Consider the following 55,676-nt stretch of genomic DNA (forward strand, 5'->3'; position numbering starts at 1 on the left):
ATTCCTCCAGAAAACCCTAATAACACTTTCTGCATGGGATCAAAAGAGATGATGGTGTCCTCTATAAACGAGACAGAGGCTCGACCGCATAAAGACTCTAAATCAATACGGATTTCATCTTCGTCATAAAGACCTTCTGTAAATCCTGAAAACATCCCTGAATAATATTGATATTTTGACGATGTAATAAGTGTAACTTCTAAATCACTAATTTCTTCATGCAAAAGACTACGGAGAATGGAAAGGTGAGCATGTCCACCACCGATTAATAAAAGCTTTGTCAATATGAACACTCCAGTTAAATTGATGAGTATTTTTACTTAATCATATAAGGATGATGTAAATCGTGCGAATGATTTGTTTAATTAAAGGTAAAAAAAGAGAAATGTAACAAATGAGTTGGTATTAATGTTAGTTTTTGGATGTATTATATGGTATTTTACTAGATGGTGATAAAAATGATAATTGTTAAACAGCTTTTTGCTAATCTTGCAATTTTAGTCGCACTATTGTTTCTGTATACCCAAATTAAGAGAGATCCACCGCTTAGAATGAATTCTTCTATAAAGAAAAAGCTCACAACAGGAGTTGCAGGGGGACTGTTCAGTAATATCCTCATGCAATACAGTATTCCGATCGGTACAACTCTGATTGATCTTCGACATATCCCGATTATTCTACTAGCCTATTTTGGTGGAGCAGTGCCGGCATTAGTAGGTATGGCTTTGGTTATTGTGGGGCGTTTTTTAATTGGGATAAACATCTCATCTTATACTTCAGGTTTGTTGATGATCGCTATTACATTGTTTGCTATCATAATTGCAAGAACGAACTTGAGTCATCAGATAAAAAAATGGTCGATGCTAACTTTTGCAAATCTATTAACTACCCTCTTATTTTTCTATCTGATTAAAGACCCGCAGTTGCTACTTTACTTAATTCCTGGGTATTGGTTCGTGTCGTTTCTCTCAGGTTATGTAGCGTTTCAGGTACTACATATTTTATTTAAGAGTCAGATGATGTTTGATAAGTATAAAGCAGAGTCTACGATCGATCCATTGACGGGGCTAAACAATGTAAGAAAATTTGATGAAGTATTTAACAGTTGTATGGCAGATCTTGAAAAGAAGAAAAAGCTGTCATTACTGTATATTGATATCGATTTCTTTAAAAAAATTAATGATACTTATGGGCACTCAGAAGGTGATGTTGTTTTAAAAGATTTAGGATTAATCCTTAGATCATGCGCACGGCCAACGGACATTGTCAGCAGGAACGGCGGAGAAGAATTTACTGTTTTACTCGTAGATTGTTCACTGGATCAAGCAAAAAAAATTGCGGAAAGAATTAGGACAACCGTGGAAGAGCATGCATTCCTCTTAAACAGTGGCACAGAAGTGAACATTACGGTTTCAGTTGGATTATCTAACTTTCCTGAAACAACAACGATTGGAAGTTTGGTGATTAAAGACGCAGACAAAGCACTATATGAAGCAAAGAGAACAGGCAGAAATAGAGTGTGTATTGCTAAACAATAGAAGATATAAAGAAAGGAACGAGGATTATGTCGTTCCTTTTTTTTCTAGAATGAAATAGAGTTGTTATTGTCGTTGACTCCTGGTGGTCCGATGGCGACGACGCTAATATTTCTGCAATCAATAATAAAAGTGCGTGTAATTCCTAAATCGTCTATATAAGAAAAGTAAGCGCAGCAGGAATTCGAATCAAACTTCAACAGTTGAAATATAGTGGAGCCTTCATGCAATTCTCCTGTAAGTTGAATAGGGTCCCGTGTTCCTTTATTTAAAAGAAATATAGATGGATTCATACTGGCATCACAATTCGTGGAAAGTTTCTCTGCTAGTTCCTTTAAAACACAACATGCACATCCACTGCATTTTGAATGGTTTGAACAGCCACAGTTTTTTAGCATAAGTGCTCCTCCCCTTTATTGAAGCGGTACGATTCCACTGATCTCGTGACAGTCAACTGCGACTTGCAATGTAACAGTATTTTGTTCAATTCTGATTTCAAAGAATGTACAGCAACTTTCTGGATCAAACCTAAGAAATCGAAAAGGAATTGGTGTTTCGCCGACTGGTTGATTTTGACCTTTAGGAAGAATGTAGAAAAACTGATTATTTGCCGTACATCCATCTGTACAATCTTCGTTTAGTCTCCTGAAAATTTCACATATACAGCCATCGCAGTTATTCAAATCATTCTTTTTTTCCAAATGTGACGGATGATGCTGTGAGGCAACAGCGGAGTGACAGTAATAATTGAATATTAAGTATTCAAGAAGAGGGAAAAGGCTTTAAAATAGTGAATTTATATATTTACTGATCGATTTGTTCGTTTTTTTCGTATTCTTTCTATAGTTCTTTTACGACATTCATAAGTTTAGATTGCATCTAATAAATCATGCTAAAGAAGGAGAGAAGGGTAGAATGAACATTAAAGGCTTATTTCAGCAGAACATGAATTTTGGTAAGAAGTTAATCCGCCTGCACCATATAAACGCTCTCCTTTTTTTAGTTTTAAGTGTAACGGGCTTTGTTTTATTTTCATCTTCATTCCGCTCAACACTTCCAACATTCAGAGTATGGATAAAAGATATCCATATCTGGATCGGCATCGTTTTTTGTTTGCCCCTCCTTTTTTATATACCTAAAATGCGAAAACACTTAAAGTCTTTAAGTAAAAAGAAAGAACACCGTGTGAACCTGTATATTGTACTTAGTATTGTAACTGTACTGATCATAACCGGGCTGCAGCTTACGTTTCATCGCCAATTTCCACCAGTCGTAAGTTCTGTATCTTTATTTTTTCATGATGCTGCAACATGGTTCGGGGTTCCTTACGCCACGTATCACAGCATAACGCGAAGCAAGTGGTTTAAACGATTAACTGCAGGCAAGACTGTCGATCTGCCTAGGGAAGAACCAATGATTATTAGTGAAGAGAATCCGATCTATAGAAGACGGACATTTTTAAAACTTTTAAGCGGAAGTATTATTGCAGTAGCGTTTCTGCCTTCATTCTTAAAATGGATCAAACCATTTTTGCCTGAGAATGCAGGAAGTAATGAACAAGCTTTACCAGATGGAAACAATTTAAATCCGCTGCCAAGTCCAAGTCCAAAGTCTGCCCCTCCTGTTGGTGGTGGACGAAGAGGGGAATTCCGCTATTACACCGTGACTGAGATTCCTGCGATCAATAATGATAATTTCAGCTTAGCGATTGATGGACTTGTAGAAAGAAAACAAAAGTGGAATTGGAATCAGTTTGTGAACGTACACCGTGATGTGCAAGTCAGCGATTTTCATTGTGTGACAGGATGGAGTGTATATGACGTTACATGGGAGGGAATTCCTCTTAAGAAATTGTTACAAGAAGTAGGTGTGAAGGAGAAAGCAAAGTATGTGAAGTTTTATTCGGCTGATGGCGTGTACACGGATACGCTTACGGTTGAGCAGGCGATGATGGATGACATCATGGTGGCTGTGTTGATCGATGGTAAACTGATTTCACAGAACAACGGAGGACCAGTCCGATTAATCGTACCTAAAATGTATGCATACAAATCCGTAAAATGGTTGAATCGAATTGAGTTAATACAAAAGGAGCACGTTGGGTATTGGGAAAAAAGAGGATATGACAAGAATGCCTGGGTAAAATCAATCTAAAGTTAAACAACCACCATTAATTTCACGGTAACTTCTCATATATTCACGGATAGCGTTAATAATTTCACGGATAACTCTCATAATTTCACGTATAAAATTTTTTATCCGATTTTCGACAAATCCCCCTTCTTTTCCATGAAAAGGAGTATTAAAATAAATGAAAAGCAATGTGATGAAGGGGCAAAGGGAATGGAAATTGTTGAGATACGGAATGTTGACGAATGTACAGACGAGCTTTCTGATCTATTAATAAAAGTAGTACAAGAAGGAGCTTCCATCGGATTCTTGCCTCCGCTAAAAAAACAAGAAGCTGATGATTTTTGGAAAAGCTGTGTGAGTCCTGACATCATGTTTTGGGTTGCAAAAATAGATGGTGCGATCGCAGCCACCATTCAGCTTCACTTGTGCAAAAAACCAAACGGCACTCATCGTGCAGAGGTAGCGAAGCTGATGACACACCCAGCGTTCAGACAAAAAGGAATCGGGCGAAAACTGCTGCTTCACGCAGAACAAAGAGCAAAAGAAATTGGACGGTCACTGCTTGTCTTAGATACAAGGGAAGGGGATCCGTCAAATCTACTATATCAGTCGTTTGGTTTTCAAGAGGCTGGGCGAATACCTTTTTTCGCTAAGAATGAAAAAGGTGGATTAGACACAACCATCTTGTACTATAAAACGATTTGACTCATAACTTTTTGCCGTCACTAGATGAAGATATTGCTCTTCGAGTGCGGCATTTTTTTCGTTCTTAATGTTACATAAAGTGTGATTATAAGTAGCAAGTACAATCTTAATTCCTCCCAATACGAGGTAAGTTAACGAATTTGCCATAAGATTGTTACGAAAGTATGAAAATCCTTATTTTTCCTATTATTAAATCCCCATTCCTTTACAATTAAATTGAAGTATAGGTAAAGGAAGGAAGGGGTTTGTTTGGATCGCCAACTATTAATCTCAATTGTCATAATCAATATTTTATTTGAGAGTTTATTTGTTTACTTATTTCTATTGTATAAGAAAGGAAAAATAGATCATAACCCAATATTATTACTTCAAAAAGGAGTGGAACATTTTATATCATGCCTTCTTTAAATGGAGAACCAAAAAACGTATGATGATTCAGAATGATAGTTACCTCTTTCATAAAAACTCCAACTATTTTTATCTATTTCTTGCATTAATCCACGAGCAGATCATTGAGATGATCGTGTTTCATATTTACCTAAAAAAAGAAGAGCCTGATATAGCTCTTATTATGCTAGTTTTACATATTTACAGTGTAATTTACATGTTGGGTGATTATAACTTATTGAGAAATAACCCATTTCGTATCACCAAAGATAAAGTAGTGATGAAAATTGGTGCTAGACGATCTCTATATTTCGATTTAAGCCAGATTGACTATATACAGCCTGCCTCAATAAAATACAACAAAAGTGGAGGTATCATAAATGAAAAGAAAGTATTCCATGCTACCGCTTTTCCTAGAATTCTAACTATAATATTTGGAATAAGTGACGAATTGAAATACGAAATTATATTAAAACAGCCTGTAGATGCACGAGGTTACTTCGGACAAAAACAAAAAACAAATAAGGTATTGCTCTATATGGATAATTCTTCCGAGTTTGTCAATGAACTTCAAAACCGGCTGGATATTACCGCCACAACAACTAAATTAGTATAGCGGTTCCTATCGATAAGGCTTTTCAGGATTTCGATTCCGAAAAGCTTCAATTGAAATAAGGTATGAGAAATAAACCCCGATTGCTGCATTGCCATAAAACACACCTATGAATATCCCTGCCCATAGATTTCCTGGATGAGCAAAAACTATTGATATGAATAACCCTAAGACATTAGCGATAGAATTTAGCCATGTACGAAGTTTAGGAAACAAGACCTTCAAAGTAATTAACACTAGAATGATGATTGGAACCGCGATAATAGCATCCCAAAAATTTGTATGGACGACCGGAAACTCTTCCACTTTACATGCTCCTATTCTGCAAGAAGATTCTACTAGCTTTGACGTATAACCAAAAATATAAAACTTTTAATTCTCGTTATGTATAATGAATGTAAATCTAGCTTGAGGAGTGGTGAAGGTAATGAATGTAGCTCTACTCAGTAAATGGCACGTGCATGCTGTCGATTATGCACGAGAAGCATTGGAGAATGAAGCGATCACAATAAAAACAGTATGGGATGAAAACAAAGAGCGGGGTACCCAGTGGGCCGAAGAGTTAGGGGTATCGTTTGAAGCGGATCTACAGAACGTGCTAGCTGATCCGAACATCGACGGAGTAATTGTTACTACAGCTACCAACCGTCATAAAGAGATCATTATTGCTGCTGCGAACCATGGAAAACACATTTTCACTGAAAAAGTCCTCGCTTTTACAGTAAAAGAGTGCGAAGAAATTTTAGAGGCCGTAGATAGAAATAACGTACAACTCATGGTCAATCTACCAAGGCTTACAGAAAGCTTTTACCTCTATGCCCAACAAGCAGTAAACAAAGGACTCCTTGGGAATCTTACATACATCAGATGCCGTGTTGCACATAACGGATCTGTACCTTCGGAAGAAAATCCAAAGGGATGGCTTCCACCGCACTTTTATAATAAAGAAGAGTGTGGTGGAGGTGCGCTGATCGATCTTGGGGCACACCCGATCTATTTAACGAATCGTTTAGGCGGGAACGTAAAAGCAGTAAGCGGTAAACTGAATGAATTATTCAAATTAGGCGTAGATGATAACGCTGTCGTTATGGTGGAGTATGAATCAGGTGCTATGGGTATGATCGAGACGGGTTTCCTATCTTATGGAAGTCCGCAGCAACTCGAACTTTATGGCACGGAAGGTACAATCATGGTAGAAGGACAAGAGGTAAGGATTAAAAGTAAGCACCTTAACACAGAGGATTGGGTAAACCCAGAGCTGCCGAATCCGATTTCTTCAAATATGGAGCAATGGGTTGATGCCATTGAAAAAGGTACAAAATCGACGATTTCAAGAGATGACATCGTAAATTTAACCGCCATAAATCAAGCGGCGGCAATTTCGAGTAAAGAAGGTCGTCGGGTACTGTTAACAGAATTAGAAGTGAAGCAAAATATTTGAAGTTAATAAAAAGGAAATTAACCTCCTTGTGCAGAATGTATGTTCGTAAACAGTTCTGCACAAGGAGGTTTTTTTATGCATCAAAAATCAATTTTTTTGAATCAAATGGCAGCCAACCATAATGAACCAAACTGGTTTGTCCCCATTGATCGGGCACTTGAAGGACTTACAGCTGAACAAGCAAGAGAAAAAACAGGAGATAGCAACTCCATATGGGAGATCGTCAACCACTTGATTTTCTGGAACGAACGCTACTTACAGAGGTTTAAAGGAAATTCGCCTCAGCAAAAGATTGAAAGCAATGATGAGACGTTTGAGAACGAAAACAGTCAGGACTGGGAAACAACTAAAAATCAATTGTTTGCTATACTAACGGATTGGGCCTCGGTAATAAAAGAAGCAGATGATCTTTTTTTTGAGATTTCTGCTCATGAAGACCGTCACGATCCTTGGTATTCTGTGCTTGCTAATGTAAACATCCATAATGCCTATCATATCGGGCAGATCATAGAGATCAGAAAATCAAAAGGGAACTGGGATTCTAAAAAAGGTGTTCATTAAGGGGGCGAGAATGTGGAAAATCTGAAGTTTGTATATGTTACTTACATAGAGACTTCTACTAATAAAGTGTGGGAGGCTCTGACTAATGGAGATCTAACAGAACAATACTTTTTCGGCAGTCGAGTGGATTCAGAATGGAAAGAAGGTTCACAGATTACGTATTCACGGGGCAGTAAGGTTACTGATTGGGGAGAAATCTTAACGTGTGAGCCAGAAAAGAGGCTTTCCTTTACTTGGATCAATAAGTGGGATGAAGAAGAGCGACAAGAGCCAACTATTGCGACATTTCTGCTAAAGGAGATGAACGGTACAGTGCGATTGACACTGCGTCATGAGAATTTGAAGGATGCAGATCTTGTAGAGGATGAAGATACGTTCGTAGGATTTAACAACGGTTGGCCAGCGATCTTGAGCAACTTGAAAACAATGCTAGAAACTGGACGAACATTGCCACCAGTAATTTCTTGATTACTACTTAAAAAGGGGAGAGAGATTCTCCCTTTTTTTATGTATCGAACCATTCACCTTTAAGCGTAGCGATTATTATTAAAATAAAGGCCAGGTTGTTCGCTCACAATTTTATTTCTGTAATTACCAGAGCAAAACATATCATCTAATGTTGTCCACTCTTGACTCTTAGGATAAATGTATTGCTTTTCTTCTTTTACAGATTACACATTCATCTAGTGAAGTAGAAGATTTAGGATATTGTGCGCATGTTGTACATAGAAATTCTTCCACATTGTTGTGCCCCTTCTAAAATACTAAAGGCTAAGTCTAGTAAAGAGACTATGGGAATTATTGTTAAATCACTTAACAGTTCATAGGTCTCAGTTTTAAAAAATTGGGAGAAGGGAATTAGTAAACAAAACATAAAGGAGGTGGCTAGCATGTCTGTTTATGACCAGATCAGCTCTTGTTGCAGCAGGATTGAGAAAGCAGACACAAAGGAAGATGTACTTCGCGAAGTAGATAAGCTGGACAACTACGCCTCTTATCTAAACGCAGAGAAAGCAAAACGACTTCATATTTATTGTGATAACATTCGTAAACTAAATGTTGATGTTCGAACAGAAACGGTCAACCAAGCAGGGTTTATTCGAAATTTATTTGCCTAACATAAAGATCCCTCATGATTTTTTCATGAGGGATTCGTACGTTAATCGTACCTTGTTTCCTGCAGTGCAGCTTGCGTTTCATGAAGATGTCTCAAATATTCTTTGGCATGATGAATGTGTTTCTTTTCTTCATCTGACATTCCTTCACCTGCGTCATGTATGGATTGCTGAGCAGTTTCGAGCCTTAATTTTGCTGTTTGAAAACAAGAGGGCGTTTGGTTTGCTTGAGCTTCTATCATAGCTTCATCCGCACGTTTTACATGGTCTAGTGCTTCTTGAATCTTTGGACTTATTTGATGATCCATTTCTATGATCTCCCATTCACTATTTGATTTTAGGTCTGTTTAGAATTCCCTCCGAATAAGATTTAAGACAAGCATGAGTTGTCCATCTTATACGTGGAGGTCTTCAATGATTATATTTTTTAAATATGTACTTCTAGGTCTATCTCTGGCGGCTCCCATTGGTCCGGTAAACGCTGCACAGATGGACCGCGGAATCAAATATGGATTTTGGCAAGCTTGGATGGTCGGGTTAGGTGCAACCGTTGCAGATGCACTCTATATGCTCATGGTGTACATGGGGCTTGTTAGCTATATCAATACTCCGTTCATCAAAACTTTTCTCTGGCTCTTTGGCAGCTTTGTTCTCCTTTACACGGGAATCGAGACATTCAAAAAAGCTTCTTTAGAAAGAAAGAGCAGTCAGCAAGATTACACCGTACATAACAGCAGGAGCTTTCTGGCTGGTTTTCTAATGTCTCTTACCAATCCTCTTACCATCTTATTTTGGTTAGGAATTTACGGTTCTATACTCGCAGAAACTGCAACGAAGTATTCGCTGGAAAGTTTACTTCTCTATAGTATGGCCATATTTTCAGGCATTCTCTTATGGGATTTCGCGATGGCTGTTGTATCCAGCAGTTTCCGGAAAATGCTGGCTGATCGCATTTTACATGGAATTTCAAAATTATCAGGATTATCACTGATCGGATTTGGATTTTATTTTGGGTATAAAGGTATATCGTTTTTATTATCGTAAACAAGCAGCTTTGGAATTTTTCTAATGCTGTTTTTTTCTTCCGCCAATGAATATTCAAACGTTTAAGTAAAACAATAATACTTGTAAAGCAGGAGGGTATTATTGTGAAGAAATCTAGTTGTAATGGACCGGTTCAACCAAATCTTGATCAATCAGAAGCAAAAGATATGGCTTGGTGGCAGCTTTCTCTTGTTGGAGTAGGATGTACAATTGGGACAGGTTATTTTTTGGGATCAACTATTGGGATCCAACTTACCGGTCCTTCAATTGTTTTTTCTTTTATATTGGCAGCTATAGGAACTTACATCGTGTTTCAGTTGTTAGCCAAAATGACAGCAGCTGATCCTCAAAAAGGCTCGTTTTGTTACTATGCCACTCATGCTTATGGAAGATGGGCGGGTTTTAGTTGTGGCTGGAATTATTGGGTCTCGAGCATATTGATCATGGGGAGCCAGCTTACTGCGCTTTCGATCCTTTCTCAATTTTGGTGGCCACATGTTCCGCTTTGGATCTTTGCAGCATTCTACGCGGTGTTAGCCATTATTGTTGTTTTAGCAGGTACGAAGAAATTCGATCAAGTTGAAAATTTGCTGGCTGTCATAAAAGTAGCAGCTATCGTGATGTTTATTATTTTGGCGATCGCAGGATTAATCGGTTTTGTGGACGGTAAAAGCTATGACCTGGATATACCAAGAACGTACAACGGTTATTTTACAGGTGGGTTAAAAGGATTTTGGTCCTCTCTTATCTATGCGTTTTATGCATTTGGAGGAATTGAAGTGATCGGCATGATGGCGATGCAATTGAAAAAGACAGAAGATGCTTCAAAAGCGGGAACGATCATGCTTTTTATCCTTACCATTATCTATGTCCTTTCTATTGGACTTGCCGTGTCTACTGTCGCTATAGAAACATTTGATCATAAAGAAAGTCCGTTTGTTACGGCGATGGAAAGGTATCATCTAGGTTTTTTCCCTCATGTATTTAATGGTGCCATCATCGTAGCTGGGTTTTCAGCGATGGCGGCAGCTCTATTTGGAGTGACCAACTTATTAAGGACGCTTGCAGAAGATGGAGATGCTCCAAAATTGTTTGCGAAAACCATAAAATTTAAAAAACTGCCGCTTCCTGCAATGGGTTTAGGAGCAGGAGGGCTTTTAGCAAGTATTATCACAGCCCTACTTCTCCCAGGGAAGATCTATGAATACATTACAACCGCAGCTGGGATTTTACTTCTATTCAACTGGTTGTTCATCATTATGTCTTCGATGAAGATGTTGCAGCAATCCTTATGGCTGAAGATGATTTCGATTGTTGCTATCCTATTAATTTCTTTAGCCGTAACAGGAACTTGGTTTGAAGGAACAATCCGGCCAGGGCTATACGTTAGTATCGGGATCTCAGTGATTATAGGAATAATTTCAATGGTTGTACAAAAGAAACGGAACGATCAAGAAGGTAATATGATTTAATTCTGCTAATTTAAATCACTCTCTTCTCTTTAAAGTATTAACACCTAAATACTTGAAGGATCATAAGCCTATTTTCTCATATTGATACAAAAAATGATCTGATTCGACATCCACTCCGTTAGCTAAGTGCAAGACAAAAAAATTACAGGAGTGTGATGAATCATGATGAAGAAATTTGCGAGTACAGGACTAGCTTTGGGATTGTTATTAGGTGGAGGTACTGCATCCTTTGCTCAAGATGACAACACCACTGTAGATCTTAGCGCGAAGCTCAATGCTGCGATTGAAAATAATGAAACCGTAACTTCCGCTGAATTTGTAGCCTGGGCAGAAGCGAATCATTGGGAGATGTCCGATCTTCAAGCTTGGGCAGAAGCAAAAGGAATGACAGAGAGTGAAATTCAAGCTTGGGCAGAAGAGAATGGCTGGAGTGAGGAAGACAGCGCTTCTTTAGATTTAAACTTAGATGCTAGCCTAGATCTGGACAACATTTTGGATCGTAATGACAACGACCACTGGGAAGACGATGAAAATGATGACGAAGGAATTCTTGATGATATCCTTGGTGATCTATTATAAGAAATGTGAACAAAGAAAGCCGTTCCCGAGGGAGCGGCTTTTTCTTTTATACTCAGAATATATATCTTGTTTGCACGATCAACCAAAACATACGAAGTTTCGAATCTGGGAAAATTGGTATCGTACACGTTGTCTGCGGCCGCCTATCCAAATATAGCCGGTAACGCTGTTTTGGCGAATTGCTACAGGGAAGAACCAAAAATCACGACCAAACTGACCTGGGCGACGAAGCCCTATGAGTCCCCAATTTCCTAAACAGCTGCACAACCGGGCACGAATTTGAGGAGGTTGGAATGTTTGAGTGAAAAAAGGTTGTGGTATTTGGCTTTGGGCAAATTGTTGTGGCGGTGGAGAAAATGGACCTGCTTCATCTTCTTCCGTTTGGCGTTCTAAATAGTGTGATTCATCTATGGAATGCTGATGTTGATGATAATATGGGTGATTGTTCATCGGATTATTATTCATAAGTTTGTTTTCCTCCTTCCACTAAACAGTTTGTTCGATATATGAATATGATAGCTGTTCCTTTTGAGTAGCTTGTTCGTTGTACATAATAGTAAAATCAGAATGAAATGGGCTGCATGATGGAGGTTTAATGTGAAGAATGAAAGCAATGACAATTGATCGTTACGGCAAAGACGTAGCATTACAAGAAACAGAAATGCACAAACCTGAAATGGGTGATCAGGATCTTTTAGTCAGAATACATGCCGCAAGTATTAATCCAATTGATTTTAAGATTAGAGATGGAAAAGTAAAAATGCTGTTATCTTATGACATGCCACTAATTCTCGGTAATGATTTTTCAGGAACCGTCGAGCAGGTAGGGAGTAAAGTTTCTACGTTTCAACCGGGAGACAAAGTGTATGGAAGGCCAAGAAAAGATCGAATTGGAACATTCGCCGAATTTATTTCGGTACACGAAGATGATGTAGCAATCGCACCAAGTAACATTTCTTTGATTGAGAGTGCTTCTCTGCCGCTAGTTGGCCTGACCACTTGGCAAGCCTTTCATGATGTAATTCAATTGAAAGAAGGACAAAAAATTTTAATTCACGCTGGTGCGGGTGGGGTTGGTACATTTGCGATACAGCTTGCAAAAGCCATGGGGGCATACGTAGCCACTACAGCTAGTGAAAAAGGATACGATCTTGTAAAGTCTTTGGGAGCTGACGAGATCATCAATTACAAAGAACAAGCTTTTGAGAAAGTCCTTAAAGGTTATGACGCTGTTTTTGATACGTTAGGTGGACCTTCTTTAGAAAAATCATTCGAAGTGTTGAGACCAGGTGGAAAGATTGTTTCAGTTTCTGCCGTTCCGAATAAAGAATTTGCAGAACAAAACAACATGGGTTTATTCAAAAAAGTGATTTTTTCTATCGTGAGCAGAAAGTTAACGATGCTTGAAAAGAGACACAACGTCCGCTACCATTTCCTATTTATGAAGCCGAGTGGAGAACAGTTAAGAAGGATTGCTCATTTGGTAGAAAAAGAAGATATCGTACCTGTGATTGATAAAGTCTTTTCATTTGACGATGCACAGAAAGCAATTGAATACGTGGAAACAGGGAGAGCGAAAGGTAAAGTTATCATCAAGGTGGAATCACCTCTAATTGCGAAAGGTTGAAGGAACTCTTACTTACTTTGTGGAAGTTTAGTGGACACAGAAAAATACAAAAAGTAGGATGATTTCAGATGATTAGATATCCATTATTAAAAGAAAAAGCATCAATCGGAGTAACTGCCCCTTCATCAGGTGTACAATCGGCTCTTCATGACATGTTCAAGCAAGCCTGTCTGCGAATGGAGAATAGAGGCTATGAAGTAACTTGTGGTGATACGGTATGGACGCAAAATAAGGCGAAGTCTGCACCAGCAAAAACACGAGCTGTTGAATTTAATGAGATGGTAAGAGACCCAAAGATAGATGTAATCATCCCTCCTTGGGGTGGAGAGCTATTAATCGAAATGTTAGAACATGTTGATTTCACGAATTTGCCGAATAAGTGGATTTTAGGTTATTCAGACACAAGTACTCTTCTCCTTCCCATCACTTTGAAAACAGGAATCGCCACAGCACATGGCACAAATTTTGTCGATTTAAGAGGTGAGTACTCTGATGAAACCACAGCGATGTGGGAAAAGGTACTCTCAACAAGAGAAAGTGATAGTGTTCTTCAGAAGTCTTCTGATAAATATCAAAAAGAGTGGCTACACGACGCACCAACACCATACGTGTTTCATCTCACTGAATATACAGAGTGGAAGACGGTTTCAGGTAAGAATGAAAAGATTTCTGGGCGTCTGCTTGGCGGCTGTATTGATACGATTCGTCATCTAATCGGAACACCTTATGGCGATGTCGCACATTTTCATAAACAGATGATTAATGGTGAATCCATTTTATGGTACTTAGAAAACTGTGAAATGAACACTACTGATCTAAGGAGATCTCTGGTTCAAATGAAGCTAGCGGGCTGGTTTGAAAATTGTTCTGGTATTATGTTTGGCCGAAGTCCTGGAAATGAGCCAGTTAATGATTACACAGTGGAAGACGTATATGAAGAAACGTCTCGGGAGCTGAATATTCCAATCATCTATGATGTGGATTGTGGACATGTACCGCCTCAGATTACTTTTGTGAACGGGGCTTATGCCGAAGTTAAGGTAGAGTGTGGCAAAGGAACGGTTTTACAGCATTTTCGTCAATGACATTCTCTTATACCATTAAATAAAGCTGATAAAAATTCAATACAGTATAAATTAAAAGTTGTCTCCTTCGTGAAGGAGATAACTTTTTTTGGTGACTAAAATTATAATTTAAATAATAAATTGTAAATATTTAATAAATATGGTTTAAGTTTAAAGTTTAAGTGGTACATAGATTATACAAACATATTACATTTATTATGCATTTGTTTGTATACCATTTGTGAGGAGAGATGAAATGAAAAAGTTTTTTGGGTCTGCACTAGCTGCAATCATGATGTTTGCTTTGATGGCATCGGGGGTTTTCGCTGAGTCTAATGATGCGATGGTTCGTATTGTACATGCTTCGCCTGATGCACCTGCAGTTGATGTCTATGTAGATGGAAAACCAGTAGTTGAAGGGGCTGAATTCAAGGCAGCAACTGATTACATGCCATTGCCAGCTGGCGAACATAAAGTTGAAGTCTTTGCAGCAGGAACAAAAGATAATGCAGTCATTTCACAAAGCTTAACGGTAGAGGCAGGTAAAGCTTATACGGTAGCTGCGGCAAACATGTTAGAAATGGTTGAGTTGGTAGTAGCAGAAGACTCCATGCAAGCAACTGAAGGAAAAGCAAAAGTACGTATCGGGCATCTTTCTCCTGATGCGCCAACAGTGGATGTTGGTTTAATTGGTGGTGATGCTTTGTTTAGTGGAGCTTCATTCAAAGCATTCACAGATTATAAAGAATTAGATCCAAATACGTATGATCTAGAGATCCGTACTTCAGACGGTACACAAGTGCTTGACCTCTCAGGAACAAAGCTTGAAGCAAATATGGTATACAGCGTGTACGCAATTAATTCTGCTGATAAACTTGAAGTATTAGTTCTACAAGACTCAATGGTGATGCCATCAGAAATGCCTAAAACAGGAATGGGTGGAGCATCTGATGAGTCATCATCAAACTATACAGCAGGAATCATCGCAGCAGTGGCTGGATTTGGAGCAGTAGCGTTTGTCCTATATCGCAAACGTACAGCTCAATAATGATGAAGAAACAAATAATCTTATTTACAACCATATTCCTGCTGAGCAGTTGCTCAGCAGGATATAACTCTGAAAGTGATGAGAAACAAAAGTATAGGCAGAACGAGATTCTAGTTTCATCACAAGAAGAACGAGGGGAAACAAATACAAAAGCAGCCCAACAAACCGAGTCTATGATGAAAATGAATAACGAGGATACAAAAAAAGATCGGCCAGATGAGACTGAATCTATAGGTATTGTTCCAACAAAAATAGAGATTCCAGCTTTAAAAGTTAGCGCTTCTGTAAACGGACAGGGACTAAACAAAGACGGACAGATGGAAGTACCAGATAACGGGGAAGATGTTGGTTGGTATGAACTGGGTGCTAAGCCGGGTGCGAATGGAAATGCGGTTATAGCTGGCCATGTGGATGATTATACGGGACCTGCTGTATTTTTTTATTTAAAGAACTTGAAAGCTGGTGATCTCATTCACGTTTATGGAAAAGAAAATGAAAAAGTTTCTTTTCAAGTGGAAAAGGTTGTTTCCTATAAAAAAGACGAAGCACCTTTACGTGTGATTTTTGGACCTAGTCAGCAGCCTAGGTTGAACCTCATAACATGTACAGGTGTATATAACAGGAAAAACAATGAACATGAGAAACGGTTGGTCGTTTATGCAAAGCGAATCAAACAATAAAAAGAGCAGAGACCATCTACTGAAGATGATTCTGCTCTTTATTTGTAACTATTACATCTGTTTAACGCTCATCTTCTCAATCAATCTCCATTCAACATGCCGAACACGCCTTTAGCAATGCTGCCTTCATCGCTAGATCCACCTCTATGAGGAGCTGCAGCAAAGACACGACTTGCTAAGCGGCTGAATGGAAGAGATTGAATCCAAACCGTTCCCGGTCCTCTTAATGTAGCAAAGAATAAACCCTCACCACCAAATAGGGCTGTTTTCACGCCTTTTACCATCTCGATATTATAATCGACACCGCTTGTCATCGCAACCAAGCATCCTGTATCTACACGCAACACTTCTCCAGGTGCCAATTCTCTTTTATGAATGGTTCCACCGGCATGGACGAAAGCCATCCCATCGCCTTCAAGCTTCTGCATGATAAAACCTTCACCACCGAAGAAACCTGCTCCAATTTTACGTTGAAATTCTATGCCGACTGTTACACCTTTCGCAGCCGCTAAAAATGCATCTTTTTGGCAGATCACTTTACCGCCAAGCTCACTTAAGTCCATTGGAATGATTTTTCCAGGGTATGGTGAAGCGAATGAAACGTGTTTCTTACCGCGCTCTTCATTCGTAAATGTTGTCATAAACAGACTCTCGCCTGTCAGAACGCGCTTACCGGCATTAAAAAGTTTACCCATTAAACCGCTTCTGCCTGATGAACCTGAACCGTCCCCAAAGATGGTTTCCATCTCGATGCCGTCTTCCATCATCATTAATGCACCAGCTTCAGCGATTACCGTTTCTTTTGGATCTAACTCTACTTCGACGAACTGCATATCATCGCCGTAAATTTTATAATCAATCTCGTGGTTATTCATGTTCTGTTCCCCCAATAATGTTTAATCTGTGTTTCCTGAGACCATTTCAAAGTTTGAAGATTTACCGTTTTTGTATAATTGAATGGTTTCATAGGCTTTGTTTAATTCTACCTCATACAATAGTTGGTTTTCTATGTTCTTATCTTCATAATCAGCAATCGTCTCTTCTTCATAAAAGACTTTAAGTGTGGCACCGTCTTCTTTTACCTTAAAATTAGAGAATGTGATCGCGGGTTGATCTTGTAAGATGTTTACTCCATTTAGCAATAGGTAGATTCTTTCGTCTTGATCTTGAAACAGATGGATGCCATTTTGCTTTTTAGCAGTCTGGAAGAAAGACTGTACCTCTGAATCTGCTTCTTGAAGTGCAATAAGATCTGTGCGCAGTTTTGAATCATCCATACAGCCTGCTAACAAAATGATTAATCCAATCAGCACGAGTATCTTCTTCATCGAAGGCTCTTTAAGATTACTGAATGCACAAGTTATTACGCGTTAATAATCTTTTAGTTTCAATTAGTGTTTAAAAATTTTTGTCACACCTGTTAAGGCTTGAAGGAAATGAAAACGTAAGTGAGATAATCTAACAGCTTTGTTGAAAGAAAGATTCATTGAGATATAGTAAAAAGAGGGGGTAGGGCGAAGGAGTGGCTACACTATGTCTTTTGAAAATACACCATATAAAGATAAGAAGGTTATTTCAATAGGTATTGTAAGTGAGTTAACAGGATTGTCATTCAGACAGATACGGTATTACGAAGAAAGAAAATTGATCTTCCCAGAACGTACTGAAAAAGGGACGAGGAAATATTCGTTTTCGGATATTGAGAAGCTGGTTGAGATTGCAAATAAACGAGAAGACGGAGTACAAACACATGAAATTAGAACTGAGATGAAAAAGGGGAAAGAAAAACAATCAGAAAAGAATTTGCTTAAAGAGATGCTTCGTGGCCAATTTAATGCTCATTTTAAGAGCAATCATGATCGAACTACATAAAAAGGCAGTCTCGGGTGACTACCTCTTTTTGTTTCCTACTAATCTCATTGTAATTAACCTTTCTAGTATCTTCCATGGCAGGATGCTTTTTAGCCGTAACGATAATCTCACTCCTTTGCCAATTGGATAACGGAGTTTAGGAGTTTTTGTAGAGATAGCAAGTTTAGTAACAAGTTTTGCGACATCAATAGGGTTCCCATGACCTGCCTTGCTGCTTTCCATGTTTTTCAGGAGTGCATCCATATAAAAGGAATAAGGAGACTGAGAATCGATAGTCAAGTTGTCGATCGAAGACCAAATGTTTGTTTGATAAGATCCAGGTTCTATAAGAACGACATCTATTCCGAAAGGTCGCAGTTCCAAACGCAAACTTTCGCTGTATCCTTCCAACGCGTGCTTAGATGCCGTATAAGGTGATAGACCAGGAAACCCAAACTTTCCAGAGATACTACTCATATTAATGATGCGTCCTCGCTTGTTTTTACGCATGAAGGGAAGGACGGATTGGGTAACTGCCATAACGCCAAATACATTTGTCTCAAACTGCAGACGATATTCATTGATTGATAGTTCTTCTGAAAAACCGCCAAGTGCAAACCCCGCATTATTTACTAAAACATCAATGTTAGGAAGCTCTTTGATAAAGCCTTTAAATGTTTGGATAGATTCTGTTGATGTTACGTCCAGAGCATGAAGAAAAATTTGGTCACTTACCTTGTTTTCGTCTGCCAACTTTAATAAAGCTTCCGCACGACCGACATTTCGCATCGTACTCACTACATTAAAACCGGCCTTTGCAAGTTCAATTGCACAATACATACCAAACCCGCTAGAAGTGCCTGTAACAATGGCTGTTTTTCTGTTCATTTCAATCTCCTCATGATAAAAAAGTTCGTTAAGTTATGTACTAAACGTAAACGAACTTTTCTAAGCAATCAACTATTTATACGGATTGTTTGGCCGCTTATCTCGATAGTTGTAAATGACAAACACGAAACCTGAGTATGATCCAACCGCAGCTACTCCATAGATGATTCCCATTACGATTCCAGTCCAAAGACTATGTGGGTGTGCAATTAAAACAGATATGATTAAGCCTAGCATGCAGGCGATCGTTGGTATCCAAGCAGAGATGTAAGGAAAGAAGATCTTGAGGATTTCAATCATGATAATGATGGCGGGTATAGCAATCAATGCATCCCAAAAGTTAGTAAGAATGAACGGGAACTCCAAATAGATGCCTCCTTACCCTTTTTTGCCCTTTATATACTCTATACAGAATACAGCTAATCTTTCCTTCTATTTGTCCACATTCCCCAAAAATTTATTTGGATGATGTTTGTGCCGTTTATAGTCTAGTTACGTATGGTACTACTCCATATCTAACTCATATTTTCATTACCTTTTCAAATATTACAATGTGTAATTTCTCATACATTCTGCAGAAAATTGTTAAACCGCTGTAACTCCCTCACAATGTCTTTGTCATCTCTGCCTGTTAGTATGAGACAGGTCAGATTAAATAAGAAAAGGGGATGTTACTTTGAAAAAAGCAGCAGCAGGATTAGCAATAGCAGGTGTCGTGGCGTTCAATCCGATAGTGGGTGAAGCCGCTCTTGGAGATCAAACGCTGAAACCTGAGACGCAGCATTCAGACGTACAAGACCTCCAACAAACGTTAGATAAAAAAGGATATTTTTCATATAGCAAAACAACGGATTATTACGGTGACTATACGACAGATGCGGTAAAAAAATTCCAAGCAGATAAAGGTATCACAGTGGATGGCATCGCAGGTGATGAAACATTTAAAGCGTTAGGAATCGATACTTCAGAAAGTGATTCTTCAATTGTTGATGTAGCTAAAAAGTACGAAGGAATAGCTTATCAATGGGGTGGAGCGTCACCAGATGGTTTTGATTGCAGCGGATACTTACAATATATCTTTAATGAAGCAGAAAATGTTGAGTTACCTCGTACAGTGGATGATATTTATGCAGAAGGAACAAATGTTGATTCACCAGCAGTAGGTGACATCGTATTCTTTGATCTAGAAGGTGACGGGCCGAGTCATGCTGGAGTATATATCGGGAACGACCAGTTCGTACATGCTTCTTCTTCAAAAGGCGTAACAACTTCTGAACTTAATAGCTCTTATTGGTCAGAAAGCTATATCGGAGCAAAAAGTTACGAATAAATTTCAAAAGAATGTGAAAACGTCCACTTCAAGTGGGCGTTTTTTTTATGGTGAAGAAGCTTTAGCGGAGAAAGTGATTGAAACTCAGGTGTCAATCACTTTGTTGCAGGTGGAACTTGGGCACTTGTAGGTGATCATTAATGTGTTACAGGTGAAAAACACCACTTAAACGGCGAACATGTAATAAATATAATATCACGTACCGTAACAGTAATAGAGACGCATAAAAAAAGATGACCACGTTAGAAAACGTGAATCATCTCTCGACAGATGCACTTTGTTTTAGCGTATGCTTAACCACCTTTGTGACTTTACGTTGTTCAGCGCGACTTCCACCAAACTTAAACACGATAACGCCACCGATAATGACGAGCACCCCTAATAACTGCTGAGAGGTAAACGGTATTTTTTCGAGACCGAACAAACCGAGTGAATCCCACATGAGTGCAGAACCTAGCTGTGACGTCAGGACGATCGATATCGCAAATGTTGGACCGAGCAGTCGTGTACCTTGTACTAAACAAACAACAACCCCGACACCAATTAATCCGCTGAACCAAAACCATGTCTCCATGTTCTTCAGTACGAACAATTCTTTTCCTTCAAAAACAACACCTAGTGTCATAGAAGCAAGAAACCCTAAACCTAACACAAGAGCTGTAGTCGACCAAGTTCCTGCATGGTCATTGACTCGGGTATTAAAAATATTTTGCAGACCAACAAGTATGCCTGCGAGAATTGCAAAGAGTAAACCGATAAGCATGTTGCACGCTCCTTTATTTTTCGTATATATTCCGGTGATTAGCTAGTTCACTTAAGCCTTCTCGATTCTTCACTTCAATGAACCCTTTATGCCGTTCCACAAGGCCATCTTTAGAAAGGTGTTGAATGACTCGGTTCAAGTGGCGATAGCTCGTTCCGATCAAGTTAGCGGCATCTATAAGATGACTCGTGCTCAACTTACTGCTATATAAAGCATCGGATTCGTCAAAACAAACCGACAAAAGATAGCTCGCAAAACGAACTTCGACCGGATACAGAAGATTAAAGCTTAGAGAACTTGATTTTACATAAAACTTCTTGGTGATCACGTTCAACAGAAATTTTAAGAGCGGAGTATGATCGCTACCGTATTTTTTCAACCAGCGGTGATGAATAGCGATCATATGCACTTCAGAAACGGCTTCAACCGTATTGATAAAGTCAGTTCCTTGAACGTACTCAATATCACCTACAACATCTAGAGGTGTTTTAAATGAAAGAATGAGTGTTCTTCCTTCAGGTGAGGTGTTGAAAATCTTCAGTTTTCCTTTTACTAACAAATAGAGGTGGTTGTAAGGATCACCTTGTGTACAGATTAATTCACCATGATCATAGCGGTATAATGTTAGATAAGGTAGAAGCTCATCATTTAAAATAGGTTTGATTTCAAAAGTCTGCAAATAATTCTGAAGCAGCTCAGGATCGTGAATTTCTCTCAATTTTCAAACACCTCATCTCATTCTTCCTTAAAATTTCAAGATGACAACTCCCGCGATCATCATCGCGATTCCAATAAATTGTGGAAGCTTCATCTCTTTCTTCAATACACCAAACCAGCCTTTGCCATCGATTAAGAACGTGATCGCTAGCTGTGAGATCAAGATTACCGCGATCGTTAATGTCACACCTATAGAGTGGATTCCATAAATATTTCCATAGATGACGACTGCAGCAAATGATCCTCCCGTTAAATAAATCGGTCGTACTTTCTTAAATTCTTTCCATTTTTGATCTTTTACGATCAAAACAATTAAGACGGCTGCGACAAAACCAGTCAATTGAGTAATCGTGGCTGCCTGCCATGAGCCAATATCCTGGCTGATCCGTGCGTTCGCTACACCTTGCAGAGTAATAAAGGCGCCGGCAAAAAAAGCAAACATTATTCCTTTCATTTCATCACTTCCCAATACAAAATTCTATAACCATTAAAGAATAAGAGAGGATATGTTGGGAAGGACATATGTCCTAAAACTTTAATATGTATGTTACGCACATGATAGTTACATGATGAAATGTTCCTTTTCCTTTCCACTTTTACATATTTCGTTTAAAATAAAAAGCTGCACGACAATCTCTATGAAAGAGGTAAGAATATGAAACGATTAAAGAATTTATCAAATAAAACTAATAAAAACAATGAACAATCAGCAGAATTTAAGAATCGTGAAAGCTGGTTAAAGATTATTATCATCGGTGCTTTTGCTTTATTGATCTTTTATAAAATAGCCACGGCACCATTCGTATTCCGCTTTTCAGATTTTATTTCCGTATTTAGTTCGTTGTTCGCTATAACGATCTCTCTCATCTATTTTAACAAGGTCAGCAAGTTAGAGAAGATGATTGAGTCTTTCACGTCCAAAGAGAGGGCTGTTCAGACTTATGAAACATCTCCGGCAGCTGCTGCAGTAGCTGATGAGCCTGAACAAGAGCAATTAGAGCTGTTCGAGGAAAAGGAAGAAAAGATTGAAGCTCCTGTTTCTGAAGTAGAAAAAGATGAAGTAATTGAAGAAGATGAAAAAGAACAAGAAGGAAAAGAAGAAGTAATAGATGAAGAAGAAATCTGGGAAACACAGCGAATAAAAGAAGAAGAGCTAGCCAAGATTGAGATGGATAAAACACAGATCTACAACGAGCTCTTTACACGTGCACAGTTAAGCAACGAAGAAATGACATACTTTAACGAGAAAATCAGAGAAAAAGAAACGGAAAGCTTTAACACAAAACAAGAATTGAATCAGTTTAAAGATCGTATTCAAAATGTGTTCAAGAAAACTCCGCAATTTTTCCAAAAAAGAGATTCACGGATCGAAGGAATTGTTCGCATGATGAATCCAGTCACCCTCAAGAATGCGTCTCTTGAAGACTTAAATCAGCGTATGGATCAAGTGATTGATGTTATTCCTGAAGAAACGCTAAATTCCTTAATTAGAGATGGATTATTAGATGAAACATACCACCTGACACGCTCTGGTTACCGTGAATTCATGCACGTAAGTAAAACATTTCAATAATAAATGATAGAAAAAAGGTGTGCCTTTGGATTAAGGGCATACCTTTTTGTATATGTGTAAAGCTAGGCAGGACAATATATACAGATTGCTCGTTCAGAAGAAACAGGAAAAATAATTTCACGGTAATTCAGATTATATTCACGGTAATCAGCAATAATTTCGCGGATAACTAGCATAATTTCAGGGATAAAATAATTTTAACAACTTTCCACAAAACGACATCATCACCACAACAAACAGGTTCTCACAAATTTATTTTGCAAAAAGGTGATTGCCGATCTTCGTAACCGAAGCTCTTGAAAATATCCAGGTATCCGTTGCAAGTTCAGGGTTGTAGTAATAAACAGATCCGTAAGTCGGATCCCAGCCTTTCATTGCGTCAAGCACTGCACGATATGCATAGCTGGACGGCTTTAAGTGATATTGCCCATCATGAACGGCTGTAAATGCGTTTGTCTGATGAATAACATCACTTACATGACTCGGGAATGCAGGATCTTCTAAACGATTTAATATAACAGCGGCTACAGAAACTTTGCCTATGTAGGATTCACCACGTGCCTCACCATGAACAACACGTGCCATTTGTTCTACATCTTGTAGCATTAAAAAGGTAGCAGGACCAGCAACGCCATCGGATGAAAGATTCGTCTCATATTGAAAGTTAGCAACTGCTCGTTCAGTAATAGGACCATAATATCCAGTAACAGGTCCATAGAATAAACCAAGTGCTTTTAGTTTTTCTTGTAGGATGGAGACCTCATAGCCCTGACTTCCTTCAGTTAATAGTCCATGCGCTTGAACTTTAGTCGGAACGAACAAAAACGCCAATGCCACAAAAAAGAGTACCAGCTTACTTAGTAGGTTTCTCATTGTAAAACACCCTTCCCTTCATGATTTCTATATATTATCAATAAAGGATGATTTAGACATGAAGCGCATTCTCTATTTTTTTGCAGCAGTACATGTCCCTCTAAAGTAGGGAAATATGACAATTCATGTTACAAAACTACTAACTCGTTATATAAGCGTTTCAATGCAGAGTTAACGGGTAAAGAAATGGATTGGTTAAGAAACGATCCTTACATAAAAATAAACCCATTTAACATTTTGTTAAACGGATATTGTCAATCACTCACAAATCGTGGATTCAGGAAAGAAGCCCGGATATTTATTGCAAAGTTTTTTGTATTCAATTGGATATTGCTTGCTTAAAAAATGAATATAACAGAGGATTCTATGATTTTGGATATATTTTCTGTTCTTAAAATTCAGTTGATATTCCTGTCCAATAGGGAGGTTTAAAAGAGGCTTGTTCTTAAAAAAGAGAGGAGTCATGCAATTTGAGATGGCATCGTGCACATTTACAACTCGAATACTGTTTATCACTTCTTCATAGAATTTTTTAGTAAAATCTTCATTAGCGATCGGCAAACTAGCAAAACTATAGAGAATAGGGTTTATAAAATTTGTGTTAACTGCCGCATCTAGTGTGAATAATGCAGCTAGACTGCCACCAAGGCTATGACCTGTCACGAGTAGCTGTTTATCACCTGTATATAGCTGGTTGATATCCGCTAAGAGAGCATCTCGAAATGTACTATAAATTTTTGTGATTCCTCGATGAGTTAACCCGCTATCCGTAACATAGATATATGGGATTTGTGAAACATCTAGGTATGAGCTTACATTATCCATGGTCTTTGTTCCCCGAAAAGCCACAACGAGTGAATCCTCAGATTCAGCAATAAATCCAAATGTTTCTCCTGAATCTGAGACGATTGCACGTTTCATCTCGTAATGCTTCGGTAATTCAATCGTGCTAAGTTCGTGAACGATATAGGCTTTGTAAGACATCACTGCCAAGAATAGAGCCATTTCTCCATCGAACACAAATAACTCTTTTGTTATTTTCATACAAAATCACATCCTTCACTTATCCGATTTAATAGTATATGAAGGAAGCAGTGGACAAGTATAGACGCGTACACTGAGAGAATTAACTATTTTTCTTTAAAGTGGATGTCGTGGTTTATTAAAAGAGGAGATCGATACATACTAGTTGAGTGTACTTATTTGATAGTGGGAGAGGAGTTTGTAGATGACAAAAACAGTTCTTAGTTTCATATTTGTAATCGGGTTTGCACTTGTCCATTTAAGCTCTAAGTACTTAAGTTTTATAAAAGACTCTCCACGAAGTAAATTTTTATCTTTTTCAGGCGGCGTAGCTGTTGCTTATGTTTTTCTACATTTGCTCCCTGATTTGAACCACTATCAACAAAAGGTAGGGGAATCGCTTAAAAAAGGGATTGGGCACTACGTAGAGGACCATATTTATTTAATTGCGATGCTCGGGTTGGTACTTTTTTATGGACTAGAGCGGTTAGTCAAGAATTCAAAAAAGAAAAAAGATGCACAGTCAAACTCTGAAGAAGTTGCTGTTTCTTCAGGTGTATTCTGGATACATGTGACATCGTTCTTCCTTTACAATGCGGTTATTGGCTACTTGCTCATAAGAGAAGAGTACGAGACGAAATGGGGAATGTTTTTCTTCTTTTTGGCATTGAGCATTCACTTTGTCGCTAATGATCATGGCCTGAGAAAGGATCACAAACAAAAATATGACAAGTATGGAAGAGTGTTGCTTACAGTTGCGATTTTAATTGGTTGGGCAGTCGGAGCTATCACCGTAGTTCATGTACTGATCGAATCTATATTAGTTGCTTTGTTAGCTGGAGGTATCATATTAAATGTCCTAAAAGAAGAACTTCCAGAGAATCAGGAAAGCAGTTTTGTCGCGTTTATCGCAGGATTAACTGGTTTTTCGATACTGATGATGTTGGTTTAGAAGATTAGTCATTAATTTTCTTGAAAAGCTCGTTTAACTTTGTAAAAGAAAGCTTTTCTTCAGATGTTAATGGTGAAAGTGATGAAGAAATAATTTCGTTTTTTTTAACCAGCAACCTAGTGATTTCCTGTGAACCATTCTCTGTTAATGATACATAGACTTTTCTGCGATCAGATTCTGTATATTGCCGATCGACCATTCCTTTTTTAGCAAGTCGATCAATAAGAGTAGAAGTTGAAGCTGGAGTTGTATCGATTTTTTTAGCAAGTGCAGTTATTGTTTGATTTTGATTCTCAAGCAAATAAATCATCGTTTCTATTTGAAGATAATTCAGTTTTTCATCATGAAGAAATGATTCTTTAAAATTTTTAACAAATTTAATCAGTTCGTAGATCTCAAAGTTGTTATTGTTATTCATAATCATTCTCCTAAAGTAAATGAAAAGACGACACTTCTTATTAAGTGTCGTCTCATTTTACTTGATTTTTATATATTAAAACCTTATATTTTTAACTTTATTAACTTATTGCCTACTGTAACATAGTGTATACACGTGTTCAATTTGAAATAAATGGATGAAGGCTTGCCGAAGCCTTCATCATTGACAACTAAAAGAAAAAAATAATTTATCGAATGCTAGAAGAATGAATCTGTTCGTTCTGTTCATTTCTATATTTCAGTAGTAGAAATGAGATTCCAATTCCGATTACGGTTAAAAGAAGCGTAACACCGTAAATAGCATGAACCCCAGAAGCAATTATTTCTTGAAGTTGACCCAATTGGCTAGCTTTTAGTTCACCACCGTGTTCAAAAGAAGCGTTCAAATCAAGGTCTTGTCCCGCTTTTTCAGCTTTAGAGATGGTAATCAAGTTAAAAATCGTTCCGAAAACAGCAGATCCGAGCGTCTGGCTGAATGTGTTCGTAAATGTATTTGAAGCTACAGCTACCCCGCGTTTGTTGGAGGGTACAGAAGCTTGAATGATTAGCATGTAAATTGGCGTAATGAGTCCCATCCCAAGGCCAAGAACACCTGAGGCAATATAGATTAAGTATGTTGGAGAATGAGCGTCTAACAGATAGAAAAGTAATGAAGCCATACTTACTACGCTTATTCCAAGAGTAATAATCCAATTATCCTTTAACCGTCCTACTAAGTTGCCAGCAACAAGTGAACCTAAAGTCCACATAACAGGAAGAGGCATCAAAACAAAACCAGCTTGTGTAGCCGTTTTCCCCATAACTCCTTGGCTCCAAATCGGTAAGTAGATCGTGATACAAATAACGACAGCACCAGATATCAAGGTGAGTGAGTTTACGATCAACACACTCTTATTGGTGAAAAGGTTAAGTGGAATGAGTGGTTCAGGTGATTTTTTTTCTATATATACAAACAGTACATAAAGCAGGATCGCAGTTAAGAATAGTCCCATAATGATAGGATTGCTCCACTCTTGAGTTTGGCTGCCTGTTAAAAGCGCATATAGAAAAGCGATCGTAGCAAGGGAAAACGTGACAGCTCCCCAATAATCAATATAAGGTTTACCTTTTGTAAGCTTTTCTTTGTAATTTGTTGCGAGTATGAAGAAAGCAAGAAGTCCGAACGGGATATTTAAGAAGAAAATATAGCGCCATGAAAGCGTGTCAACAAGAAAACCACCAGCTAAGGGTCCAAGAACCCCGGAAACTCCCCATACTGCTGAGATCCAGCCTTGTGCTTTCGCTCTTTCCTTTGCCTCAGCATACAAATCTCCAATGATTGTCATCGTAATCGGCATAACTGCACCAGCACCGAGCCCTTGAATAGCACGGTAGAAGATGAGTTGTTCCATTGACATGGCGATTCCGCAAAGAGCAGAGCCTATCAAAAATAGAATAATACCTGCAAGAATTACCTTTTTCCGGCCGAATAAATCCGCAAGCTTTCCATAGATCGGAGTCGATACGGCAGTAGCCAGCATATAAACCGCGTAAACCCAGCTCACCAGTTCAATGCCGGAAAGATCGCTCGTGATACGTGGAATGGCTGTACTCACAATCGTACCTTCCATCGCAGCCAGAACAGTTACTAGCAATAAAGCGGTCATAATTTGTTTTCTCATATATGTCCTCCTTCGTAAAAAAATGACAGAATCATAAGTAGTTCACTTTGTTAAATGAATAATAAAAAAGAGGCTAACCAAGAAATTAGTTTATCACGTCATTGGGGGATTAGCTATCTTGCAGTATTGCAAGAAGGGGATGGATTAGGCACTGAGCTGTAATTGGACAGATTATTCCCAAGTTTGGACATATTCCTCTTAGATCGGACAGATTATCATTTTGATTGGACAGATAACGATGATAATCGCTACAATTATGACTGAAGCAGTGAATGGCTGATCTCGTTTGTTATACTTTTTAATAGGTGATGCTAATGTTTTTAAAAAGAATAAAGATATTATGTGATGAAATTAAATCATTTGAAGAGTTTCCGTTCTCTATTCCTGCAATCAGTAAACTGGATGAGATACATCTCGAAAAGAACGTGACTTTTTTTGTAGGAGAGAATGGAACGGGGAAATCGACACTGTTAGAAGCGATCGCGGATAAGTGTGATTTTCATACAGCAGGTGGTGGTCGCAACAATATGTACGACGTGTACGCTTCGGAATCAGATCTAGGAGATTATATTCGCCTTTCGTGGTTGCCGAAAGTATCGAACGGGTTCTTTTTACGTGCAGAATCGTTCTACAGCTTTGCTACTCATCTAGAGGAAGTAGACAATACAGGATTCCGTGATTATGGAGGGCGGTCCCTACATGAACAATCTCATGGTGAATCCTTCCTATCTCTTTTTTTGAATCGTTTTAAAGGAAAAGCGATCTATTTACTAGATGAACCTGAGGCGGCCCTTTCACCTTCAAGACAACTCACTTTCTTAAAGATTATTCATGATCTAACAACCCAAGGTGATACGCAGTTTATAATTGCGACTCATTCTCCGATTTTATTAGGTTATCCGAATGCAGATATACTAAGTTTCGATGATGGAAAGATATCTACCATAGATTATGAATCTACAGATCACTTTCAAGTAACCAAGTACTTTTTAAATAATAGAGAGAAAATGATGAAAGAGCTTCTTAAAGACGATGATGATTAATTGAATTTGAAAATGATGTAAATGAAGCAAGGAGAACTAGTATTTATGTATCTAGTTCTCTATTTGTCGTTAATCCAAATGGATCATAGATCATTACAAAAGTAGAGAAAGGGATCTCATCACTCGTAATCTCTTCAACGAGTGAAAAACCTAAGTGCTTATAGATTCTCACATTTTGCACTGTTTCTGTTTGAAGCAAACAAAAGGTTCTTTTCTCGTTGGTTTCTGCAACAGCGGCACTCATCATAGTGGTCATGTGACCTTGATGTCGGTGGAGTGGGTCTACGCATACTGAATCTACCAACAGAAAGTTTTTATAGTTATTCTTATAATAGTTAAGTTTGCTGTTAGATGATTGTAAACGGCTCGCTTTTCGCAAAAAATCTACTATAGATAGTTGTATGAAAACACCGGGCAGACGAAATGCGCATGATAGAGCAGCAAGTATTGATTTTCCTAGCTTTGTTTTCTCTCCGTGCTGAGATACACAAAAGAGTCCCTCTACATGATCAGAAGTTACATATAGTGAGCCGTTAGATTGCAGAATACGAAGGACCATAGGGAAGACAGAACGTAAAATTTTTCTCCTTTTATTCGGGATAGGAAAAAAGTACACAAACATTGGATTATCAATAAACGAATTCGTTAAGACTTCACTTGCTTTTGTGAGGTGTTTTTTTTGCAGTTTTTTTAAGTGATCATACATGAAGTAAACTCCCTTCAATGATGAAATCTAACAATATGTCTGCCAGCCTAGCATTACTCTAATGAATATCATTTACTGGGAAAAATCGAACTTCTATGTTAACTTATGTGAATATTCTAAAAAGGTGGTTGAAAGATGATTAATTACGACGGAAAAATATTCGTGTCAGTTCAAAACTCTTCGAACGGTGAAGTATCCTCACAAACAACGTTTCACTACAAACAAGAGGGGAATATCGTGACTGCTTCCTACGGAGGTGGAGATATCTTAAAAGGCACGTTAATCGGAATATCTAATGAAGATGGCAGCTTGAACTTCAGATACAATCATGTGAACACATCTGATGAAATAAGGGGTGGGGCATGTGTTTCACAACCTGAGATCTTGAGTGATGGAAGGATTAGATTGTATGAAAAATGGAGATGGGTTGAGGGAAGCTCTGGTGAATCCATAATTGAAGAAGTAAAATAACTACCTTTTATATGACCGAAAAATCCCGTTGTAATGGGGTTTTTATGTGTTTTCCCTATCTAACACCGTAACAAAAACTCGAAAATAATAAATAAATGTTATAAAAAGTGATCCAAACTGAAAAACCTCCCGTTATCTAGATAAGAAAGTTAGCTAACTTCAAAAATTTCTAGAGACAAGGGAGAGAACTTATTATGAATTTGAAAAAACTAATCGTACCCGCATTAAGCGTATCCTTACTGATTCCTACTGCTGGAAATGTACAAGCAGCTGAGAAACCAACGGTGAACACACCAGCTTCTCAGTTAAGAGCTGACTTAGATTATCTATTATCTGAGCACTTTGTCTTAGCTGTTACGGCTATGACTAAATCGTACGATGGAGCGAAGGATGCTGAAGCAGCGAACAAAGCTCTAGATCAAAACGCTCTAGATATGACACCTGCAATTGCATCTGTATATGGTGAAGAAGGTGCAGCTGAATTCGAGAGAATCTTTAGAGAACACAATAACTACACAGATGATCTTGTAAACGCAGCAAAAGAAAAAGATGAAAATGCTCGTGCAGATGCTGAAAAAGAAGTTGCGGAATTCGTTGAAGAGTTCTCCACGTTCTTAAGTACAGCAACAGAAGGTAAACTTCCAAAAGAAGCTGCTACAGAAGCAGTAAAAGTACATGAAGCTCAAGTATTAGAAGTGTTTGATAATTATGTAGAAGGCGACTATAAAGAAGCAAACCAAACATTCCGTGAAGGTTATAAACACATGTACGTCATCAGTGATGCTTTATCAGGAGCAATCACTACACAAATGCCTGAGAAATTTGAAAACACAAAATCTGACACACCAGCAGCAGACCTACGTTCAGCACTGAACAGCTTAGCTGCAGAACACTTTGCATTAGCTGCGACAGGCATGCAAAAAGGATTTGACCAGAAGGAAGACTATGATTTTGTAAGCTGGGCTGAAGATGCTCATACAGCTGATTTCAAAGCAGCTATCGCTTCTATCTATGGTGAAGAAGGAGCAGCACAGTTTGAAAAAGTTTGGCAAGGAAACCATATCAACGCACAATCTGAAATCGTTGCAGCAACACTAGAAGGTGATGAGGCAAAAGCCAAAGAAGCAAAAGCAAAACTTGATCAGTTTGCAATGGATTTCGGAGCATTCTTAGGAGCGGCAACGGCTGAAAATCTGCCAGCTGCTGATGCTGAAAAAGCGATCAAAGCACACGAAGACCTAGTAAGACAAACATTTGATCAATACGTGGCAGGAGATTATGATGCATCATACGCTTCATTCCGTGAAGGATACAAATACATGTTTGGTGTAGGTCAAGCATTGGGTGGTGCGATTGTAACTCAAATGCCAGACAAGTTTGCAGGAAGTGAAATGCCTTCAGATATGCCGAAGACAGGATTCGGTGGAGCGAGTGAGTCTACATCTGCTTCTGCAATTGCTCTGACTGGTCTTGGCTCACTATTAGCAATGTCAGCACTATTCTTATTCAGAAGAAAGTCAACTAATCAGTAATTAAAACATATATGGAGAGGGGGAAACCTCTCTTCTTTTTTTATAAAAGAGGTGTAATGATCACATGAAAAAAATCATCTTTCTTTCCATCAGCAGTCTGCTTTGTTTTGTCCTGGCAGCTTACAATTACGGAATCTTTCCATCTCAAGCTTCTTCTCTACAAGAGAAATCTAAAGGAGAGCGTATTGAATCCAACCTGGAGAATGCAACACAAACACCTGATACAACTAAGAGTCCTTTAGCAAAAGAGTTCACACTTTTAAAGTCCGAAGTAAAAAAGCTGACTGATGCTCAAGCAAAAGAGTCTGCGGAAATGAGAGGCATTGTTCCTGTTCGCATTGAGATTCCCGCAATCAATGTTAAAGCACCCATTGAGCAGGTAGGTATTTTAGAAAACGGACAGATGGGTGTTCCAGAAGATACGAATAGTGTAGGATGGTTTGAACCAGGTGCAAAACCTGGTGGAAGAGGAAGCTCAGTTTTGGCAGGACATGTTGATAGCAAAACTGGGCCAGCTATTTTCTTTGATCTCAAGAAATTAAAGCAGGGTGATGAGATCATTATTACCGATAAAAATGGAGCAGCACTGACGTTTGTGGTGAACAAACAAAAAAGCTATCAGAGAAACTCAGCCCCTATCAATGAGATCTTTCAAACTACTAGTGGCCAGAATCTGAATCTAATTACTTGCTCTGGGGTTTTTGATCGAACAGAAGGTACACACGAAGAACGACTTGTTGTATTTGCTGAATTAAAGAAAGAAAACGTTGAAAAACCCGTTACACCGCCTGAAGCTCCTGAGAATGTGGAGGTTAACGGAAGCTTTGTAACCTGGCATGCTGTTCGAAAGGATAACATCGTTGGCTATCGAATTTATAGAAGTGAACAAAAAGATGGGAAGTTCGAACAAGTTGGAAGCATCTCTGCTCATGAAAGAAAGAATTTCACAGATGAAAATGCAGAGAGTTACTATTATTATGTTACATCCATTGATACTTTAGGAAAAGAATCGAAACCTTCTTCAATTGCTAAGGTAAAATAATGACCTCATTAAAAGTACTGCGCATTTAGCAGTGCTTTTTTTGTTTTAGGTAAAAGTGCAGTGATTGTAACGTTCAAGAATAATTATCATTGACTCGTGTGATGAAGTGATGATATTATGTAAAAATTAAATCGTAATAATTACGATTTACAATAAAGTGTATGGAGGTTCTAGTGAAAGAGAGATTTCAATTATTACTATCTTTGAAAGTCACTGAGTATGAGATTAATGAACTTTCAAAGTTTGCCAAAGAATGTGATGAGTGTTATGAGCTATTAAAAGTAAAACTGGATAGTCTTCATCATTTTATGACAGATCCTACTAACCTGCATCGATGGCGAGAGTGGGGTGAAGATAAGGACATAGTGTCTTTATCTGAAAAGCTGCGGGAAGCTTCCGTACAAGCTCTTTGTGAGATGGAAAAATATCAGAGTTTGCGAACATGTAATCATCAATTGAATGCAAGTGAATACATAACTACACTTTCACAAACGGTGAAACAAGAATTAGATGAATTACATATTAACGAGAATTCAAAAGTGTTATTTATAGGTTCAGGAGCGTTTCCCATTTCCGCTCTTACCATTGCGAGTGAAAAGAATGCAGAAGTTCATTGTATAGACATTGACGAAGAAGCGGTTGAGATGGGCAGAAAAGTTTCTGAGATTACAGGACTTCAAGAAACTGTTAGATTTTCTAAGTCCGTTCGAAACGATGTGCCTTTTGCTAAAAGAACGACTCATGTATTAATCGCTTCTCTAGTTAGAAACAAACGGGAAGTACTGAATGAAATAAAGGATTTATTACAGCCTCATACAAAAGTTATACTCCGATACGGAAACGGTTTAAAATCAATCTTTAACTATCCGTTAGAGATGAAGTTGACTAACGATTGGGAACTGAAGAGTGTAAAGAGATCAGAAGGTATCTATGACACGATGGTCTTAGAGAAAATGAATATATGAATGTAATGAAGGAAGTGAGTGAAATCATGAATGATATTAGGCCAAGCGACTTAGGGAATACCCTAATTGCAGGCGCTGGGCCAGCTGCTATTCAGACAGCCGTCCAACTATATTCAGGTTTTAGTGAAAGGATAGGACTGTATAATCGCCCTGGTGTACATGCGCAACGTATAAAAAAAGAACTGATTCATAATAATTTTGAAGTTAGCCTGACTATTCAAGGTAAAGAGGCGGAATCAACTGCAAAGATTGATTGTTTTTTTGATGATGTATCCAGTTTACGTGATGAATGGGACACCATAATTCTAGCAACTCCCTGTACGAGTTATGCAAATGTAATGAAGTCTCTTCAAACTGCAGAATTAAAGCGAGTAAGAACCATAATCCTACTAGCTCCTAACATTGGTTCAAACGATTTAGTAAAAAGTTTGATGCCAAAAGAAACAGTTGAAGTAATCAGTATGTCAACTTATTATGCTGCAACTAAATTTCATGCTGATTCTGCAGTCACTGCTCATACGAAAGCATTTAAAAAACGGATTTACTTAGGTTCTTCAAAAGGCAAAAGCCGTATGGTAGGTGTCCTGAAAGAATTTCTAAAATCGTTGAATATTGATGGGGTGATCGTTGATCATCCGCTCGATGCGGAATGCAGAAATATTACAACATATGTGCATCCAGCCTTCTTTTTAAATACATTTACTTTAAATGAAATATTCGATGTTCAACCTAAAGATAAGAAGTATATGTATAAGTTGTATCCTGAAGGGCCAATCACACAGCAAAGAATAAAAACAATGGTACGGCTCTGGAAAGAAATCTCAACTTTAATAAAAGAATTAGGAGCGGATCCCATTAATTTATTAAAGTTTTTAAATGACGATAATTATCCAGTACCAATCGAATCTATACCAAGAGAAGATATTGATAACTTTTCAGAATATGAGGAGGTCAGACAGGAGTATCTGCTCTATATACGCTATGCTACTATTCTAATCGATCCGTTTTCAATTCCTGATCATGAAGGAAAATATTTTGAATTCTCAGCAGTTCCCTTTAAAAAAGCACAGGAAGAAATTGAGGGAGTGTGGAGTAACCCTAGAATCCCCTTCGAAGACTACCAAAAATTGATCCTAATCTATGGTCTTGCAGAGAAGTTAGGGATATCAATGCCTGAGATGAAGATGCTCATAAAGAATTTTGAATTAGAGTGTCAACAGATTGAAAAGATGTTAGGAATAACAGAGTCATTGATTGAAGCTAGAAGACTATCTTCATTGCGAGAAGTAACAGACATCATGAAGGAAAGAGAGAGGCGATATTCATGAAAAACGGTGTTTTGCTCGCCATCCTATCTTCCTTTGTTTTCAGTATTATGAATGCACTCGTTAAGGCAGTTAGTTTAAATATCCCTTATTCAGAAAGTGTATTTTTTAGAAGTTTGATAGGAACCATCATCATCTTTATTATTATGAAAAAGAAAAAGGTCGCCTTTTCAAAAACCGGTGTACCAATGCTTATGGTTCGCGGAGTCTTTGGAGCGTTATATCTATTAGCCTATTTTTATACAATCGCAAAAATTCCATTAGCAGATGCTAGTATCCTGGCCCATCTGTCTCCCATTTTTGCCGTAGTATTAGCAGGTTTGTTTTTAAAAGAAAAACTAACGAAAACGCTTCTCTATATTCTTCCTGTCGTGTTAGCAGGGGCGCTCTTACTGATTAAACCACAGGAGTTTTCATCCTATTCCATGTATGCGCTAATTGGTGTAGGAGGTGCTTTTTTCGCAGCTTGTGCAGCCACTTCTATTCGGTATTTAAGCAGCAGACATCATGCTTATGAGATCGTATTCTATTTTCTCGCTACAGCAACGTTAGTTAGTATACCTTTAATGTGGAACCAATTTGTAGTACCTTCACCATTAGAGCTGTTTTATCTGATCTGTATCGGTGTTGTATCTTTAGTAGGACAGTTATTCTTAACAAGTGCATTTACGCATGAAAATGTCGTTGTTGTAGAGGTTACCCGTTACATTGGAATCGTCTTTAACGCTTTTTGGGGCTTTTTATTCTGGTCAGAGATTCCAGATGGTCAAACGATTCTAGGAGGTATGTTGATTATTGCTTCATGCATCTTCTTATCACGTAGACGATCACTAGAAGCAAAGATTGATAAACTAAGGTTAAATAAAGTAGCGATGAATACAGGTGCTAAAAGGTAAGGAGAAAACGCTCGGTTACGAGCGTTTTCTTTTGTTAACTCGCCATCTTTTCTTGATTCGAGTTAAGTGATTTTCTTTTAAACACATACGTTTCACTTATTAATATATAAATGCCTAGTGTTACACTAGTGATCTTAATTGACGTGGTGAGTACAATGCCGATCAGTATTGCAAATAAAGATAGAATAGCAATCCAAGTGGTATAAGGAAACCATTTTACATAATACCCGGAAAGCTGTTCATTCTTATTTCGTGACTTTAAATGTGCAAAGGCAATGATTAACCATATAAACAATACGGTGTAGCCAAGTGATCCCATAAGATAGTTGAACGTTTTACTGCCCGCAAAAATAGAAATGAGTACACCTGCATATAGAGAAGCTGTACACATCAAAATCGCGATAAAAGGAACTTTCTTAGATGAAAGTCGAGCGAATATTCCAGGAACACGACCATCAACGGCTTGTGTATACAACACACGTGATGAACCGTATAACCCTGAGTTCATGGATGAGATGATCGCAAGCAGAATCACACCATTCATCACATGATCAGCACCAGGAATTCCAATCATCTGAAACACCATGACAAAAGGACTTTCATTCCCGCCATTTACTTGATCCCAAGGAATTAAGCCAACAATGATAAAGAACGGAAACAAGTAAAAGGCTATGATACGAGTTAACGTACTGCGAACAGCTTGTGGTACTACTTTTTCTGGATTCTTTGTTTCAGCTAAGGTTACACCGATAATCTCCGTTCCACCATACGAATAGATAACGACTAACATAGCTGTCATAAGACCAGCTGAACCGTTCGGGAAAAATCCACCTTGATCCGTTAAGTTCGTGAAATTCGGTGCAACATGGTCACCAAACGAAACGAATAACAGCAAAAGTCCTGAAAGAATAAAAATGCCGATCACACTGATCTTAATAAGGGCTAACCAGTACTCCGTCTCAGCAAATATTTTAACGGATAATAGATTTACGATGGTGACGGCGATTGAAACCAAAAAGGCTAGCAGCCAAATTGGCGTATCCGAGAACCAATATTGAAGAAATATCGCTGCCACCACAGCTTCTGCCGCAATGTTTAGCACCCACATCTTCCAATAAATCCAATCAAGAAAATAAGCGGGGAACATGCCTAAAGCAGATTGAACAAGGTCACGAAACGTTCGGGCACCACTGTTTTGAACAGCCATCTCTGCTAAACCTTGCATCACAAATAATAAAATGATTCCGCCGATTAAATAGGCTAGAACAACAGAGGGACCAGCTGAATCAATAGCCGCACTGCTGCCTTTAAAAAGTCCAGCTCCGATACTGCCTCCAAGAGCCATCATCATAATATGACGAGAAGTCATCGTTCGTTGTAAGTTCTCTGTGCTTTTTTTCATCTTCATAACCTCTTTTAAATTGATGTTAGAATCTATAAAACAAATAACAAAAAAAGGCTTACCATCTCTGATCTCAGTTGTGAGAAAAGAGACGATAAGCCTTTGGCTGACCGCGGTACCACTCTTGTTGATTCGTCATAGAATCCTGCTTGTAGAACCTGTTAACGAAGGTTAATCGTCAAAACATAGAGAACGCGTTCTTTTTGTCTTGCTGCTCCAGGGCGAGTTCAAAGCTTTCATAGACTGCGTTCCACCAACCCGCAGCTCTCTAGACTACAAAATGACTTTTACTACTCCCGTTCGTTGCTTTTATCAAAATGATTATTCAGAATAATATGGATTACTATATAGGCTGTATCTTAGACTTGTCAACACATAAATTTTAAATGAAACAGCACAAGGTAGTATGGAAACGGTATCATTTATTCACTTTCCGAAGTTATTTCTAGCTGTTCTTAACATGTCATGAGGTGAAGAATGCTAAAAAAAAAAAGGGTGCAGGAGGTTTTAAATTCTCCCGCACCGCAACTTATTTCTTTATTGCTAACTTTTGAAAATAATATTTTCCTACATGGTTCACTTGTGCGTTAAAATCATTTCTTCCATTTTCTTTAAAAGAAGGACCACAACTAGAAGACGTTACTTGAATAACGGAATACTTAATATCTTCACCGTTTCTACCTGAAAAACCACCGTTTGATCCAAGACTGATACACTGGTCGTTGATTTCTTTTCGTTTGCCATTTTTATCAACATAATAATATTTATCATTCACAACCCCATAGATCATGTCCTTCGTTGAGGTGAATGAAACACCATACTGACTGATCTCAGTATCTTTTAGTACATCCAAAGTCTTTTCTTTTACAGGAATTACTGTGTAATCATCTTCTTTTTTTAAAGCGGGTTCGTCTGGCATGTTATAGAACGTAAAGATAGAGCCCTCAAAGCCTTCTGGAATTAAAAAGATGTTGTTTGTAGTCTCTTGTTTGTTAAAACTACAGCCTGCTAAAAACAATATAGATATCGCAACAATTATATATTTTTTCAAGTGCATTCACTCTTTCGATTCATTTTCTTTATTGTATCATTGTATCCAAAATTCCAATAACAACTAACAAGCTTTCCACAGAATTGTAACGAGTTAAACAAATTTTTCCAAAAATAAACCTGTATTATACCATCTTTTTGTATAATGAAAATATAGAAATACAAAATGGGGGTAGAAAGATTATGACTACTTTGTTCCAAAGCGACAAAACGGTTGAAGAAAGCGAATTATTAAGGCTTTTGACTTCAATAAATAACAAGGAAAAGACATGGGAAGATGTAGATCAGGAAGTTGTTTTAGATGCGATGATTCTACATATTGGGTCACCTAATAGTGATCTACGAGAGATGATTTATCGATCGTTTTATATGTCAATTATCCACGATCAACTCGACTACGAGACATTAAAGAAACTTCTAGATTATAGTGTAACGCACCTTTTATTTAAAGGAATCGGCGAAAGTGGGACAGATTCTGTCTTCACCCGTGCTTTCACAACGATATTGATAGCGGTCATCATCAATAAAGATATCGAAGTTGATTTTCTTCCAAAAAACACCCTCACTGAAGTGAAAAATGAAATCAAGAAGTACATAGAGCTGGAACGTGATGTTAGAGGTTATGTACCCGTAAAAGGTTGGGCACACAGCATTGCTCATGTGGCAGATACATGTGATGAATTGATCAAGAGTGAAAAAATTGCCGAAGTTGAAAACTTTCCTATTATTGAAATTCTTTTGAAAAAATATTGTACGACTCCGACTGGATTTTTGCATGGAGAAGATGATCGCGTTGTTATTGCTGTTCTAACAATGCTCAAAAAAGAGGTTGGATTAGAAGAATTAAAAATGTTTGTCGAAGGTATTCCTGGTTTTTTAAAATCTCAAAAAGAAGAATTGTCATCTGAAAAGTATTGGTTCGTTATGGCTAACTGTAAGTCCCTGCTAAAAAGCCTCTTCATAGGAATTAGTGATGATCCAATATGTAACTCATTACAACATACGATTCGAAAAAGCTTATCACAAATTTAAACAAGCTAAAGGAGGCAGGCCGTTGGTTTAGAGCACTGAACCTCCTTTTGTTATGCTAAATCTCCGTGCTCTGTTCCCCATTCATGCATCTGTTTTAAAATGGGCATTATTGTCGAACCGAATGCAGTCAATGTATATTCTACCTTCGGAGGTACTGTATTGTACGATTTCCGATCAATGAATCCGTCTTCTTCAAGTTCCTTTAATTGCTGAGAAAGAACTTTATGTGTCACTCCTGACAACAGGTTTCTTAATTCGTTGTATCGTAAAGTACCATCTACACCTAAGTGCCATAGAATAACCGTTTTCCATTTACCACCGATTTTTTGTAATGTATATTCAATTGAACATTTTAGCTTGCCATCGTCATGAGTTGATATTTTCACGAAACTAACATCCTTTCTTACTTCTAGGATAGTATGTCACTTTAAAGTGCGTTCTTACATAGTAGGAGAGTGTCTGGGTATAATGATTCCTGTAATCAACAAAAACAGGGAGGAAGATGAATATGCCAATCTATCCAAGAACATTTTCTCATATTGGATTGTCCGTGCCAAATCTAGAAGAAGCGATTAAATTTTACACAGAGGTTTTCGGATGGTACGTTATCATGGAGCCTTCAGATGTAGAGAATGACGATACACCAATCGGTCAAATGTGCCGTGATGTTTTCGGTGATGACTGGGAAACATTTCGAATTGCACATTTAGCAACAGGTGACAAGATTGGAGTAGAGCTTTTTGAGTTTCCTCATAACGAAAAGCCTGAAAATAATTTTGAATATTGGAAAACAGGTTTGTTCCATTTCTGCATCCAAGATCCAGATATTGAAGGAATTGTAGCTAAAATTAAAGAGTATGGCGGCAAACAGCGCATGCCAATTCGTGAATATTATCCGAACGAAAAGCCTTATAAAATGGTCTATGTAGAAGATCCATTCGGCAACATCTTTGAAATCTATACGCATAGTTATGAGCTTACCTACTCTCAAGGAGCATATTAATATACAAGAGAACCGCTGACTATTTTTGTTCAGCGGTTTTTTTATTGCACAGAAAATCAAAGAAAAGAAAAGACTACTATTTATTTTTTTACTTCTGTAAGCTTGTTTTATGAGATTACGTAATGGAGTGAAGAAAATGACAAAGAAATTCAAGGTGGATCTGCCTAAAATTCAGGGAGATTTAGAAGAAGCAAGATTTCGGGATTTGTATTTGGAGGAAGATCCTTATCTTCATGACTGCTCGATAACGGGAGCTTTTTTAGAGAATGAAGAAATCGACAAACTCATCCTATCCAAAGTGAAATTTAATAATGTGACACTAATCCACTCCAGTTTTTATAAAGTGGACATGACCGATGTTGTATTTGAAAACTGTGATCTTTCCAACACAAATTTTAAAGAAGGTATCCTTTATCGCGTTCATTTTAAAGAATGTAAGCTGATGGGTGTAGACTTCGAAAAGGCGAATCTTAGAAATGTAACGTTTGAGAACTGCATGTTAGACATGAGTGAGTTTGTAGAAACAGATCTTAAACCCGTTTTGTTCGATCAATCTTCGCTAAAGAATGCTAACTTTTATGAAACAAAACTTAATAAAGTGAAATTTGAGACGTGTAATATCGAGGAAATCGATTTTACAGAAACGGCATTAACAGGGATTGATATTAGTACTTGTAAATTCAATAACATTAATGTGGACATCACAAGTTTAAAGGGATGCACAGTATCTCGAGAACAGGCAATCGTGTTTTCAACATTGTTAGGATTAAAGGTAAAAGAGGAATAAAAGTAATACTAACGATTAATTGGATAATTATGTTAAAATTAAAGTGTAGGCACATATGGCATGACTTCATGTATTAAATCATTTTCCACTAGGAGAGATGAAATGAAGGAAAACCTTACACTAGCTTGGATGGCTGCGTTATTTGCTCTTATAGGACAGCTGTTGTTTTTTATAATAATCGCTATTTATTCCGGTGAATGGCGCTTCGTGATGTGGAGTTTCATCGTGAGTATGAGCGTTGGGGTCCCTAGTATGATCCACGTTTGGCAGGCACAAAAACGTACGAATCTAAACAGAAATTAAGAGAATTCTGGTACACTATAAAGCTCATTTCCCATTTTGAGGGAAATGAGCCTTTTTTGTTTTATTTTCTTTAACAAGTGAAAAAGAAGGTACCATCCTCCTTTAAGAGGAATATGAAATGAAGATGATAATAGGGAGCTGGTTTTCGATGAGTGGGATTTGAAGCTTTACGGAATTTTTATCAGAAGAGGGATGGAGAACTGCCGTTACAGCGGAAAAAATTAATGAGAACTATAGAACAAGACCTAGTGGCAGATAAAAATGTTTTAGCCGTTTTTTATGGCGGGTCGATCGGAAAAGAAAGCACAGATCTCTATTCAGATATTGATCTTCGTGTTGTCGTGCGAGACGCCGTTTTTGAGAAGTTTCGAGAGAATAAAAAGAAAAGAGCGGCCAATTGGGGGCAAGTTCTTTTCTATGAAGATTTTCCTTGGACAAACTATTCTATCGCTCATTATGACTTCTTTATTAAAGTGGATACTTTCTATTACAAGAAAAAAGATCTTCAGCCTTCTATATGGATGCAGCATTTAAAAATAGTTTACGATCCTGAAGGTCATGTAAACTCAATAAAGCAACAATCACTTCAGCTATCCTACTCACCAACGATAGAAGAAGTAGAGATTTGGCGTACTAAATTCTTCGCATACGTTCATGAGTTCTATAGGCGAGTCATGCGGGGTGAACTCTCATACGCAAAACAATGTTTAGAAAACGGGATCTATTCTATGGTGTCTGGATGGTATATGATGGCAGGTCTACAGCCAAATAACTTTGCTGATTGGTCTAAGGTTGAAGGAATGAGGAGTCCGTTAGCTGACTGGCAGCGCATGCTTCTATCTGAATGGCGCTACAATTCAAACGAAGAGGACATGTTACGAGTCTTAATAAACATCTTACCTCAATTTCAAAAGTTGCATAAAGAGTTATGTGAAGTTGTTGAAATTACGTATGACCAGAATTGGGAAGAAGATATTTTGAAAAAGGTCCTATTTAAAACTTGAATGAGGTGGTGAGTGTATGGGTGGAGCATCTGGGCTAGCGTTTATGGGCTTATTTACTTTTATTTTTCCAATAGCTGTAGGAACCTTTGTATTGGTCATGCTGTATCGAATGAATCAATCACTAAAAAGAATAGCGGATCGACTAGATGAGAAATAATCATGAAACAAAAGATAGCTGTCACTGTGTAGACAGCTATCTTTATTTATATCGCTTTTCTATAATCATCCTCTAAAGAAGTATGTTTTTTGAACTTAGGTATCTTTAAGTAGACGACCAAGCGTACAAGATATTCAACGGGACCGATGGGCAGATGTTTTAAATAAACGGAACTAAGGAATGCTTGAGTTCCAAAGATAATAACACCTACTACAGTAGCCAGAATTACACCACGATCTCCAAACCAACCTAAACCATAGCCGTAAAATAGAAATGTACAAATTATAGATTGCATGAGGTAATTTGTTAATGATAGTTTTCCCATACTTTCAAAACCACTTAAGAAACCTTTGAACTTCTGGTGGTTGTACATGTAAACGAACAGACTGATATAACCGATCGCAAGCATACTTCCTCCGATCATACTCATGTCTAAACGATAATCCCACTGCTTGCTGAGTAGAGGGGTAGCTTTTAGTAAGAGTCCGATTGGTATAAATAAACCACTTAGGATTGTGAACTGTTTGATCTTAGAAGACGTGTTTTGTAGCCATTTTCGATGTGCTGCATACATACCAATTAGAAACATCGGACTAAGAACAAAAGGAGTTAAAAATAACATGAAGGCTGCTTCACCACCACTCATATCAAGCATTTTGTCATCAAGACTGTGTGCTCTTATTTCTGAGTACGTTCCTGATCCATAGATTTTCTGTGTCTGTTGCATATATAAATCTATCTTGTCAGCACGGATCATTTTAATTTCTTCTGCCTCAAACAGGGAACCAATGAAGAGAAGAGAGAATAGTAGAGTAGCCCAAATCAATAGTGTCTTTGGTTTGCGATTTACCATGACTAAAAGTAGCAAGCCCATAAGCCCATATACAAAAAGAATATCTCCTTCCCATAAATACGTGCTATGCAAGATCCCAAGAGTCATCAGTAAAGCAAATCTTCTGAACAGATGCCACTTTACACGTTTGTTTCTTTCCTTTAACTTGTTACGCATAAGAATAAGCGAGTACCCAAAAATGAACATGAAGATAGGAAGAAATGCGCCTTCAATCACCACTTTTGTAAAGTAGTAAGCATATGTATCAGCTGTTGATAACTTGTAATAGTGGATTTCGTCCTTCCCAAAGATTCCAAACTGAAAAATGAGTAGATTTGCCAAAAGAATTCCTAATAAGCTAAATCCCCTTATACCATCGATGATGTTAATTCTCTGTTTAACCAACATTTTCACAATCCCCTTTATCTACATAATTACCAGTACCTAACAAATGTGTCGACGACATAACTATAACAGCGTATTTTATATAATTCAACAAATATTTATTGTTTTACGATAAATAAATAATGATTAAAGAGATTCTGTGCTTTTTATATGGTATGATTAATTTATAAAAATCGAGATGAGGAGAAGAAAGATGAAGTGGGAAATGTTTTATAAATATGGAGCAAAATTATGCTCTGTTCTGTTTTATGTGATTGGTTGTCTTAGTATCTTTAATTTGGTGTATCACTTGTCCTATTTAATGAGCCCAACAGGAGATTTAGCAAAGTCTTTCGGTACATTTGAGCCTGTTTACAGCAACTTAACGTTAGTTTTTGATACTCAACCTTTACTTTATAAGGATGAAGAATTTATCATCCTTTCACTCGCGGCCTCAATCATTATGTTTGTGTTCATATTAATTTTCCTTCGACTTATGAGGAATTTGTTACAGCATTTACATCAGGAAAGCCTATTTATGATGGAGAACGTAAAGATTTTATTCAAGATGGGTATCACCATTCTTGTACTAGGATCAGCTTTCACCTTTATGGACGAGCTCTTAATGACAAAAGCACTCAAGGAAATTGATGTAACAAACGCTGCTGTAACGTATACAGGATTAGCTTATGTTGATACGTTTTTCACAGGCATTTTCGTCATGATCCTAGCCTCTGCGCTAAAGGTAGCCGTAGAAGCAGTGGAAGAAAATAAACACACAATCTAAAGGTGGAGTAGGGATTGCGCAATGATTAGAATAAAATTAGATGTTATGATGGCACAGCGTAAAATGTCATTAAACCGATTATCCGAACTGGTTGATATCACCCCTGCTAATCTTTCTGTACTTAAAAATGAAAAGGGGAAAGCGATTCGTTTTTCAACACTTGATGCATTGTGTAAAGTACTAGAATGTCAGCCAGGCGATCTGATCGAATATATTGAAGACTAGTTGGAAATCAGAAAGAGGGGATTGTTACATGAAGAAAGTAGCCGTTTGCTGGAGTGGCGGGAAAGATAGCTGCTTAGCATTATATCGATTGCTTCAAGAAAAACATGAAGTTGTTTGTTTACTATCCATGGTTTCTGAAGAGGATGAACGGAATCATGCCCATGGTATTCGACTAGATATCTTACAACTACAAGCTGATGCGATTGACATTCCGTTAATTATGGTGAATTCAGCTGGCGAGTATGAAGCTTCTTTGATTGCGTCTTTGACTTCTATAAAAGAACAGCATGGGTTAGATGCGATTGCATTCGGCAGTTTGTATATGGAAGAAGATCGCAAATGGAATAAACAGGTTGCGGAAAAAGCAGGACTAGAAGCTCTTTTTCCAGTATGGATTTTAGAAGAACAAGCATCTGAACTATTGGAAGAATTTATTTCATTAGGTTTCCAGTCAATTGTTTGTCGAGCTTCAGCAGATATCTTGGACTCCTCTTGGACAGGTCGCGTGTTGAATGCAAGTTTTTGTGAGGATATTGAAGCAACAAAGAGCTGCTCAATGGGTGAACATGGAGAGTATCATACATTTGTTGTAGACGGACCAATCTTTCGAAAGAAGCTTGAGGTTGTTCACTCAGATGTTATCTTAAATTCAGGATTATGGTCGCTCGATATACAATCATGCAGGTTCATAGATAAAGATATGGAGGCTGTAATGAAATGAACATTCACTTTAGAAAGATGTTAAAACCTGAAGAAAATGTAGTAGAAGCTTTAAACCGCTGGGAAAACGACACGAAGCTGGTTCCATTAACACGGCCGAATAAAGATAGAGTAGAACTCGAAAGTAAACGAATCATCACGATAGAAGACTTATATCAACGTTTAGAGTTTCACGCGATTTATTTGATTTTTGTAGATGATCAATTAGTAGGTGAGATGAACTATATGGTCGATCCCCCTCATCTCTTTAATAGAACAGAAGGAACGGCATGGCTTGGTATTACAATAGGTGAATCAATTGGAAGAGGAAAAGGAATCGGCTTTCAAGCTTTGTCGTTCTTAGAAGGTGAGATTAAAAGTAATGGATTAAAACGCATTGAGCTTGGTGTCTTTGAATTTAACTACCCCGCACAAAAGCTTTATCAAAAACTGGGTTACTCAGAAATTGGAAGAGTAGAGGCGTTCACGTATTATAAAGATCGAATGTGGGCGGATATTCGAATGGAGAAGATGATCAAGTAGTAAAAAATAAGACTAAAAGCTGTCCAATAGGGCAGTTTTTTAATTTAAAGGGATTTTATGGATTTTATTGAATTGTGAAAGCAAGAAGGATAAAAAAGAGGGATCATAATGAAAATTATTGATACTGTTCCATTTTTTCTAGAATACTATCAACCGTCCATTCCATTTTTAAAAGAATATTATAAGAGGAATCCATGTATCTTTCATGAATATTTTTCTTATCACTGCAAAGACACAGAGGAAAGACATAATTCATCAATTAAAAAGTATCAAGATTCTTGGTCGTCTATACAACGTGTTCACGAAATGATTAAGCCGATTATTCAGGAAGTTGTTCAAGCTTATGAAGAAGCATATGGTGTAATTTTTCCTGTTGAAGTAAATCTAATCGTTGGTGGTTATGGCTCTAATGCTTACACGCATAGACAGATTATACCTAATATAACGTTTGCGTTGGAAAGGTTGTCTCCAGACTGCCATCATTTAAAAACCATCGTAGCTCACGAATTTGGGCATGCCACACAAAATATTTTGACAGATAAAGCAATTATGAATTGGGAGAGAGTGAATTGGAACAGTCCAATGACTTGGTTGAATCAAGAAGGCGCTGCAACCCATTTTTCTCAAAAAATTGTACCTGGACTCCATCCCTCCGTATACTTTTCTTTTGATAATCATGGATGTGAGTGGCTTGAGTTTGCTCAAAAAAATGAAGATGAAATCTTACTTGCGTTTGCAAATGATTACAATTCATTGCCCTCTCAAACGATCTTTTCTGAATGGTTCTCCATAAATGGTGGAAAGAAATTTGGTTACAGTAGATTTGGCTATTACTTAGCGCATCTGTTCTTTCAAGACCAAGTCAAAATGCTGGGTGAGCGAGATGCGATAACTGCTTGGAAAGATGATGATTTCATAAAGAAAGCTGAAACTTGGGTTCGCCAACGCTCAGGAATAAGAAATAATCATTTGGAGCTGATGTGATGAGCATGAAACAAGAGAAACCCTTGATTATGATAGTAGGTACTTTTCATATGAGATACACACCAGACCTTCAACGTATGGACTTTGATGATTTATTAGCTGATTCTAGACAACAAGAAATTCATAAGGTGGTGAAACAATTAAAGAAGTTTAAGCCATCGAAGGTTGCATTAGAGGTGGTGAAAAGTGAAGAGGACAAATTAAATCACGAATTTCATCAATACAGAGAAGGTGAACTGAAACTAGAGGTTGATGAAGTTCACCAGCTTGGGTTTCGAATAGCTTCAGATCTTCAGCATGAAAAAGTTCATGCTGTGGATTGGATGGATACAGTAGGGAATAGAGGATTGGGTCAGGTTTTTGAGTGGGCAGAAAAGAATCAACCTGAGTACTTTCGTTATATAAATGAAAACTATCGTTCAAATCATGAGCTGTCAATAGGGAAAAAGAGTGTATATGATATTATCAGATCACAAAATCATGAGTCATTTATAGAGAAACAGCATGAGATGTATATGGCGATAGCACGAATTGGCTCTAACGAAGAATACATTGGCATTGATTGGATCAGATGGTGGTATCAACGAAATCTAATTCTTTATTACAATTTAACTCAGATTACATCGACATCAGATCGTACCTTATTAATTATCGGTGCGGCTCATGTACATCTAGTTACTCAATTTTTAAAAGAGAGTAACTCATTTAGTGTTGTAAATCCTTTAGACTATCTTACATAATGTTGAGTATAATCACCTATTATTTTTTCTTTCAATCAATGAAATCGTTAAGAATACGGTAAGAGAAGCTACTATAATGAAGGCTGCAGTGTTAGAAATATAATTAAAATCTAATTCATGAACGATTTTAGATTCTTCACCATAATAGTTTAGTAATTCCATTGTTTGGTTTTCATAGTCTAATAGAAAATAAGAAAGAACACTTCCGATGATTGCTCCGAAAATTAGTGAGAGCAATGTTTTATTCATACAACTTAGCACTCCCATTCATATATTTATTTTACGAGTAACATATTTATTATTGTACCATTATACTCCATCAAGGAGGAGCATATGAATTCAGGTGCTGTGTTCGGAATTGTATTGACTCTAAGTCTTTTTGTGTTTAACTACTTTCCATATACTTTCAAAGAAAAGTTCAGACTGCCTTATTGGATTTCAGGTATCCTCATTTGCTTTTTAGGACCACTGGTTGCTATGGGGGTAGGATCTTATCTATTAGATGAAGCTCATCGGGAAGGTAGCGACGGGTTCGGAGCAGGAATAGCAGGAGCGATTATAGCTATAGTCCTTATTGCAAACGGTGCTCTATATATAATCGGAAGTGTGGTTTCTGCCATAGAACAATATGTTACACGACGAAAGAAAGACAAAAGGTATAATTAGCAAATAAAGATAAACGAATTCCACTTGTTATACTACTTCGACTTTGAGGTATCTATAGATAAAAAAACACTGCAAAATATCGAAGTGTTTTATTTATTGTTATCATTCAAAATATATTGGTCTGATATATTGAATTTCTCGTCTATAAGTATATAAGGATGTGTTTTCAATAAACTTGTCTGTAAATGTTCTGGCATCCTTTCACCTTCATATGCACAAATGAGTGGGAATGCAAGTTCATTTACCGCACCATCCACGACTCTCTCAAGATCCTCGACCAGATGAAGGGGATCTTCCATCGTGCCCCATTCAACATGTGCCCATGAGCGAAAAGGTTGGTTATTATCTACATATGATTTAACCGTTTTGAAGAAGTAATCAATTATTGCAGGCGGATGATAACTGCCGCTTGAATAGTAAAAATCGAAGTTATTTACATGATGGACAAGCTTCATTTGTTCTGGTGTTAAACAAGTAGTAAGCTCTTTATGAACCATTCGATAGATTCGTTCGTTTTCTATAACCACAACGTATTCTCCTAGAGAGGTACCTTCTTGTATATAACGAACAATTTGTTCCATATAATTTTTCATTCCATTGTAAGAATAAAGCACATGAACACTTCTTCTTTGTTTAAACAACTCGTTCATATTCATTTTCAAATCATCACAACTCTCGAGTATGTATTTCTATTAGTGTACTAGTTTTAAAGGATAAAAGCTAAGGGAAGTATTGTAAAAGCTAGAAGGTGTTTTAAATGACATTCAAGTAGCGGTTTTATCACTTTATTTTTGGGCTACTATAAGAGATGTAGCGATAGAGCAATAATTTATATTGTTGTTGATCAATGTAAAAATATGTATTGAAAAGGAATTGATGATATGAAAGCCGTTCAAGTGACTGGTTATGGGGATGTAAACAAATTAGAAGTTGTAGAAATAGACATTCCAGAGCCAGGAGAAAATGAAGTATTGGTACAGGTAAAGGCTTGTGGCATCAATAATACTGAAATTTGGATGAGAGAAGGAGCATATGGGAAGGATTCCAAATCTGGATGGCGTCCAGAAGGCGTTCAATTTCCGAGAATTCCGGGATCCGATATTACAGGTACAGTTGTGAAAACAGGTAAACAGGTTGCGACTTCTATGATAGGAAAGGATGTTGTTCTGTTCCCTTTTACATCAACTGGAGAAGACGGCTGCGAACATATTTCTGATGATATGTCTTTTATAGGGTCAGAGTATGACGGAGGATATGCTGAATACGTAGTGTGGCCAGCTGAACTGTGTTTTGATATGCCTTTACAAAGTTTCACAGAAAGTGCAGTTTTCTCAGTGAGTGGTTTAACTGCTTGGCACATGGTTGAACAGATACAAATCCAACCGAATGAGACCATCCTTGTAACAGGTGCCAACGGTGGTGTAGGCTCACTGAATGTACAGATTGCTGCTAAAGTTTTTGGTGCTAAAGTAATTGCGGTAGTAGGTGACCTAACGTTAGAGGGAAAACTAAAAGAACTCGGGGCAACTCATGTCTTGTCATACAAATCGAGTGACCTTGCAAATGAAATTCAACAAATAAACGGGGGTCCAATTGACTCTGTATTAGATGTAGTTGGGGACGCGTTGTTTTCTATTTCTCTCCAAGCATTAAAAAATGGAGGCAAGTTCTGTATTTCAGGATCTGCCGGTGGACAGAAAACAGAACTTGATTTTAGAACCTTATATTTAAAACACATAACACTCTATGGTTCTGTCTTAGGAACAAGGACTGAATTTGTTCGAATGCTTCAAGCGATTTCCCAAGGCAAGATCGTGCCAGTTATAGATCGAACGTTTCCTCTCCAAGAGGCGAGAGAAGCTCAAACGTATTTTAAGAAAGCTGGAAAGTTAGGAAAGATTGTATTAATTCCTTAGGTCATATGTCTTGAAAAAGGAAGTAAAACTAGTTTACACCAAAAGTGAAGAATGGGCTGCCCAAATTAAGTGTTCTTAATTTTTAGGCAGCCTTTGTCATTTAACTTGTTCTTTTTACTTGATCCTCTATAGCATTATCGTCAATCTGCAAACGGGTACGTATTAAGTAATATATACCTGGAACGGCAATAATCACTCCAATAAGAAGGTAAGTCATGCGCGTACTCATTCCTAAGAAACTGGAAGAAGCAAATAAAATTCCGAGTGGCATGGTTATACGGAGAAAAAGTAACCTTACCGCGCTTAATTGTGTTAAGCGTTCTCTAGGGGCTTTCTGTTGAAATAGAGCAGAGCTTTGCGCATTGAACATAGGGAATAAGATTCCTCCTAAAAGCTCGCATCCCCATGCAATATAAATGGTAGGTGCAAAGTATAACGCGATGAAAGACAATCCACCGCCTAAAAGACCAACGTACATGGTTTTGTTGTTCTTAGGTAACTTTGTAAGAAGTAGCATGCCAAGCGCATATCCGATCGGAAACATTCCCGCGAAAATGGCATATTCCCAAGCTTCTCCGGATAATTCTCCTCTTATAAAAGGCACGTTTAATACCAAAGTAGCTCCCACTGCAAATTGAACAGAAGATGATAATAGAGTAAGTCTTAATAGCTGTGGGAATTGAATGAAAGTTTGATACCCAGCTTTTGTTTCTTGCCACCAGAACTTTTTTGACCATGTCGCTACTCTTTTTGTGCTTATTTGAGGAATTTGAGAAAGCGATATTGAGCTAAGTAAGAACATAAGACTGGACAACCCATAGATGATATATAGAGGACTGACTAAGAGAAGTAAGGATGTAACGCCTGGTGCGATAAAACTCATGAGGCGCATAGTTCCGTCGAGTATGCTGTTGGCTGAAACTAATTCTTTTTCTTCACAAAGGTCGGGTAGTAAGGAAAACGAAAGACTAGCGTAGATCGGCTGCAAAAGTCCCAACACACATTGCAATACTACTAATCCAGCTATCGTACCCATTTCTGTACCACTTACGTATCCGATCAAAGGAAGGATATAAGCAAATGAGCGGACCCGTTGAATATTTTTAAGCATTCGTTCTTTGATAACGTGATTTAAGAACGGAGCACTAATTCCTTGCAGAATTAAGGAAGGAAGAAAATAAACTAGCCAAAGTGCTCCCATCCACTCTTTTGAACCTGTAATCTCAAACAATAGAAGCCCGTTTATAATTCCACCGGCAGCACCTCCGAATTCGGATATGATTTCTCCGATCCAGAGAGCTTTAAATGGTCTGGATAATGACTTATTCTTCATTCGTCTTTTCTCCTAAATAGTGCTGAAGTTGGTTGGAGAACGAATGAATCTGGTGTGTGTTAGCTGAATAAATACCTTTTTCAACCTTAACAAATTTAGCAGCTTTTAAAAGTGAAAGCTGGTGATGTAGAGTTGTTTTTGATACGTTGAACTGAATGGTTAATTCTTGAAGAGAGAGTGGTCCTCTCATTAGTTGATACAATACCTTTAATCGCAGCTCGTCACCTAGTGCCTTATGACCTCGTACAAGCTCGTTTGGAGGAGAACCGGGCTCTAATAATGCTTCATCAGTTAATGGATAGAAGATCAGCTTTGTATCTGTTGTTTTCTGTTCCAAAATCCATGGTCTGTACGAGACATGTGGAATGAGTTTTATGTTCCAAACGGAAGGTTCTGGTACGTATTTTGCGCCTCTTGTAACACGTTCAATTTCTTCTAATGGTTTTTGGTTATCAAGAAGACCATGCTGTTTTTTTTCAAATGAGAGAGCTTGCATCCATTTTTCCCAATCCGTATTTTGGCTGAGCCAGTTGTACCATTCCGAAAGTGTATCAGTTAGCAAGGAGTGCAGTTCATCGCGGCTAATACTCCCAAGCGTTCGTACATATCCCTCTAAATAGTCGTGTCCTTTAAATAGAGACGCATATTGATAGAAAGCATCAGGCTGTTCATAACATTTCGCTGTCTCAGTTCTGTGCGACTCATATGAACGATTTTTATAAGGTAAAAGTGTTTCATAGAAAACGGTAGATGGTAATTCAGAAACCTTGACTGAAAATTCTCCAATTGAAGAAGCTGAAACCTTGTTCTGCAGCATGATCATTCCATACCACAAATTTGTCTGCTCGATTTTATCTAAATTGTTCTCCAAGGATACAGTCATTAAGGACTTTCGATTCGTCCACTGTTCATCTTGCTCAAATGTGTGACGCAACTTCGCATATGTATAACCCGCAATTCCTAAAGCTAGCTCCCATATCGGTGAACTTTCGATAGATAAATTAACAGTTTCCTGAGAGTGAGGAGAATGTATATTTTTCATAGTTACCTCCAAAAAGTAATGTATTCTAGTTTTATTCTAAAACAATGAAATTTATAATTCAATATATTTAGAATTAATAATTCTGAATGAATCGAATTATATAGATAGTTCTTTTTATCTCTAACCCGAGCAATTTGTGCTAAAATTAGGAAAAAAGGGGTCAGAGGTTATGTTTGTCTATAAAATTGACGAAGAGCTATCTCTTCGATTGTTTAATGAAAAAGATGCAACAGAGTTCTTCCAACTAACCATACAATCTAAAGAATATTTGAAAGAATGGTTAGGCTGGTTAGATTATACAAATGAAGAAGAGGACTCCTTAGCCTTTATAAAAGCAACCTTAAACGGAGTAAAAGAAACAGGGGGCTATCCAAAGACTACAGCAATCATCTACAAAGGAAAAATCGCTGGAATTATTGGGTTTAACGAAATTAGTAGGTTACATAAGATCGGTGTTATGGGATATTGGCTCGGTCAAGAATTTCAAGGAAAAGGAATTATGATGAGAGCGTGTAAAGCTTATATAAAATATGGCTTCCATGAACTCGATCTTAATCGAATTGAAATACGAGTAGCTGAAAAAAATAAAAAAAGCCGTGCGATTCCTGAAAAGCTAGGATTTCAGGAAGAGGGCAAGATTCGACAGGCAGAATGGCTTTATGATCATTATGTTGATCATGTGATATATGGTCTATTAGCTGAAGAATGGAAACAAAATAACTAGAATGTTTAAGAAAGCTGACACGAAAAGGTTTTTACAGACCTTTTTGCTGTCGGTTTTTTTTGCTATGAGTGTGTTTATTTAAACAAATGTTACCTGAAAGTGCCTACCGTACTTGAAAGTGCGTACTTTTAATTTTGGTTAAAGAGCGTATGATTGCAATCATAAAGGACATTTTTTTATAGGAGGGCACGACAAACAATGAATCCATTCAAGTATCATCGTTCTTATAATCGAATGTATAAAGAGGGTGAATTAACACTTGGACTACACATACCTCTTGAGAATTATAGATTTGCCACACCGACGATGGAACAACAAGTTGAAATGTCGCAGTTAGCTGAACAATTAGGTTTTACAAGTTTATGGTTTCGTGATGTTCTTTTGGAAGATCCGAATTTTGGAGATCCAGCGGTAGGACAGATTTACGATATGATGATCTATATGACTTATTTAGCAAGTCAGACGAACGAAATCGCTCTAGGAACAGCAGCTGCAGTCTTACCGTTAAGGCATCCGTTGCGTGTTGCAAAAGAGATCGCAACATTGGATCAATTGTTCCCAGAACGTGTATTACTCGGTGTATCTTCAGGTGACAGGCGTGCTGATTTCTCAGCATTGGGAGTATCGCACGAAACAAGAGGGGAAGCGTTTGTGGAGGCTTTTCAATATCTTAACGAGGTGCTATACAAAGAGTATCCTAGTATCCGTTCATCTCGAGGAATCGTGCAAGGATCGAACCTTGTACCTAAGCCAACAAAACGAATTCCAACATTTATTACAGGCTATGCACAACAGGAAATGGAGTGGTTTGCAGAGCATGGAGATGGGTGGATGTACTATCCTCGCAGTCCAAAATATCAAGAAGTAACGATCAAGAGATGGAGAGAATTAGTAGAGGGTTATCATCCTGATACGTTCAAACCATTCACTCAGCCGATGCATCTTGATCTAGCAGAAGATCCTAATGAAGCTCCGAAACCGATTCGATTAGGATTTAGAATTGGCCGCAATCCATTGATCGAGCTGTTGCAAGTGTATAAAAAATCTGGAGTAAATCACTTGTTCTTTGCGCTTTTTGATAGTGAAAGACCAGCGAAGGAAGTTATACAAGAACTAGGTGAAGAAGTGATACCGCATTTTCCAGCTTTAAAACATTAACTCGTAACAATAAAGCCAAGCTAGCTGCTAGACGCAGTAGCTTGGCTTTTGCTTAGTATAGAACGTCTTGAAGAAAATTTTTCTAAAGCGTAAATATGTTGAAACTCCAAGCACTCATGGCTGTCCGTTGCATGACTCCTGTGCAAACATAAAATGGCTGATCGGAAGGAATACACCGACCAGCCTTCTTCTTTAACTCAGATTTCTTAAAAAGTACCATACCAAATTAGTAAACGTTTGGGCTTGAGAAGAAATAGGTGATTCTTCAAAGCACTTTTGAAATGGCTTCAATAATGGCTGAAGAACAATCTTACGAATACGCTCACGTTGAAGTTCACTCATGACCGCATCAAAAAGGTCTTGCTGTTCTTCTGTAAAGGTATAATCCTGCTGCAGTTGATCAGCGAGTGATAGAATGTCATCTATTTTAACTTGTTTTTTATTTGCGTTTGTACGAAGTAAATCAATAGCTGAAAGAGGGATGAGAACAGATTCGTTCGTCATCATCTTCGGTACGATCAATTCAATATAAGAAAGAAGTGTATCAACGACATGCTCTAAGGAGTATGTCGTATTTGTAATTTTTAGTGTAAACAACATATGGTGCATCATTCCGAAGAACAGGATGGTAGCTTCAAAAACATGCTCCCGAACTTCGTCGCCTAAGATCTCAATAAAACGATCGGATATCCATTCCATCTCATATAACCGGTGCTGCATAACGAGTTTTTTGAGGTCAGCTTCATTAGAAGATAGAATCGCTTCAAAAAGTGGCTGAAGGTTTCTTTCCTGGTTTAATCGCATAATGATTACAATTTGTTCAATGAAAACATCCCGATCGCCTGTATCCTT

67 protein-coding genes and 1 other annotated feature (2 of these 68 only partly in view) are annotated in these 55,676 nt (G+C 37.8%); of the genes, 42 read left to right on the forward strand and 25 right to left on the reverse strand.

The features are described 5' to 3' along the window. A protein-coding gene (locus IHV10_RS02690) for an FAD-dependent oxidoreductase (protein ID WP_197127206.1) crosses the window boundary here: on the reverse strand, positions 1-284 show its start. It extends 793 nt beyond the left edge of the window; 284 of the gene's 1,077 nt are visible here — the first part of the coding sequence; the start codon lies at positions 282-284; its stop codon lies off the left edge, out of view. Positions 285-458: 174 nt separating this feature from the next. On the opposite strand from IHV10_RS02690, the gene IHV10_RS02695 reads away from it, so the two are divergent. From IHV10_RS02695 to IHV10_RS02710, 4 genes are all read left to right on the forward strand, one after another. After that, positions 459-1,538: a diguanylate cyclase gene (locus IHV10_RS02695; protein WP_197127207.1), complete on the forward strand. Its 1,080-nt coding sequence runs from the start codon at positions 459-461 to the stop codon at positions 1,536-1,538. A gap of 912 nt (positions 1,539-2,450) precedes the next feature. Beyond that, positions 2,451-3,689: a molybdopterin-dependent oxidoreductase gene (locus tag IHV10_RS02700; RefSeq protein ID WP_231619402.1), complete on the forward strand. Its 1,239-nt coding sequence runs from the start codon at positions 2,451-2,453 to the stop codon at positions 3,687-3,689. A gap of 189 nt (positions 3,690-3,878) precedes the next feature. Then, positions 3,879-4,373, forward strand: a complete 495-nt coding sequence (locus tag IHV10_RS02705; RefSeq protein ID WP_197127208.1) for a GNAT family N-acetyltransferase — start codon at positions 3,879-3,881, stop codon at positions 4,371-4,373. Positions 4,374-4,800: 427 nt separating this feature from the next. Further along, positions 4,801-5,376 carry a hypothetical protein gene (locus IHV10_RS02710; protein ID WP_197127209.1) on the forward strand — a complete coding sequence of 192 codons (576 nt, stop codon included), beginning with the start codon at positions 4,801-4,803 and terminating at the stop codon, positions 5,374-5,376. A gap of 6 nt (positions 5,377-5,382) precedes the next feature. Here the strand turns inward: IHV10_RS02710 and IHV10_RS02715 are convergent, their stop codons facing one another. Continuing rightward, positions 5,383-5,679: a hypothetical protein gene (locus IHV10_RS02715; protein WP_197127210.1), complete on the reverse strand. Its 297-nt coding sequence runs from the start codon at positions 5,677-5,679 to the stop codon at positions 5,383-5,385. 121 nt (positions 5,680-5,800) lie between these two features. On the opposite strand from IHV10_RS02715, the gene IHV10_RS02720 reads away from it, so the two are divergent. The 4 genes from IHV10_RS02720 (at position 5,801) to IHV10_RS02735 (ending at position 8,493) form a co-directional block, all read left to right on the forward strand. Beyond that, positions 5,801-6,814, forward strand: coding sequence for a Gfo/Idh/MocA family protein (locus tag IHV10_RS02720; RefSeq protein WP_197127211.1), 1,014 nt, complete (start codon positions 5,801-5,803; stop codon positions 6,812-6,814). A 75-nt stretch (positions 6,815-6,889) separates the two neighbouring features. Beyond that, a complete protein-coding gene (locus tag IHV10_RS02725; RefSeq protein ID WP_197127212.1) occupies positions 6,890-7,375 on the forward strand; it encodes a DinB family protein in 486 nt (161 codons plus the stop codon). Between the two features lie 12 nt (positions 7,376-7,387). Next, positions 7,388-7,843: an SRPBCC family protein gene (locus IHV10_RS02730; RefSeq protein ID WP_197127213.1), complete on the forward strand. Its 456-nt coding sequence runs from the start codon at positions 7,388-7,390 to the stop codon at positions 7,841-7,843. A gap of 422 nt (positions 7,844-8,265) precedes the next feature. Then, on the forward strand, positions 8,266-8,493 hold the full coding sequence (locus tag IHV10_RS02735) for a hypothetical protein (RefSeq protein WP_197127214.1): 228 nt from the start codon (positions 8,266-8,268) through the stop codon (positions 8,491-8,493). Between the two features lie 41 nt (positions 8,494-8,534). On the opposite strand, the gene IHV10_RS02740 is transcribed toward IHV10_RS02735, so the two are convergent. Beyond that, a complete protein-coding gene (locus IHV10_RS02740) occupies positions 8,535-8,798 on the reverse strand; it encodes a hypothetical protein (RefSeq protein ID WP_197127215.1) in 264 nt (87 codons plus the stop codon). A gap of 106 nt (positions 8,799-8,904) precedes the next feature. On the opposite strand from IHV10_RS02740, the gene IHV10_RS02745 reads away from it, so the two are divergent. From IHV10_RS02745 to IHV10_RS02755, 3 genes are all read left to right on the forward strand, one after another. Continuing rightward, entirely contained in the window at positions 8,905-9,534 is a 630-nt protein-coding gene (locus IHV10_RS02745; RefSeq protein ID WP_197127216.1) for a LysE family transporter, read from the forward strand. A 167-nt stretch (positions 9,535-9,701) separates the two neighbouring features. Further along, entirely contained in the window at positions 9,702-11,006 is a 1,305-nt protein-coding gene (locus IHV10_RS02750; RefSeq protein ID WP_197128171.1) for an amino acid permease, read from the forward strand. A 162-nt stretch (positions 11,007-11,168) separates the two neighbouring features. After that, complete coding sequence (locus IHV10_RS02755; protein WP_197127217.1) at positions 11,169-11,585, forward strand: hypothetical protein; 417 nt, start codon at positions 11,169-11,171, stop codon at positions 11,583-11,585. Between the two features lie 78 nt (positions 11,586-11,663). Here the strand turns inward: IHV10_RS02755 and IHV10_RS22710 are convergent, their stop codons facing one another. Continuing rightward, a complete protein-coding gene (locus tag IHV10_RS22710; RefSeq protein WP_231618110.1) occupies positions 11,664-12,050 on the reverse strand; it encodes a hypothetical protein in 387 nt (128 codons plus the stop codon). Positions 12,051-12,189: 139 nt separating this feature from the next. Here IHV10_RS22710 and IHV10_RS02765 point away from each other — a divergent pair, with 139 nt between their 5' ends. From IHV10_RS02765 to IHV10_RS02780, 4 genes are all read left to right on the forward strand, one after another. Then, positions 12,190-13,212 (forward strand): NADP-dependent oxidoreductase, encoded by a 1,023-nt coding sequence (locus IHV10_RS02765; protein WP_197127218.1) that lies wholly within the window; start codon positions 12,190-12,192, stop codon positions 13,210-13,212. 68 nt (positions 13,213-13,280) lie between these two features. Further along, on the forward strand, positions 13,281-14,297 hold the full coding sequence (locus tag IHV10_RS02770; RefSeq protein WP_197127219.1) for a S66 family peptidase: 1,017 nt from the start codon (positions 13,281-13,283) through the stop codon (positions 14,295-14,297). A gap of 235 nt (positions 14,298-14,532) precedes the next feature. Further along, positions 14,533-15,324, forward strand: coding sequence for a DUF4397 domain-containing protein (locus IHV10_RS02775; RefSeq protein ID WP_197127220.1), 792 nt, complete (start codon positions 14,533-14,535; stop codon positions 15,322-15,324). Further along, positions 15,324-16,004: a class F sortase gene (locus tag IHV10_RS02780; protein WP_197127221.1), complete on the forward strand. Its 681-nt coding sequence runs from the start codon at positions 15,324-15,326 to the stop codon at positions 16,002-16,004. Before IHV10_RS02775 ends, IHV10_RS02780 begins: the two co-directional genes overlap by 1 nt. Before the next feature lie 80 nt (positions 16,005-16,084). Here IHV10_RS02780 and IHV10_RS02785 read toward each other — a convergent pair whose 3' ends face one another. Next, complete coding sequence (locus tag IHV10_RS02785; RefSeq protein ID WP_197127222.1) at positions 16,085-16,879, reverse strand: TIGR00266 family protein; 795 nt, start codon at positions 16,877-16,879, stop codon at positions 16,085-16,087. Positions 16,880-16,900: 21 nt separating this feature from the next. Beyond that, a complete protein-coding gene (locus tag IHV10_RS02790; RefSeq protein ID WP_197127223.1) occupies positions 16,901-17,332 on the reverse strand; it encodes a hypothetical protein in 432 nt (143 codons plus the stop codon). Between the two features lie 205 nt (positions 17,333-17,537). On the opposite strand from IHV10_RS02790, the gene IHV10_RS02795 reads away from it, so the two are divergent. Next, positions 17,538-17,876: a MerR family transcriptional regulator gene (locus IHV10_RS02795; RefSeq protein WP_197127224.1), complete on the forward strand. Its 339-nt coding sequence runs from the start codon at positions 17,538-17,540 to the stop codon at positions 17,874-17,876. An 18-nt stretch (positions 17,877-17,894) separates the two neighbouring features. Here the strand turns inward: IHV10_RS02795 and IHV10_RS02800 are convergent, their stop codons facing one another. Together IHV10_RS02800 and IHV10_RS02805 are read right to left on the reverse strand one after the other, a co-directional pair. Continuing rightward, complete coding sequence (locus IHV10_RS02800; protein WP_197127225.1) at positions 17,895-18,743, reverse strand: SDR family oxidoreductase; 849 nt, start codon at positions 18,741-18,743, stop codon at positions 17,895-17,897. Positions 18,744-18,815: 72 nt separating this feature from the next. Then, positions 18,816-19,109 carry a hypothetical protein gene (locus tag IHV10_RS02805; protein ID WP_197127226.1) on the reverse strand — a complete coding sequence of 98 codons (294 nt, stop codon included), beginning with the start codon at positions 19,107-19,109 and terminating at the stop codon, positions 18,816-18,818. 310 nt (positions 19,110-19,419) lie between these two features. Between IHV10_RS02805 and IHV10_RS02810 the strand changes: the two genes are divergently transcribed. Beyond that, a complete protein-coding gene (locus IHV10_RS02810; RefSeq protein ID WP_197127227.1) occupies positions 19,420-20,073 on the forward strand; it encodes a C40 family peptidase in 654 nt (217 codons plus the stop codon). Between the two features lie 256 nt (positions 20,074-20,329). Here IHV10_RS02810 and IHV10_RS02815 read toward each other — a convergent pair whose 3' ends face one another. The 3 genes from IHV10_RS02815 to IHV10_RS02825 are packed head-to-tail and all read right to left on the reverse strand — an operon-like array spanning position 20,330 to position 22,007. Beyond that, positions 20,330-20,836, reverse strand: coding sequence for a DMT family transporter (locus IHV10_RS02815; RefSeq protein ID WP_197127228.1), 507 nt, complete (start codon positions 20,834-20,836; stop codon positions 20,330-20,332). A gap of 13 nt (positions 20,837-20,849) precedes the next feature. Then, entirely contained in the window at positions 20,850-21,554 is a 705-nt protein-coding gene (locus tag IHV10_RS02820) for a Crp/Fnr family transcriptional regulator (RefSeq protein WP_197127229.1), read from the reverse strand. Positions 21,555-21,581: 27 nt separating this feature from the next. Then, positions 21,582-22,007, reverse strand: a complete 426-nt coding sequence (locus IHV10_RS02825) for a DMT family transporter (protein WP_197127230.1) — start codon at positions 22,005-22,007, stop codon at positions 21,582-21,584. 201 nt (positions 22,008-22,208) lie between these two features. Between IHV10_RS02825 and IHV10_RS02830 the strand changes: the two genes are divergently transcribed. Then, the gene (locus tag IHV10_RS02830) at positions 22,209-23,126 is read left to right on the forward strand and encodes a hypothetical protein (RefSeq protein WP_197127231.1); all 918 of its coding nucleotides are present in this window, start codon (positions 22,209-22,211) and stop codon (positions 23,124-23,126) included. A gap of 252 nt (positions 23,127-23,378) precedes the next feature. Here IHV10_RS02830 and IHV10_RS02835 read toward each other — a convergent pair whose 3' ends face one another. Both IHV10_RS02835 and IHV10_RS02840 read right to left on the reverse strand, forming a co-directional pair. Next, positions 23,379-23,999 (reverse strand): cell wall hydrolase, encoded by a 621-nt coding sequence (locus IHV10_RS02835; RefSeq protein WP_197127232.1) that lies wholly within the window; start codon positions 23,997-23,999, stop codon positions 23,379-23,381. 258 nt (positions 24,000-24,257) lie between these two features. Beyond that, on the reverse strand, positions 24,258-25,043 hold the full coding sequence (locus tag IHV10_RS02840) for a lipase family protein (protein WP_197127233.1): 786 nt from the start codon (positions 25,041-25,043) through the stop codon (positions 24,258-24,260). Between the two features lie 184 nt (positions 25,044-25,227). Here IHV10_RS02840 and IHV10_RS02845 point away from each other — a divergent pair, with 184 nt between their 5' ends. After that, the gene (locus IHV10_RS02845; protein ID WP_197127234.1) at positions 25,228-25,974 is read left to right on the forward strand and encodes a ZIP family metal transporter; all 747 of its coding nucleotides are present in this window, start codon (positions 25,228-25,230) and stop codon (positions 25,972-25,974) included. Positions 25,975-25,978: 4 nt separating this feature from the next. Here the strand turns inward: IHV10_RS02845 and IHV10_RS02850 are convergent, their stop codons facing one another. Together IHV10_RS02850 and IHV10_RS02855 are read right to left on the reverse strand one after the other, a co-directional pair. Beyond that, entirely contained in the window at positions 25,979-26,392 is a 414-nt protein-coding gene (locus IHV10_RS02850; protein WP_197127235.1) for a MarR family transcriptional regulator, read from the reverse strand. Positions 26,393-26,600: 208 nt separating this feature from the next. After that, entirely contained in the window at positions 26,601-28,073 is a 1,473-nt protein-coding gene (locus tag IHV10_RS02855) for an MDR family MFS transporter (RefSeq protein WP_197127236.1), read from the reverse strand. A gap of 314 nt (positions 28,074-28,387) precedes the next feature. Between IHV10_RS02855 and IHV10_RS02860 the strand changes: the two genes are divergently transcribed. Next, positions 28,388-29,116 carry an AAA family ATPase gene (locus IHV10_RS02860; protein WP_197127237.1) on the forward strand — a complete coding sequence of 243 codons (729 nt, stop codon included), beginning with the start codon at positions 28,388-28,390 and terminating at the stop codon, positions 29,114-29,116. A gap of 43 nt (positions 29,117-29,159) precedes the next feature. Here the strand turns inward: IHV10_RS02860 and IHV10_RS02865 are convergent, their stop codons facing one another. Beyond that, positions 29,160-29,822: a GNAT family N-acetyltransferase gene (locus tag IHV10_RS02865; RefSeq protein ID WP_197127238.1), complete on the reverse strand. Its 663-nt coding sequence runs from the start codon at positions 29,820-29,822 to the stop codon at positions 29,160-29,162. A 135-nt stretch (positions 29,823-29,957) separates the two neighbouring features. Between IHV10_RS02865 and IHV10_RS02870 the strand changes: the two genes are divergently transcribed. The 6 genes from IHV10_RS02870 (at position 29,958) to IHV10_RS02895 (ending at position 36,053) form a co-directional block, all read left to right on the forward strand. Further along, complete coding sequence (locus IHV10_RS02870; protein ID WP_197127239.1) at positions 29,958-30,293, forward strand: n-acetylglutamate synthase; 336 nt, start codon at positions 29,958-29,960, stop codon at positions 30,291-30,293. 194 nt (positions 30,294-30,487) lie between these two features. Further along, complete coding sequence (locus IHV10_RS02875) at positions 30,488-31,825, forward strand: copper amine oxidase (RefSeq protein WP_231619403.1); 1,338 nt, start codon at positions 30,488-30,490, stop codon at positions 31,823-31,825. Between the two features lie 64 nt (positions 31,826-31,889). Beyond that, positions 31,890-32,867 carry a class F sortase gene (locus IHV10_RS02880; protein ID WP_197127240.1) on the forward strand — a complete coding sequence of 326 codons (978 nt, stop codon included), beginning with the start codon at positions 31,890-31,892 and terminating at the stop codon, positions 32,865-32,867. Between the two features lie 173 nt (positions 32,868-33,040). After that, positions 33,041-33,832, forward strand: a complete 792-nt coding sequence (locus tag IHV10_RS02885; protein ID WP_197127241.1) for a nicotianamine synthase family protein — start codon at positions 33,041-33,043, stop codon at positions 33,830-33,832. After that, entirely contained in the window at positions 33,829-35,160 is a 1,332-nt protein-coding gene (locus tag IHV10_RS02890) for an opine metallophore biosynthesis dehydrogenase (protein WP_197127242.1), read from the forward strand. Before IHV10_RS02885 ends, IHV10_RS02890 begins: the two co-directional genes overlap by 4 nt. Beyond that, positions 35,157-36,053, forward strand: a complete 897-nt coding sequence (locus IHV10_RS02895) for a DMT family transporter (protein ID WP_197127243.1) — start codon at positions 35,157-35,159, stop codon at positions 36,051-36,053. The genes IHV10_RS02890 and IHV10_RS02895 overlap by 4 nt, the downstream gene beginning before the upstream one ends. 34 nt (positions 36,054-36,087) lie before the next feature. Here IHV10_RS02895 and IHV10_RS02900 read toward each other — a convergent pair whose 3' ends face one another. Both IHV10_RS02900 and IHV10_RS02905 read right to left on the reverse strand, forming a co-directional pair. Then, entirely contained in the window at positions 36,088-37,455 is a 1,368-nt protein-coding gene (locus IHV10_RS02900) for an amino acid permease (RefSeq protein ID WP_197127244.1), read from the reverse strand. A gap of 84 nt (positions 37,456-37,539) precedes the next feature. After that, positions 37,540-37,768: a binding site (T-box leader), on the reverse strand. Between the two features lie 216 nt (positions 37,769-37,984). Next, complete coding sequence (locus tag IHV10_RS02905) at positions 37,985-38,506, reverse strand: DUF6843 domain-containing protein (protein WP_197127245.1); 522 nt, start codon at positions 38,504-38,506, stop codon at positions 37,985-37,987. A 182-nt stretch (positions 38,507-38,688) separates the two neighbouring features. Here IHV10_RS02905 and IHV10_RS02910 point away from each other — a divergent pair, with 182 nt between their 5' ends. Continuing rightward, positions 38,689-39,537, forward strand: a complete 849-nt coding sequence (locus tag IHV10_RS02910) for a DUF2785 domain-containing protein (protein WP_197127246.1) — start codon at positions 38,689-38,691, stop codon at positions 39,535-39,537. A gap of 50 nt (positions 39,538-39,587) precedes the next feature. On the opposite strand, the gene IHV10_RS02915 is transcribed toward IHV10_RS02910, so the two are convergent. Continuing rightward, positions 39,588-39,917 (reverse strand): winged helix-turn-helix transcriptional regulator, encoded by a 330-nt coding sequence (locus tag IHV10_RS02915; protein WP_197128174.1) that lies wholly within the window; start codon positions 39,915-39,917, stop codon positions 39,588-39,590. 128 nt (positions 39,918-40,045) lie between these two features. Between IHV10_RS02915 and IHV10_RS02920 the strand changes: the two genes are divergently transcribed. The 5 genes from IHV10_RS02920 to IHV10_RS02940 all read left to right on the forward strand — a co-directional run bounded on the left by IHV10_RS02920 (position 40,046) and on the right by IHV10_RS02940 (position 42,791). Then, positions 40,046-40,540, forward strand: a complete 495-nt coding sequence (locus tag IHV10_RS02920) for a lactoylglutathione lyase family protein (protein WP_197127247.1) — start codon at positions 40,046-40,048, stop codon at positions 40,538-40,540. A gap of 136 nt (positions 40,541-40,676) precedes the next feature. Continuing rightward, positions 40,677-41,327, forward strand: coding sequence for a pentapeptide repeat-containing protein (locus IHV10_RS02925; protein WP_197127248.1), 651 nt, complete (start codon positions 40,677-40,679; stop codon positions 41,325-41,327). Positions 41,328-41,429: 102 nt separating this feature from the next. Next, positions 41,430-41,630 (forward strand): hypothetical protein, encoded by a 201-nt coding sequence (locus tag IHV10_RS02930; protein WP_197127249.1) that lies wholly within the window; start codon positions 41,430-41,432, stop codon positions 41,628-41,630. 224 nt (positions 41,631-41,854) lie between these two features. Next, on the forward strand, positions 41,855-42,634 hold the full coding sequence (locus tag IHV10_RS02935; protein WP_197127250.1) for an aminoglycoside 6-adenylyltransferase: 780 nt from the start codon (positions 41,855-41,857) through the stop codon (positions 42,632-42,634). 16 nt (positions 42,635-42,650) lie between these two features. Further along, positions 42,651-42,791 carry a hypothetical protein gene (locus IHV10_RS02940; RefSeq protein ID WP_197127251.1) on the forward strand — a complete coding sequence of 47 codons (141 nt, stop codon included), beginning with the start codon at positions 42,651-42,653 and terminating at the stop codon, positions 42,789-42,791. 46 nt (positions 42,792-42,837) lie between these two features. Here IHV10_RS02940 and IHV10_RS02945 read toward each other — a convergent pair whose 3' ends face one another. Continuing rightward, positions 42,838-44,031 (reverse strand): DUF418 domain-containing protein, encoded by a 1,194-nt coding sequence (locus IHV10_RS02945; RefSeq protein ID WP_197127252.1) that lies wholly within the window; start codon positions 44,029-44,031, stop codon positions 42,838-42,840. A 190-nt stretch (positions 44,032-44,221) separates the two neighbouring features. On the opposite strand from IHV10_RS02945, the gene IHV10_RS02950 reads away from it, so the two are divergent. The 6 genes from IHV10_RS02950 (at position 44,222) to IHV10_RS02975 (ending at position 47,985) form a co-directional block, all read left to right on the forward strand. Next, positions 44,222-44,794, forward strand: a complete 573-nt coding sequence (locus IHV10_RS02950; protein ID WP_197127253.1) for a DUF2975 domain-containing protein — start codon at positions 44,222-44,224, stop codon at positions 44,792-44,794. A gap of 21 nt (positions 44,795-44,815) precedes the next feature. After that, complete coding sequence (locus IHV10_RS02955) at positions 44,816-45,019, forward strand: helix-turn-helix domain-containing protein (RefSeq protein ID WP_066392329.1); 204 nt, start codon at positions 44,816-44,818, stop codon at positions 45,017-45,019. A 28-nt stretch (positions 45,020-45,047) separates the two neighbouring features. Beyond that, positions 45,048-45,740: a diphthine--ammonia ligase gene (locus IHV10_RS02960; RefSeq protein WP_197127254.1), complete on the forward strand. Its 693-nt coding sequence runs from the start codon at positions 45,048-45,050 to the stop codon at positions 45,738-45,740. Further along, positions 45,737-46,261: a GNAT family N-acetyltransferase gene (locus IHV10_RS02965; protein ID WP_197127255.1), complete on the forward strand. Its 525-nt coding sequence runs from the start codon at positions 45,737-45,739 to the stop codon at positions 46,259-46,261. The genes IHV10_RS02960 and IHV10_RS02965 overlap by 4 nt, the downstream gene beginning before the upstream one ends. 108 nt (positions 46,262-46,369) lie before the next feature. Further along, positions 46,370-47,245 carry a hypothetical protein gene (locus IHV10_RS02970; protein ID WP_197127256.1) on the forward strand — a complete coding sequence of 292 codons (876 nt, stop codon included), beginning with the start codon at positions 46,370-46,372 and terminating at the stop codon, positions 47,243-47,245. Then, entirely contained in the window at positions 47,245-47,985 is a 741-nt protein-coding gene (locus IHV10_RS02975; protein WP_197127257.1) for a DUF5694 domain-containing protein, read from the forward strand. The genes IHV10_RS02970 and IHV10_RS02975 overlap by 1 nt, the downstream gene beginning before the upstream one ends. 12 nt (positions 47,986-47,997) lie before the next feature. On the opposite strand, the gene IHV10_RS02980 is transcribed toward IHV10_RS02975, so the two are convergent. Beyond that, entirely contained in the window at positions 47,998-48,234 is a 237-nt protein-coding gene (locus IHV10_RS02980) for a hypothetical protein (protein WP_197127258.1), read from the reverse strand. A gap of 84 nt (positions 48,235-48,318) precedes the next feature. Here IHV10_RS02980 and IHV10_RS02985 point away from each other — a divergent pair, with 84 nt between their 5' ends. Beyond that, entirely contained in the window at positions 48,319-48,651 is a 333-nt protein-coding gene (locus tag IHV10_RS02985; protein ID WP_197127259.1) for a hypothetical protein, read from the forward strand. Between the two features lie 89 nt (positions 48,652-48,740). Here the strand turns inward: IHV10_RS02985 and IHV10_RS02990 are convergent, their stop codons facing one another. Beyond that, a complete protein-coding gene (locus tag IHV10_RS02990; RefSeq protein ID WP_370629653.1) occupies positions 48,741-49,307 on the reverse strand; it encodes an MEDS domain-containing protein in 567 nt (188 codons plus the stop codon). Between the two features lie 225 nt (positions 49,308-49,532). Between IHV10_RS02990 and IHV10_RS02995 the strand changes: the two genes are divergently transcribed. Next, on the forward strand, positions 49,533-50,567 hold the full coding sequence (locus IHV10_RS02995; RefSeq protein WP_197127261.1) for a zinc-binding dehydrogenase: 1,035 nt from the start codon (positions 49,533-49,535) through the stop codon (positions 50,565-50,567). Between the two features lie 100 nt (positions 50,568-50,667). On the opposite strand, the gene IHV10_RS03000 is transcribed toward IHV10_RS02995, so the two are convergent. Together IHV10_RS03000 and IHV10_RS03005 are read right to left on the reverse strand one after the other, a co-directional pair. Further along, positions 50,668-51,900, reverse strand: a complete 1,233-nt coding sequence (locus IHV10_RS03000; protein ID WP_197127262.1) for an MFS transporter — start codon at positions 51,898-51,900, stop codon at positions 50,668-50,670. Continuing rightward, the gene (locus IHV10_RS03005; RefSeq protein ID WP_197127263.1) at positions 51,890-52,942 is read right to left on the reverse strand and encodes an ArsR/SmtB family transcription factor; all 1,053 of its coding nucleotides are present in this window, start codon (positions 52,940-52,942) and stop codon (positions 51,890-51,892) included. The genes IHV10_RS03000 and IHV10_RS03005 overlap by 11 nt, the downstream gene beginning before the upstream one ends. A 169-nt stretch (positions 52,943-53,111) precedes the next feature. Between IHV10_RS03005 and IHV10_RS03010 the strand changes: the two genes are divergently transcribed. Then, positions 53,112-53,666 carry a GNAT family N-acetyltransferase gene (locus tag IHV10_RS03010; protein WP_197127264.1) on the forward strand — a complete coding sequence of 185 codons (555 nt, stop codon included), beginning with the start codon at positions 53,112-53,114 and terminating at the stop codon, positions 53,664-53,666. 198 nt (positions 53,667-53,864) lie between these two features. After that, positions 53,865-54,824 carry an LLM class oxidoreductase gene (locus IHV10_RS03015; RefSeq protein ID WP_197127265.1) on the forward strand — a complete coding sequence of 320 codons (960 nt, stop codon included), beginning with the start codon at positions 53,865-53,867 and terminating at the stop codon, positions 54,822-54,824. Between the two features lie 192 nt (positions 54,825-55,016). Here IHV10_RS03015 and IHV10_RS03020 read toward each other — a convergent pair whose 3' ends face one another. Next, on the reverse strand, positions 55,017-55,676 hold the 3' portion of the coding sequence (locus tag IHV10_RS03020; RefSeq protein ID WP_197127266.1) for a TetR/AcrR family transcriptional regulator. 216 nt of this gene lie beyond the right edge of the window; only the last 660 of its 876 coding nucleotides appear in the window; its start codon lies off the right edge, out of view; the stop codon is at positions 55,017-55,019.

Origin of the sequence: Fictibacillus sp. 5RED26, from assembly GCF_015903895.1 — a bacterium.
Lineage (GTDB): Bacteria > Bacillota > Bacilli > Bacillales > Fictibacillaceae > Fictibacillus > Fictibacillus phosphorivorans.

What these genes read in the sequence shown, in the direction of transcription:
- IHV10_RS02850 (WP_197127235.1), bottom strand. Translation starts at nt 26,392, where the DNA reads ATGAATAACAATAACAACTTTGAGATCTACGAACTGATTAAATTTGTT.
- IHV10_RS02770 (WP_197127219.1), top strand. Translation starts at nt 13,281, where the DNA reads ATGATTAGATATCCATTATTAAAAGAAAAAGCATCAATCGGAGTAACT.
- IHV10_RS02955 (WP_066392329.1), top strand. Translation starts at nt 44,816, where the DNA reads ATGATTAGAATAAAATTAGATGTTATGATGGCACAGCGTAAAATGTCA.
- IHV10_RS03000 (WP_197127262.1), bottom strand. Translation starts at nt 51,900, where the DNA reads ATGAAGAATAAGTCATTATCCAGACCATTTAAAGCTCTCTGGATCGGA.
- IHV10_RS02860 (WP_197127237.1), top strand. Translation starts at nt 28,388, where the DNA reads ATGTTTTTAAAAAGAATAAAGATATTATGTGATGAAATTAAATCATTT.
- IHV10_RS02790 (WP_197127223.1), bottom strand. Translation starts at nt 17,332, where the DNA reads ATGAAGAAGATACTCGTGCTGATTGGATTAATCATTTTGTTAGCAGGC.
- IHV10_RS02900 (WP_197127244.1), bottom strand. Translation starts at nt 37,455, where the DNA reads ATGAAAAAAAGCACAGAGAACTTACAACGAACGATGACTTCTCGTCAT.
- IHV10_RS02835 (WP_197127232.1), bottom strand. Translation starts at nt 23,999, where the DNA reads ATGAGAAACCTACTAAGTAAGCTGGTACTCTTTTTTGTGGCATTGGCG.
- IHV10_RS03005 (WP_197127263.1), bottom strand. Translation starts at nt 52,942, where the DNA reads ATGAAAAATATACATTCTCCTCACTCTCAGGAAACTGTTAATTTATCT.
- IHV10_RS02910 (WP_197127246.1), top strand. Translation starts at nt 38,689, where the DNA reads ATGACTACTTTGTTCCAAAGCGACAAAACGGTTGAAGAAAGCGAATTA.
- IHV10_RS02825 (WP_197127230.1), bottom strand. Translation starts at nt 22,007, where the DNA reads ATGAAAGGAATAATGTTTGCTTTTTTTGCCGGCGCCTTTATTACTCTG.
- IHV10_RS02875 (WP_231619403.1), top strand. Translation starts at nt 30,488, where the DNA reads ATGAATTTGAAAAAACTAATCGTACCCGCATTAAGCGTATCCTTACTG.
- IHV10_RS02855 (WP_197127236.1), bottom strand. Translation starts at nt 28,073, where the DNA reads ATGAGAAAACAAATTATGACCGCTTTATTGCTAGTAACTGTTCTGGCT.
- IHV10_RS02705 (WP_197127208.1), top strand. Translation starts at nt 3,879, where the DNA reads ATGGAAATTGTTGAGATACGGAATGTTGACGAATGTACAGACGAGCTT.
- IHV10_RS02785 (WP_197127222.1), bottom strand. Translation starts at nt 16,879, where the DNA reads ATGAATAACCACGAGATTGATTATAAAATTTACGGCGATGATATGCAG.
- IHV10_RS02710 (WP_197127209.1), top strand. Translation starts at nt 4,801, where the DNA reads ATGATGATTCAGAATGATAGTTACCTCTTTCATAAAAACTCCAACTAT.
- IHV10_RS02880 (WP_197127240.1), top strand. Translation starts at nt 31,890, where the DNA reads ATGAAAAAAATCATCTTTCTTTCCATCAGCAGTCTGCTTTGTTTTGTC.
- IHV10_RS22710 (WP_231618110.1), bottom strand. Translation starts at nt 12,050, where the DNA reads ATGAATAATAATCCGATGAACAATCACCCATATTATCATCAACATCAG.
- IHV10_RS02765 (WP_197127218.1), top strand. Translation starts at nt 12,190, where the DNA reads ATGAAAGCAATGACAATTGATCGTTACGGCAAAGACGTAGCATTACAA.
- IHV10_RS02870 (WP_197127239.1), top strand. Translation starts at nt 29,958, where the DNA reads ATGATTAATTACGACGGAAAAATATTCGTGTCAGTTCAAAACTCTTCG.
- IHV10_RS02950 (WP_197127253.1), top strand. Translation starts at nt 44,222, where the DNA reads ATGAAGTGGGAAATGTTTTATAAATATGGAGCAAAATTATGCTCTGTT.
- IHV10_RS02995 (WP_197127261.1), top strand. Translation starts at nt 49,533, where the DNA reads ATGAAAGCCGTTCAAGTGACTGGTTATGGGGATGTAAACAAATTAGAA.
- IHV10_RS02700 (WP_231619402.1), top strand. Translation starts at nt 2,451, where the DNA reads ATGAACATTAAAGGCTTATTTCAGCAGAACATGAATTTTGGTAAGAAG.
- IHV10_RS02830 (WP_197127231.1), top strand. Translation starts at nt 22,209, where the DNA reads ATGAAACGATTAAAGAATTTATCAAATAAAACTAATAAAAACAATGAA.
- IHV10_RS02965 (WP_197127255.1), top strand. Translation starts at nt 45,737, where the DNA reads ATGAACATTCACTTTAGAAAGATGTTAAAACCTGAAGAAAATGTAGTA.
- IHV10_RS02890 (WP_197127242.1), top strand. Translation starts at nt 33,829, where the DNA reads ATGAATGTAATGAAGGAAGTGAGTGAAATCATGAATGATATTAGGCCA.
- IHV10_RS02745 (WP_197127216.1), top strand. Translation starts at nt 8,905, where the DNA reads ATGATTATATTTTTTAAATATGTACTTCTAGGTCTATCTCTGGCGGCT.
- IHV10_RS03010 (WP_197127264.1), top strand. Translation starts at nt 53,112, where the DNA reads ATGTTTGTCTATAAAATTGACGAAGAGCTATCTCTTCGATTGTTTAAT.
- IHV10_RS02865 (WP_197127238.1), bottom strand. Translation starts at nt 29,822, where the DNA reads ATGTATGATCACTTAAAAAAACTGCAAAAAAAACACCTCACAAAAGCA.
- IHV10_RS02840 (WP_197127233.1), bottom strand. Translation starts at nt 25,043, where the DNA reads ATGAAAATAACAAAAGAGTTATTTGTGTTCGATGGAGAAATGGCTCTA.
- IHV10_RS03015 (WP_197127265.1), top strand. Translation starts at nt 53,865, where the DNA reads ATGAATCCATTCAAGTATCATCGTTCTTATAATCGAATGTATAAAGAG.
- IHV10_RS02960 (WP_197127254.1), top strand. Translation starts at nt 45,048, where the DNA reads ATGAAGAAAGTAGCCGTTTGCTGGAGTGGCGGGAAAGATAGCTGCTTA.
- IHV10_RS02695 (WP_197127207.1), top strand. Translation starts at nt 459, where the DNA reads ATGATAATTGTTAAACAGCTTTTTGCTAATCTTGCAATTTTAGTCGCA.
- IHV10_RS02845 (WP_197127234.1), top strand. Translation starts at nt 25,228, where the DNA reads ATGACAAAAACAGTTCTTAGTTTCATATTTGTAATCGGGTTTGCACTT.
- IHV10_RS02970 (WP_197127256.1), top strand. Translation starts at nt 46,370, where the DNA reads ATGAAAATTATTGATACTGTTCCATTTTTTCTAGAATACTATCAACCG.
- IHV10_RS02720 (WP_197127211.1), top strand. Translation starts at nt 5,801, where the DNA reads ATGAATGTAGCTCTACTCAGTAAATGGCACGTGCATGCTGTCGATTAT.
- IHV10_RS02980 (WP_197127258.1), bottom strand. Translation starts at nt 48,234, where the DNA reads ATGAATAAAACATTGCTCTCACTAATTTTCGGAGCAATCATCGGAAGT.
- IHV10_RS02755 (WP_197127217.1), top strand. Translation starts at nt 11,169, where the DNA reads ATGATGAAGAAATTTGCGAGTACAGGACTAGCTTTGGGATTGTTATTA.
- IHV10_RS02740 (WP_197127215.1), bottom strand. Translation starts at nt 8,798, where the DNA reads ATGGATCATCAAATAAGTCCAAAGATTCAAGAAGCACTAGACCATGTA.
- IHV10_RS02975 (WP_197127257.1), top strand. Translation starts at nt 47,245, where the DNA reads ATGAGCATGAAACAAGAGAAACCCTTGATTATGATAGTAGGTACTTTT.
- IHV10_RS02775 (WP_197127220.1), top strand. Translation starts at nt 14,533, where the DNA reads ATGAAAAAGTTTTTTGGGTCTGCACTAGCTGCAATCATGATGTTTGCT.
- IHV10_RS02725 (WP_197127212.1), top strand. Translation starts at nt 6,890, where the DNA reads ATGCATCAAAAATCAATTTTTTTGAATCAAATGGCAGCCAACCATAAT.
- IHV10_RS02815 (WP_197127228.1), bottom strand. Translation starts at nt 20,836, where the DNA reads ATGCTTATCGGTTTACTCTTTGCAATTCTCGCAGGCATACTTGTTGGT.
- IHV10_RS02925 (WP_197127248.1), top strand. Translation starts at nt 40,677, where the DNA reads ATGACAAAGAAATTCAAGGTGGATCTGCCTAAAATTCAGGGAGATTTA.
- IHV10_RS02945 (WP_197127252.1), bottom strand. Translation starts at nt 44,031, where the DNA reads ATGTTGGTTAAACAGAGAATTAACATCATCGATGGTATAAGGGGATTT.
- IHV10_RS02930 (WP_197127249.1), top strand. Translation starts at nt 41,430, where the DNA reads ATGAAGGAAAACCTTACACTAGCTTGGATGGCTGCGTTATTTGCTCTT.
- IHV10_RS02990 (WP_370629653.1), bottom strand. Translation starts at nt 49,307, where the DNA reads ATGAATATGAACGAGTTGTTTAAACAAAGAAGAAGTGTTCATGTGCTT.
- IHV10_RS02795 (WP_197127224.1), top strand. Translation starts at nt 17,538, where the DNA reads ATGTCTTTTGAAAATACACCATATAAAGATAAGAAGGTTATTTCAATA.
- IHV10_RS02750 (WP_197128171.1), top strand. Translation starts at nt 9,702, where the DNA reads ATGGCTTGGTGGCAGCTTTCTCTTGTTGGAGTAGGATGTACAATTGGG.
- IHV10_RS02940 (WP_197127251.1), top strand. Translation starts at nt 42,651, where the DNA reads ATGGGTGGAGCATCTGGGCTAGCGTTTATGGGCTTATTTACTTTTATT.
- IHV10_RS02895 (WP_197127243.1), top strand. Translation starts at nt 35,157, where the DNA reads ATGAAAAACGGTGTTTTGCTCGCCATCCTATCTTCCTTTGTTTTCAGT.
- IHV10_RS02735 (WP_197127214.1), top strand. Translation starts at nt 8,266, where the DNA reads ATGTCTGTTTATGACCAGATCAGCTCTTGTTGCAGCAGGATTGAGAAA.
- IHV10_RS02780 (WP_197127221.1), top strand. Translation starts at nt 15,324, where the DNA reads ATGATGAAGAAACAAATAATCTTATTTACAACCATATTCCTGCTGAGC.
- IHV10_RS02985 (WP_197127259.1), top strand. Translation starts at nt 48,319, where the DNA reads ATGAATTCAGGTGCTGTGTTCGGAATTGTATTGACTCTAAGTCTTTTT.
- IHV10_RS02800 (WP_197127225.1), bottom strand. Translation starts at nt 18,743, where the DNA reads ATGAACAGAAAAACAGCCATTGTTACAGGCACTTCTAGCGGGTTTGGT.
- IHV10_RS02920 (WP_197127247.1), top strand. Translation starts at nt 40,046, where the DNA reads ATGCCAATCTATCCAAGAACATTTTCTCATATTGGATTGTCCGTGCCA.
- IHV10_RS02935 (WP_197127250.1), top strand. Translation starts at nt 41,855, where the DNA reads ATGAGAACTATAGAACAAGACCTAGTGGCAGATAAAAATGTTTTAGCC.